The organism is Microbacterium sp. NPDC008134, from assembly GCF_042957055.1.
Lineage (GTDB): Bacteria > Actinomycetota > Actinomycetes > Actinomycetales > Microbacteriaceae > Microbacterium.
In genome coordinates, this window is record NZ_JBIBHO010000001.1 from 222,332 (window position 1) to 278,406 (window position 56,075).

A 56,075-nucleotide genomic window follows, 5' to 3' on the forward strand; every position below is an offset into this window, starting at 1 on the left:
TCGTGCGGCTCGCGCTCGAGGCGGAACTGCTCGCGGATCTCGCCCTTCGACAAGGCCTCGGTGCTGAGCAGCACGGCGTCGCCCGAGTCGGCGAACGAGATACCGGTGCCGCCGTTCGTGGAGCTGTTGGTCGTCGCGACGGTCGCGGTGCCGTCGCCCTCGACGCCGCCCAGGAGGAGGGGCTTGGCGCGGTAGTAGTGGAAGTGGTCGACGTGATCCCACGTCCAGACGCCGCTGTCGACGATCTCGACGCCCGCGCCGGTGTCGGCGAAGAGGTAGCGCCCGTCGGTCGTCATCGCCGCGGGCGCGTCGATCGTGCCGATCTCGGAGGTGCTCTCGTCGAGGAGGTCGAGGTGGGTGACCATGCCCGCGGGGTCGATCCAGGTGAGCCCGAGTTGGGGTTCGGCGACTTCTGCGGCGCCCGCGATCGCGCCGTGGCCGTCGCCGGTGGAGTCGGCGTTGCTGTCGGCGCTCTCAGCCGGTGTATCGGCGGGCGCCGCGCAGCCGGCGAGGCCGAGCGCGAGGGCCCCGGTCAGGGCGAGGGAGATGACGCGGAATCGCACGGCATCCTTTCGTTCGATGGTCGGGAGGGCTTTCGAATCGCTCACTTCGTCGTTTCCAGCCGGTGAAAACGGCGAAGTGAGCGATTCGAACGCCGGGTGGTGGTGACGGAGCGGGCGACCCACGAGAGGCAGGTGAGGGCGATGGCGGCGGCGGCGACGGATGCTCCGGCCGCCGTCGCCGCGAACCACGAAGTGACGAGGCCGAGGAACACCGCGGCGACGCCGAAGGCGCAGGCCAGCAGCATCCGTGTGGGGATGCGGGTGGTCCAGTGCCCGGCGGCGACGGCGGGGGCGAGGAGCAAGCCGACGACCAGCATCGACCCGACCGCCTGGTACGAGGCGACGACCGCGAGGGTGACGAGTCCGACCAGCACGGCCTGGGCGAGTCGCGGGCGCAGGCCGAGCACCGACGCGATGCGGGTATCGAGGGCGAGGGCGACGAACGCGCGGTGGAAGCCGCAGGCCACGGCGACGCCGAGCGCGGCGGCGATCGCCAGGAGTACGAGGTCGGCCGAGGTGATCGCGAGGATGTCGCCGAAGAGGATCGCGGTCGCGTCGGTGGCGAAGCTTCCCGAGTGGGAGATGATGATGACCCCGAGCGCCAGCATCGACACGAAGAGCAGTCCGATGCTCGTGTCGTACGAGAGCTTGGCGCGGCGCTGGAGGGCGCCGATCCCGACGCTCATGGCGACGGCGCTGAGCGCTCCGCCGACGAGCACCGGCAAGCCGAGCACGGTCGCGAGGGCGACGCCCGGAAGCATCCCGTGTGCGAGCGCTTCGCCGAGGAACGCCATGCCGCGGATCACGACCCACGTGCCTACGACGCCGCACAGAATCGCGACGAGAGCACCGCCGAGGAGCCCGCGCTGCACGAAGTCGAGCGCGAACGGGGCGAGGAGGTCGGGGAGGGTCACGTTGATCGACCCTAGGGCTTTTTGAGAATGATTATCAAATTCATAAGATGGAGACATGAGTTCTCCGCCCGTGTTTGCCGATCGCCTTGCCTCCCTCGACGACGTGCACGTCGCGTTCGACGGCGTCGACGTCGTGTGCGGGGTTGACGTGCAGTTCGTGCGCGGCGAGCTGGCCGTGATCGCCGGCCCGAACGGGGCCGGAAAGTCGACGCTGTTGGAGGTGCTCGCCGGTACGCGGATGCCGCGGCGAGGCATCCGCTCGGTGGACGGGAGTGTGGCGTTCGTGCCGCAGCGTGCGGCGATTCCGCCCCGGTTACCGGTGACGGTGCGCGACGTCGTGAGCGTCGGAGTGTGGGGGCGGTTGGGGCTGTGGCGGCGTCTCGATGCTTCGGCGCGCGCGAGTGTGTCGCAGTCTCTGTCTCGGCTGGAGATCAGCGATCTCGCCGCGAGCCCCTATGCCTCACTGTCGGGCGGGCAGCAGCAGCGGGCACTGCTCGCGCATGGGCTCGCTCGTCGGGCCGACGTGCTGCTGCTCGACGAACCGACGACGGGATTGGATGCCGAGAGCGGTGTGCGCATCCGCTCGGTGCTCCGCGCCGAGGCCGACCGCGGCGCGGCCGTGGTGTGCGTCTCGCACGACTCGGCGCTGCTGGAGGCGGCGGATCGGATCGTGCGGGTGGAAGCGGGGCGGGTCGTCGGATAGGGGGGAGGGGTCCTGAGCTTTCACGGGGTGGGGCGCTTCGACAGGCTCAGCGACCCAGTTTCCGTCCTGGCCCACTGCCGCTGGGTCCCTGAGCTTGTCGAAGGGTCCCCGCCCGAGGTGCGCCCTCGCCCGTGGGATTGTCGCGCCGGCATCCGCTCGTCTGCACGGCCGGCGCACGTCTGCACGGAAGGACGGGCGGATGCTCCGTGCAGACCTGATCCATCCGTGCGGGTGAGCGCGGGGCGGGACGCGTCGACAGGCTCAGCGACCCAGTTCCGGCGAGGCAGACGCCCGCGCTACCGGAGAGTCGCACTCCGATGCTCGGCCCGGAACCGCGAGGGCGTGTCTCCGTGGGCTCGCGTGAACGCACGACTGAAGCCGGCGGCATCCGCGTATCCGACTCGTCGGGCGACCTGCGTCACGGTCATGCCTTCGCGCAGGAGGCGACGCGCCCACGACATCCGTGTGCGCGCCCGCCAGGTGGCGAGGGTCGTGCCGGTGAGGGCTTCGACCGCGTCGCGCAGCTCTTCCGGGGCGACGCCGGCCTGCGCGGCGTACTCGGCCGTCGTCGCGGCATCGCGCGGCTCGCGGGTGAGTCTGGCGAGGAGGCCATAGGCGGCACGAGCCACCGGCTCGTCGTCGGGTGCGGGTTCGTCGAGTCCGAGCACCGCCTGCAGGGCGACACGGGCGTCGTGCGATCCGGTCGGGGCGAGCCCCGCGTACGTCCATCCGATGAGTCGCACCAGCGCGGCGAACGCGTCCGCCCTCGAGTGCGCGATGATCCCGGCGGGCAGGTCGATGCCCCCGGGCAGCCAGCCCAGCGGTATCGCGGCCGCGTCGGGTGCGGCGCGGAGCGCGACGGATGCTCCGGCGGGCAGGCAGGCGACATCGCCGCTCTCGAGTGACCAGGTGGCGTCGTCGGCGGTGATCTCCGCGGTGCCGCCCGCGACCCAGAAGACGATGTGGTAACCGTTGCACTGGGGGCCCAGGGAGGTCGAGCGCCGGTGGGCGGGTCTCGCGGCTGCGGCACCCGCGACGAGAGCGGACGGCGGCATCCCCCACTCCCGCCGGAACGCGCGGGCGAAAGCGGACGGGCTCGCGTACCCGCTCCCCATCACTCCCGCTCCCACATCGCCGCTGCGGCGGATCTGTTCGGCGGCGCGAGCGAGCATGCTCCGTGCCCTCCACCGTGCGGGCGACCACCCCGTCTCGGCCTGGAACCGTCTCGCGACAGTGCTCTCGCTCAGCCCGAGATCCGCCCCGCAGCGACCGGGCGAGATCGACGGGTCATCGAGCATCCGCTCCGCGACGCGGCGCAGATCGGGGGAGGGCGGCAGAGCCGGTGCGCTGATCGAGGCGGTCGTGTGCCCGATCCAACTCAGCACCGATGATGCGCGCACCCCACCGCCGTGCAGCACCCCGAGGCTGCGCGTGAAGGCGGCGAGCAGCGCGAAGCGGGCCATTTCGGGGATCGGCGCCGTGAACGGGGCGTCGGGGCCGGCCGAGCGATCGGCATCCCGCATCCGGATCGGAAGTACCGACGACTGCTCAGCGCCGCGAACGACGGCGGCGGTGCCGCCGGGTACCCACATCGCCTCCCCCTCGGCGAGGCGCCACGGTGTCGCGCCTAGCGAGACGGTCGCCTCGCCGCTCACGGCCCACACGAGAACAGGGGCTCCCGGTGCGAGTGCGGCCTTCGTCGACCAGGGCGGGATCGACGCGACGTCGAGGGAACGGAGCGAGGACAAGGATCTGCCGATCTGGGTGCACGAAGGAAGGTAAGGCCATCCTAATCTCGATGGAAGAGCGCCCGAGCTCAGCGCCGACGTCGACGCGCCACTCTCCGCCTCGCAGCGGACGATCGTCCGTCGCACTGACGTCGGGCGTCAGGAAGGAATCATGACCACTCATCTCTCTGCGCGCCGACGTATTGCGGCCGTCCTCTCGCTCGCCGTCGCGGGCACCCTCGCGCTCGCCGGGTGCACGCCCGCCGCCGACGACTCCGCGTCCTCCGAGACCTCGACCGAGACCGCCGCCGAATGGCCCCGTGTGTTCGAGAACGCCGACGGCACGACCACCGAGATCCCCGAGAAGCCGCAGCGCATCGTCTCGACCGCGGTGTCGGTCACGGGCACGCTGCTGGCGATCGACGCTCCCGTGGTGGCGAGTGGGTCGCAGGTCGGCGGTGTGTGGTTCGACCAGTGGGCCGACATCGCCGACGAGCGCGAGCTCGAGAACATCTGGAGCGTCGGGGAGTTCGACCTCGAAGCCGTGCTCGCCAGCGACCCCGACCTCATCATCGTCGCCACCAGCGGGCGCGACGCGCTGACCGACCAGGTCGCCGACCTCCAGTCGGTCGCTCCGACGATCGTCGTCGACTACGGCGCGCAGACCTGGCAGGACCTCGCGGTCGAGCTGGGCGAGGCGACGGGTCTCGAGTCGGATGCCGAGACGGCGATCGCCGACTTCGACGCCCTCGTGAGCGAGACGGCGGAGGAGATCACGATCCCGGAGGGCACCGCCAATATCGTCTCGTTCAACGGCGCGGGACAGGACAACCCGATCGCCCGCGTCGGCGGTTCGCACGCCGACCTGCTCGAGTCGCTCGGGTTCGAGATCGAGGACCCCGACCCCGCATGGCACACGCAGACCGACGAGCGCGCCGACTTCGTGTGGGCGACGTACGAGAACCTTCTGCAGCTGACGAGCGAGACCACCTTCATCCTCTCCGCCGACGACGAGATGGCACAGGGCTTCGCCGATGACCCGGTGCTCGCCAACATCCCGTCGGTCGCCGCGGGCCAGGTATACGGGCTCGGGGTCAACTCGTTCCGCATGGACCCGTACAGCTCGACCGAGATCGTCGAGCACGTGAAGGACCTCTTCTCCTGAGACCGATCGACCGGCCGCTCGGGGGCGCGGCCGGTCGATCATGGAACGCCATGACCGTCATCACCCCGGAAGCCGTCGACACGTCGGCGCCTCCGCCGCGCGCGACGCGGGCGCGGCTCATCGCCGTGCTCGCGATCGCCGTGACCTGCGTCGCCCTGCTCGTCATCCTGAGTTCCATCGTCGGTACGCGGATGCTGTCGCCGACCGACCTCTGGAAGGCGATCACCGCGTTCGATCCGACGGACGACGCGCACCTTCTCCTGATGAACCGGCGCCTGCCGCGCGCGGTGCTCGCGCTGCTCGTCGGCGCCGCCCTGGGGGCGGCGGGTGTCGTGATGCAGTCCCTGACCCGGAATCCCATCGCCGAGCCCGGACTGCTCGGCGTCAACGCCGGCGCCGCGGTCGGCGTCGCCGCGTCGGTCGCCCTGGTCGGCATCGTCGCGCCGGTGGCCTACTTCGGGGCGGCGCTCGTCGGCGCGGCCGTCGCGGGTGCGCTCGTGATGATGCTGGGGGGCGCGCGTCGTGGCTCCGACCCGGTGCGCCTGGTACTCGCGGGGGCGGCGCTGTCGGTCGTGCTGGGGGCGCTGGCGCAGATCATCATCGTGAACGGTGACGAACAGGTCTTCGATCGCTACCGCGCGTGGGCGGTGGGGTCGCTCGCTGGCCGCGATCTCGAGGTTCTCGCGCCGACGGCGATCCTCGTCGGCATCGGTCTCGTGATGGCGCTGCTGCTGTCGCGAGCGCTCGACGCCGCATCGCTCGGCCCCGAGACGGCTCGTGCCCTCGGCATCCGTCCTGCCGTCGTCTGGTCGGTCGCCGGACTCGCCGTCGTCGTGCTGGCGGGCGGCGCCACGGCGGCGGCCGGGCCCATCGCTTTCGTCGGCCTGACCGCTCCGCACGTCGCCCGGCTGCTCGTGGGGTCGGACCATCATCGGATGCTTCCGACGGCGATGATGCTCGGCGCCGCGCTCGTGCTCGTCGCCGACGTGCTCGGGCGCGTCGTCGCCCCTCCCGGTGAGGTGGGCGTCGGCATCATGGTGGCCATCCTCGGGGGGCCGTTCTTCGTCGCCCTCGTCCGCCGTCGTCGTCTGGCTCCGCTGTGATCGGGTCGGGGGTCAGCGCGGACCGCGCACCGGGTGGGCGACGTGTGCTGCGCGTCGGCCCGATGGTCGTTCTCGTGCGTCCCCGCACGGTCGTCGTCACCGTCGCGCTCGTCGTCGTCGCGCTCGTCGCCGGAGCGGTCGCGATGACCGTCGGCAGCCTGCCGGTGCCGCTGCACACGGTCCCCGCGGCCGTGCTCGGGATCGCCGACGACCCGACCGCGATCCGTGCCGTGCAGGGGGTGCGGCTTCCGCGCGTGCTCAGCGCGATCGGCGCCGGTGCCGCACTGGGGATCTCCGGGGCGATCTTCCAGTCGATCGCGCGCAACGCCCTCGGTTCTCCCGACGTGATCGGTTTCACCACGGGTGCCGCGACGGGCGCGCTCGTGCAGATCGTTCTCTTCGGCGCCCAACCGACGCAGGTGGCTCTGGGAACCATCGTCGGAGGCGTCGTGACCGCGGGCATCGTGCTGCTGCTGTCGCGTCGGGGCGGGGGTATGGCCGGGCGGCAACTGATCCTCGTGGGAATCGGCGTCGGCGCGGTCGCCTCGGCGGTCAACGGGCTGCTGCTCGTGCGCGGCACGATCGACGCGTCCAGTCAGGCGAACCTGTGGCTGTCGGGGTCGCTCGACGCGCGTCAGTGGGGGCATGCGCTGCCGGTGCTGATCGGCGTCGCCGTGGTGCTGCCGGTCATCCTCGTGCTCTCGAGGAGAGCGAGTCTGATGGAGTTGGGCGACGACATCGCCGAGCAGCTCGGCGTGCGCGTGGAGCGCACCCGATTGGCGCTCGTCGCGTGCGCCGTGGCGCTGGCCGCGCTCGCCACGGCGGCGGTCGGCCCGATCGCGTTCATCGCGTTGGCGGCTCCCCAGCTCGTGCGGCGCCTGCTGCGCTCCGATGCGCCTCCGGTCGTCGGGGCCGCGGCGATGGGCGCTGCTCTGCTGGTGGTCGCCGACCTCGTGACGCAGCTGCTGCCGGTGACGTTCGCGGTTCCGGTCGGTCGCATGACGGGCGTCGTCGGCGGTCTGTATCTGTTGTGGTTGCTGCTGCCGAGTCGAGGCTCGGCGGAGGGGAAGGGGTGGCGCTGATGGCCGAAACGCTCACGGCCGAGAGGCTCACGCTGCGGTACGACGAGCGCACGATCGTCGACGATCTCGACGTGACGCTGCCCGAGGGGAGGATCACCGTAATCCTCGGCGCGAACGCCTGCGGGAAGTCGACCCTGTTGCGCGGGTTGGCGCGCCTGCTGACCCCCGCGACGGGGCGGGTGATGATCGGCAGCGACGACGTCAGAGACCTGGCGCCCAAAGCGCTCGCCCGGCGTCTGGGGTTCCTCCCGCAGGCGGCGACGGCGCCCGGGGGCGTGACGGTGGCCGAGCTCGTCGCGCGCGGGCGCTATCCGCATCAGCGTCTGTTGCAGCAGTGGTCGCCGGAAGATGCGGATGCCGTGAACGCCGCGATGCGCGCGACCGGTGTGGCCGTGCTGCGGGATCGTGCGATCGACGAGTTGTCGGGTGGTCAGCGGCAGCGCGCCTGGATCGCGATGCTGTTGGCGCAGCAGACGCCGGTGATGCTGCTCGACGAGCCCACGACCTATCTCGACATCGCCCACCAGCTCGAGGTGCTCGAACTGTGCCGTCGCCTGAACCGTGAGGAGGAGCGCACGGTGGTGCTGGTGCTCCACGACCTCGATCAGGCCTGTCGGTACGCCGATCACCTGGTCGTCATGCGCGAGGGCCGGATCCTCGCCACCGGTGCCCCGGGCGAGGTGATGACGGCCGAACTGATCGCCGAGGCGTTCGCGCTCGAGGCGCTCGTGCAGCCGCATCCGGTCACGGGCACGCCCATGGTGGTGCCGATCGCGCCGCTCGTCGTCGGCGGCGAGGAGGCGATCGCGTGAGTCTGGTCGCGGGATTCTCGACCGCTCCGACCTGGATGCGCGCCCAGGCGTGGCGACGTGACGACTCGCGCGTAGAGGAGCTGCTGTCGGGCGAGCCGATCGTCGAGGCCGTGGTGATGGCCGAGGATGCCGGTTTCGATGTGGCGTTCCGCCCGGACGCGCTGACGCTGCCGCTCGGATCGATCAGGTCCGACCCTGCGCACCTCGGACTCGATCCGATCGTGCAGGCCGCTCAGCTCGCCGGGGCCACGCGCCGGATCGGACTCGTCGTGACCGTGTCGGCGACCTTCGCCGAACCGTATCCGGTCGCTCGTCAACTGGTCTCGCTGGAGCATCTGGCCCCCGGCAGGATCGGATGGAACGTCGTGACCTCCCGCTCGGGCGATGAGCAGTTCTCCGTCGCGCGACTGCCCGACTCCGCGTCGCGATGGCGCCGGGCGGAGGAGTTCATCGACGTGGTGGAGTCGCTGCGCGCGGGTTTCCCCGCGGATGCCCTGCGCGCGGATCGCGACGCGGGCGTGCTGTTCGACCGAGACCGGGTGACAGCGACCGACCATCGCGGCGAGAACTTCCAGGTGGCGGGTCCGCTGCCGTTGCCCGCCGTATCGCCCGGGAGGCTCCCGTTGATGGTGGCCGGTGCGGGTGAGGCCACGATCTCTCTTGCGGGTCGGCGTGCGGATGCGATGTTCGCGGCGGCCGTGGAGTCGTCGTCGAGTCTGGCTCAGCGCGCGGCGATCCGAGAGCGCGCGGCGTCGGCCGCGCGGGAGGAGCGCCCACGCCTGCTGCCCGGCATCAGCCTGCTGCTCGCGGACACGCGGGAGCAGGCCGCGGCGATCGAAGAGGCGACGTACCCCCGTGACCGTGAGCGCCGCACGGTCGGCCCGCACTGGTCGGTCGTCGGGACTCCCGATGACGCGGTCGCGGCCATCGTCGAGCGCGCCGAGGCTCGGGCGATCGACGGGTTCATCGCGTTCCCCGTCGGCTCGTGGCGCTCGGTCGAGCTGCTCTGCACGCGTGTGATGCCGCGTCTGCGCGAACTCGGCCTCGTCGCCGAGCATCCCGTGCCCGGATTCCGACCCGAACGAGAGGACACCCTCTGATGACCACCACCGATGACACAACCCTTGGCGATGGTGCTCCTGACGCCAATCGCACCGGACGGACGAGAATCGACCTGATCCCACGGATCGGAAGGCGGATCCTGCGCGTCGTGCGCACCGAGGACGTGACGCCGCTGTACCGACGCGTCGTCTTCACCTCGGACTCCTTCGACGAGGGGTTCCCGATCCGGCACTTCGCCGTGAGCGACCACGTCAAGCTGTTCTTCCCGCACCCGCAGACCGGTGTGCTCGTGTTCCCGCAGATCACCGAGAACGGGTGGGAGTATCCGGACGGCGCGGGCGACCCGTTCTTCCGCGACTACACCGTGCGCGATTACGACGCCGACGCACGGGAGCTCGCGATCGACTTCGTGCTGCACGATCACGGGGTCGCGGGGCGGTGGGCCGGTCGTGCCCGGCCCGGCGACGAGATCGGGCAGCTCGGCCCGCGCGGTCACGTCGTGTTCCCCTCGGACTACCCGCGGTACCTCGCCGCCGGCGACGCGACCGCGCTGCCCGCCATCGCGCGTCTGCTCGAAGAGGCCCCGGAAGGCTCGCGGGTGACGGCCGTGATCGAGGTCGAGAGCGCTGCCGAACAGCAGCGGCTCGACGTGGCGCCGGGAGTCGACGCCGACATCGTCTGGGTGCGTCGCGACGAGGCGGTGATCGCGGACGGTCATCTTTCGGCTTTGGAGACCGCCGTGCGTGACGTGGCGATCGCTCCGGGTGAGCGTCTGTTCGTCTTCGTCGCCGGGGAAGCAGGGATGCTGAAGCCGATCCGCCGCTACCTGCGCCGAGAGCTCGGGTTGACGAAGGAGCAGGTCGACGTCGACGGGTACTGGAAGCGCGGTGTGGCCAATCTCGACCACCACGCGGATGCCGACGACGCAGACGACTGAGGCGACGGCGACGGTGAGTCTTGGTGAGAACGGCTCCTGGCGGTAAGCCAGGGGCCGTTCGGCGTCGATCTGCACGAATGTCAGAATCGCGATGAAATCGGAGCAACTCCGATGTAAAGCGAGAGCCGAGGGTCTCGCCGCTGTATATGCGCGGTGTTGAGATCATACAGACGGGGCCGGACATTCACATTACTTGTCTTTGCTTCGTCTGGCGTCGGACGGCTATCCCGTGACATCAACACCGGCACCGAGTGGAGGTAGGCTCGGACGACTCGGTGAGAAGCTCGTTCGCAGAAATCGTGGCAGTCTGGCGGCCTAGCGGGACGGGACGATGGCTGGCTAAGCCGGGTCGATCATTCGGATGCCACCTGAACTTCGGCGCGATTCACCGGATCCGCTCTTTTCCACACAGGTTCCGGCACGAGCGCGGGAGCCTCGATGCCCTGGCGCTCGCTCTCCCTTTCTTTGACTCGAGGGAAGTGGCCATGAGATGCGCTCACGAGCACGGCCAACGCGTTATGCAAACGCGATTTCGAGACCTTGCTCATCGTTTTTGAGTCGAAACGATTGGGCGCCTCACACTCGAAAACGACGACGCCAGCTTTGATGTTGCCGCGGTCCAGGCGCTGGGCGTAGATGCACCTCGTGTACATCTTCAGGCCCTCTACATCCTCGGCGGAGAAGCCTTGAGCCCTTAGGTTACGTTTCCACGCCTCCCGGTCGTCCTCTTCCGAGTTGTCGATGAATGATCGCCGCCCCCATGCGACGCCGATCGCTCCTTGGGTCAGCGGGTACGAGCTGCGTCCGCGACGCTCGAGGTTCGGATTCTCCGAGTGACGGGCCAAGAGAACGAACTCGTCATCCTCTACCGAGTACACCGACACTCGAGTGTCGACGGAATCGCCGCAGATATAGCCGCCCAGTTCCGCGAGAAGGGTATCCAGAGCCCCCTGGAGCGCTCGTCGATGTTCATCGACCTCGGTCACGGCGGCTTCCCGAGCCGTAACTAGGTCAGCGAGGGCCCGCTCTTTCTGCTGCTCGAGTTCAGAGTAGGTGGGTTTGAACCATTTGAAGTACCCGAATGCCCAGATGACCGCGACGAACAGGACTCCGGCGGGCCAGAGCAAAGTCGGCCACGTCGCTAGTTCAGCGAATGTGTGCATGCTCGCTACCGTGACGCAGACCGTCAGCGCTGCGGAGAGAACAACCTGCGCTGGATCCCGAAGGCTACGGATTCGCCAGTAATAGCGGGTCACCCACGACAGGTGCTGGCCCGGGACCGGAACGGGGTTGCTGTCCGGGGCGCCCTTGCTCCGCGGATGCATGTCCGATTAAGCGCTCACGAGTTGCGAGCGTACCCGCTGCACCTCGCGGGCCGGCTTGCCGGATGCGTCGCCGTTTGCAAGAGCGAAGGCCTTGGATAGCACGTCGTCAGCGGTCTCCTCGATGAACTCCGGGTCCATCCCCTCGAAGCGAAGCCCTACCCGGAATCCCTCGACATCGAGATCAGGTGCTACAAAGTACGCTGTGATCCCAGCCATACCCAGATCTGCGATCGCACGTCGAACGGCATCGTCAAGCTTTTCGACCAGAACATCGTACGGAACAGGTCGCGCACCATCGACTCGGACCATGGTCGTCAGTTCAACTGCCACATGCGCCTCCTGACGCTTCTGATGCCCGGCCCGCACATTGAGGGGCTCGCGCTTCATCTCAAGATCTACGTTACCTGGCGCAACCGACGTTTGGCAGCAAGGTGACGGTCGACGTTGCCGCTCGCACGGTAGCCACCTGTAGACCGTTGCGGTGCCCCGAGCCCTATCGCCACTTCTGACCCTCGATGATCCGGGCCAGCGCTTCCACGTCGCCGCCTCGCCTGAACCATTCCACAGGGCTGTGCTGCCCGTCGGCGACCATGGTCGACTGTGGCGTCGCCATTAGAGCAGATACCGACATCCATCCCTTGTCCTTTACGATGTCGATGATTTCGGTTAGGTGCGGCAGGAGTTTCCCCGGCGAGGAGAGGCTGAACTGCCACGACGGGAAACGCCGGGACTGCGCAACATCGACCATATACAACTCGCCGCGATCGGCGGCAGCATAGAGCGAGTCCTCGTCCATATTCAAGAAGCCGGCGGCTGCAGACGCGGACATGGTCTGAAGCACACTTGTCAGAAGAGTGCTCGCCACACTCGCCAGAAGACCTCCGCGCGCAACCTCAGTCGATGTTGCCTCGAACGACTCTGGCGTAAAGGCCTTAGACCGGATGAGATAGCTGATCTCCTGCAGCGTCAGCTCTTCCTGATCCGCGATCGGTCGCTCTGCGAGAAGTTGGTCAGTCAGCGCTCGAACGACGAAGTCCCCATCGGCGTTCAATCGGGTCACAGCGTCAGTGAACGCGGCGATCACGTCGGTGGATGGCTGCGCCTGCCAAGGGTGGGCCAGCGGCCTCTCATCCGAGGTATCCATGTGCCACAGCGTAGATGAGCCTCTAAAGGAAGGGGAGGGTCAATTCGGCGGCTGTGGTTCGGTTGCGAGCAAGTACTGCTGCCAGTGCACTCGACTCTTCGTGGTGGAGCACGCTGGGTAGAAGCAACATCGCGTTGAGGGTTGAGTTCTGCTGCTGTGTAGCCTGGCCTTCGGCTCGTTCCGCACGCAATGCGTGTCGGTGGTCGATCTTGTCTAAGTGCTCTTTCGGAGGATGTTCGTGAGCGATCGTTGGTGGCTTTATCGCGACGACACGCAGATCCAGTGGGATCGCAACGACGAGCCTCTTGCGCTTCTCACAGTTTTCACGGAAGACGACATGATCGTCGACGAAGAGTGGCTGCAGGCGTTGCGGAGGCTGGATGCCTCGGCGTACGGGCCGGATGATGTTGCGCAGCAGGAGGCTGACGAGCTACGCCTTGAGTCGATTGAACCGGCGAAGACATTCGGATACCAGGCGGGTGCAGGCTCCATTCGCACTCGTTTGGCGCTCATGGGGTTCAGTGTGGAGGCGTGCAGACGCGAGATCTTGATGGCGCTGATGGACTCGATCGACGGGGACGAGCAACGCGGCTTTCTGAGCGTTGCGATCGGGAAGAACGGGGATGAGTTCGCCGAGATTCCTTGGACCGAGGTCCTTGACCGTGGCCTCATCGCGTATGAGCAGAACCAAGTCGAGCGACTCACCGATCCGGTGGACCGCGCATGTGCCGACCAGATCGCCATCTTTCTGGAGGCAGGAGTCGATCGTCGAGTGCTGTTGGCGCTCCAACTCGCGACAGCGGATGATGACACTGAGGTCTGGCTTGACCTGCACGACCTGAGAGCGGCCGGTTACTTCGACGCAATCGAGAGCATCACGCAACTCGCCATCGATGAGCTGGCAGCCAGCGTGAGCTCCGGAGGCCCCATCATTGTCGTCACCGAGGGTATTACCGACGCTGTATTCCTCAAACGCGCTCTGGAACTGGTCGCACCGCACATCTCGCACATGTTCCGGTTCTTTGATAGAGACGCCGGGGCAGAGATGGGGGCGTCGCAGGTTGTTCGAACGTTGCGGAGCTTTGCTGCAGCCGGCATCACGAACCGCGTCGTCGGGGTGCTCGACAACGATTCCGCCGGGCGTGTCGCTGAGCGCACCTTGCTGAGCAGGCCTCGGCCGGCGAACAATCGCTACATGTTGCTCCCCGATGTGCCATACGGCAGCGCTTATCCAACCGTTGGCCCCAGTGGGGAGATGGACTTGGATATCAATGGTCGTGCGGTCGCGATCGAGTTCCAGTTCGGCGCAGAACAGCTAACCATGCCTGACGGAACCCTGGCGAGGGTCGCCTGGGGAGGGATGGAAGCCTCGATCGGTGAGTACCAAGGCGGTTTGCTTGCGCCGGACAAGAGGGTGGTGCAAGCCAACATCGAGCGTTTCCTCGCGGATGCCTCTGCGCAGCACGATCCTAAGGAGGGTCCCTGGCCGACGATCCACGCGCTCGTCGAGCGTCTTCTCGAGGCGGCCGTTCCGGACTCGTTCCCAGGGCAGTACTACACCGCGACTCACCGAGCCGGCTGACGTAACGGCGGGTACGTTCGTTGGCCTTGAGACAGCACCATGGTTCCGGCGGGGTGTGGACGAGAGGTGCCCGCGCTGCCTAGTCGTCCACGACGAGCGATGTTGAATCGGTGGATTCGTAGGACTCCGTGATCGCCTCAGCGCGGCTTTCCCAGCGGTCTGCGCGATCGCTTCGACCGAGGGCGCGGGCTGCATCCGCCATCAGCCGGGCGAGTGCTTCGTCGATCAGGTCGTGAGCGACCAGGTCCCAGCCGGCTTCCTGCTCGACCCAGATGTACCCGCCGCGGATCTGATCAGGATCGCTCTCCCGCTGCCAGAAGAACTCGGCGCGGTCGAGCGCTTCGGCGAGCCGATTGAGACGGATGAGGCAGCAGCACTGGTTGTACACGTTGATGAGCAACGGAGAGTAGCCTGCCGACTCCGCCCGTTCCAGGAGGTCGAGGCTGGTCGCCGGGTCGATCGGCAGCTTGCAGAAACCCAGGTTGTTGAGACTACGGGCGTCCTTCGGGTGATGCTTCGAATGGAACTCGAAAAGCGCGGAGGCCTCGTCGTACCGTTCGCGGGAGAGGAATGACACGGCGGTGTCCTGGAGCTGCCAGAACAGCGAATCTTCGCCTTCGTCGCTCGCCGAGGAGGTCGAGGCGCGATAGGCAATCTGTTCATTGAGGACCGTCGAATTCGGTCCATCGTGCTCAAGAACCGCGGCCGGGAAAGGAGCTTCCTCAAGGTCGTTCTGCCAGCGGTACTCCAGGTGAAGAGCCTCGGTGGGCCATCTCGTCAGGTCATCCTGGGTGCAGCGGAGCCACAACCAGATGTACGGAAGTGAGATGGTCGTGCGGGACTGATTGTCGATGACGTAGCGGCTCAACGATGTCGCGGACGGTGCGGTGAAGTTGAGTACTTCGCTCAAAGGGGCCGCGATGACCCATGAATCGATGCGGTGCACCGATGTGATCAGCGCGTCGGTGGCCAAATCCGGGTCTGCGTCGAGAGCCGCCGCGGGTATCGACAGGACCGACCTCCACGAGGCGAGGTCGACGGCCTTGTCTTCGGCGCTGCCGACGAGTTTCACCAGCAGCGGAAGTGCCGCTCGGGGAGCCATCCCGTATCGGATGAGGCTCTCGCCATCGAGGCCGAGGTCTGCGAGACGCCGGATAATCGATCGGACGATCCCGGCGCGGGTGTCGACGTCGACGGTGCTCAGTGGGACAGTCGCCAGGGCGCGGTCAAGCGCGACGATGAGTACGCGGGCATCACTGCCATCGGCATCGCCGAGCCGCAATTGGTTGTCCACACGCACCTCCTTATGCAAGATTGTGTCTAAGATTGTACTAGAGGAGAGCCCAACTATGGAGAACGTCATCTTCCAAGCCAGCGATCTTGCTCGGGACCGCACACGATTCTTGGACGCCGCGCGCGCCGGAAGAGCAGTCGTTCGAGACAAAGACGGCACGGGTCTTGTCATGTTGCCCGAGGCTGAGCTTGTCGTGCTTGAAGGGTATGCCGCCTGGTCGCAACGGCTCAATCGACTCACTGCCCTCCTCGAGAGCGAGAGGCCGCTCACCGCAGCGATGCTCGGCGAACTTGCCTGGTTGAGGGTGTTTGATGCCGAGGATCTGCATGAGTTCGTTAACGAACTCCATGCTGCGCTGATCGCCGGACTGGCTGATCAGAGCCTTGGCGAGATCGAACAGCTCGTCACTGATTGGCGAACCACTGCCCGCCAGCTTGAGGACCCACTGCGGCGATCTGTGCTCCTCGGCCGTGACGCCACAGACCATCTCGTCGCTGCCGCCGAGCCTGCTGATCGTGCCTAGTGCGTACCAGCCGTTTGCGCCGGCGAGACGGCCGAAAGGGAAACCTGAGGCGAAGCCGGCGTATCGCGTTCTTGTTCATCGCAAGTTCGCCAACCACTGGGGGGAAGTCGTTGATCGGGTGGGCCTGCAGCAGGCGCAGCAGTTCTGGGACCACGTTTCGCAGGCGCCGGGTTCGACCTCCGGCCTCGCCTCGATCACGATCCTCAAAGGTAAGGCCGGTCGCCCCCAGGGCGCCGGCTGGTCCCGGACCCATCACTACGAGATCAGTGGAGCCGGCCGCGTCGACTACCAGTACCACAACGAGTTTCGTGAGGGTGCGAAGGGCGACAGTCACCGCGTCGTCGCGATCCTGACAATCAACTACAGCAGCCACTGACCTCGTCGTGCAGACAGCGGACAGGTCGCCTGCCTCGAGGTCCCGGGTGGCGTCAGCTGAAGCGGGATAGTGTCGCGGACAACGCCGCGAATCCGTCAGCGATCCATGCCATTGCCGAGTATGACCCCGTTGCAACTGCGAGGAGAGGGCCGACGGCTCCGATTGCCGTGATCGGTGCGGCGAAGACCCCGTTGATCGAGCCGTAGTTTCGGGTACCCCACCTGTCGGCGACGGCGGAGCCCTGCACGAGCGTCTGCGCACCGCGCACGGCTCCGACCCCCACGCCGACACTGATAAGCACCTCGAGTGGACTTTCGAGTCTGTCGACTTCCGATCCACTTTTCTCGAGTTGACGCCAGCGGCGACGTCACGCGTACGCGCTCCGTGGCGGCAGGGGACGGAGCATCGTCGCAGGCTGGTCGCGGCTGGCGCCGGGTGTCACTACTGCCGACACTCGGGGCAATGCGCGTGAGGTCGGCGAGTTCGGGTCTGAACCCTCGATGGCCACGTATACCCGCAGGGGCAGCGCCAGGTGACTTTGCGCCCGGATCCGATGGTGACCTGGGTGGGAGAGAGGGCGTTTGCGGGGTCCCACTGTGCGGCGAGATCGGGGCGCAGAGTCGCCAGGTCGTTCTCGCCGGGGATGGGAAGTTTCCCGGCGCAGTAGGGGCAGCCGCACCCGGATGTCCGGTTCTTGATGGTCGCCGGCCACGAGTGATGGCGGTCGCAGATCCACGAAACCTTCTCGTGAGATGAGACGGTGAATTGATCTGGGGAGCCGTTGTTGCGGGGATCCCATTGTGCGGCGATATCGGGCCGCAGTGCCGCGAGGTCGGTGGCGCCCGGGATGGCGACGCGGCCGGAGCATGAGGGGCAACCTGAGCCGGCATGTCTGTTGGCGACGGTCGCTGGCCAGGTGTGGTTGTCTGCGCAGCGCCACTGGGCCTCGTAGGAGCTGCTGACGGTCACTTCGGACGGCGTACGGTCGTTCGCCCCTGGGGTGTGGTCCCACTCTGAAGCCACGCGGGGGTCGAGAGTTCCCAAGTCGTTGAATCCTGCGAGGACGACGCGATTCGCGCACACGGGGCATCCCGTCTTGTCTTTCGTGCGTCCCCAGACGGGGAGCTCCCACATGTGACCGAGCGCGCAACGCCACGTCGCGGGGTAGTCTGAACCCGCGGTGATCTCGCACGGAGTCTTGGAGTTCGCGTGGTCCCATTGTTCGGCGAGTTCAGGGTGGGTGGTGGCGAGGTCGTTGAAACCGGCGAGGGTGCGTTGATTGGAGCAGTACGGGCACCCCTGGCCTGAGCTGCGGGCGCCGATAGCCGCGTCCCAGCTATGGTCGCAGGGGCCGTGCCACCAGGCGACACGTTCGGATCCGGGGGCGACTGTCTCCGGGGTGATGGTGCTGTCGTTGCGTTGGTAATCCCACTCTGCTGCAAGGCCTGGATGAAGTGTGGCTAAGTCTGTTTCGCCCGGTATCGCCCGGCTTCCGGCGCAATAGGGGCAGCCGCTTTCTAATGTGGTGCGGGAGCGCACCTGAGCTGGCCAGGTGTGCTTCCGAGCCGTGCATCGCCAGTTGATCTTCCGTGCGGAGGTCGGCGCGGACTCTTTCAATTCGAGGTCTCGGATCGATGCAAGGCTCTGCGCCATGAGTTCTCTGGAGGGCCACTCCAGTTGGGAGATCTTGTCGGCGAATCGAGGGGAAGCCCAATGGCTGTGAGCGCCGTCATGAAAACTATCGATTCGATAGTCATCGCTGACAGGGAGTGGAGAGTCTTCTGCACGCGCATCGAAGTGGAGCATGAGCGCTTCGTTGATATTGCGCTTTTCCAGAATCTCACCATGACGGGACATGTCCAGAGCCTTGTAGGAAGCGCGGCCGTCTTCCCACACCAGCACCTCATCACGTGTCCACCCCAAAACAGTGCCGAACATCAGTAGATCATCGGGAGCGACAACAGCGATATCGGCGACACAAGTCGCCGCGGCGGCGAGATCCTCCAGCGGCACTGAGCAACTTGTCACATACAAGGACGAAGCAGAAATTCCATGACGCGCGAGGCCACCCTCCGCGCTCAGAGAACTGAGGGACTGCGGCGAAAGAGCAGACGAGGGCAACCCGATCGGCGTTGCGTAAAAATCTCCGTGCGCTGCGCGGAGGTTCCATAGGAGCGCCAGATCGTCCAGGGAACCCGGGGAGCATACAACGACGATGTTGGGGCCGGCGTCGTACCGAGCGAACTGGGTTTTGGGGAGAATTGGTTGCGCGGACCGGATCTGGGAGCTCGCCGTGGACGCGTATGAGAGGGTCCACATCGACAACCGCCGTGGCGTGATCGTGGGAGTACGTGGCCACGTTCGCGTCAATAGGTCCTCAAGCGACCCGGTGGTTTCAACTCGACGCACATCTACGAAGTCGTCGAAAGTGAGATCCGGTACCCAATTGCCGTGCCTCACGATGTTTGGATCGATGTGGTCGGGCAAGGAGCCGAGGCACGCAAGATAGATCAACCGCCAGGGGTCATCAGCGCCCAGAGTAACGATTTCGAGAGGCGGGACGTCGTTCGAGCCACCGTAGGCGAGCAGCCCGACCGCAAGTTGGTACCGGGAGAGGTCGCGCTGAGCCGCGAGATCCAGAGTGGTGTCGAAAGCCATGGTGTGGTCGTACGCCGCACCGTGAACCGAGTCGATCTGAGAACCACGTAGCCGGTTGCGATAAAGATCTGAGATATTGCCAGCGCTGTCGAGCGGCACCACGACATGGGATGCGCCGCCCCAAAGCTGACACTCGCGCTCGACAAATCCGGTGAACGACTCGGTATCGCCGCTCGCAAGAGGCACAGCTACTCGCCGCGGACGTGTACTCAGTCGTGTTGCATGGGGACCATTGAGGCGCTCGCTGTCAAGAAAGTGCGGCATCTCAGAATGATGGCATGTTCTCGTTGCCCAAATCTCGAAGCCTCCAGATGGGCCAGCCTTCGATCACTGTTCGCCGTTCTGTTGAGAGTTGTTGAGCGAGGTGGTCGGCCTCTTCGGTCTCGCCGAGTAGGAGTGCGCAAGCGACCTCGAACTCGAGCGACTGGTCATCGCCGTGTCGCGTGAGCCGGCGTTTCATTTCACGGATGGATCTCCGGTCCGCGGCGGTAAGAGAGTTCGTCCGCCACAGAATTTGATATCGATTGAGATGGTGCCGCTCAAGATCATCCCCCTGTTCGATCAGCCAGTCGTTCAGGGCCGCTGCTGCTTCAAGGAGCGCATCCCGTCTAGGCGCAGACCGATCGGCGGCCGAGAGAAGAGCCACAACACGGAGGTTTGCGAGCTGGGTAGTCCGCGGCTGGTCAGCAAGCGCTTCATAGGCGGAAACGATTGCGTCCAGCCGCAGATTCAGCACGGTATCCAGGTACTCGTCCTCGACAGTGTCGTACACCGTCACCGGCACATGATTCTCACCCGGGTCATCCTCGTCTGCATATCGGTAGACATGAGGCGCCGACGGGTCGAACGGGTCCAGCAGCTTCCATCGCCCCTCGGCCGATCCGGGCACCAAGAGGAACATGAGATGCCACTGACCGACGGCGGCGACGAAGCGGCTCGTCTCGCCTGCGGTGTTGATTGGTTCCTCACCCTCGATCAGCGATCGGTAGAAGTTCATCAACTCGCGCAACTGCGTATTACTAACCAGATCGAAGTCGATGAGAGTCGTGTCGACATCGAGGCGCGAGAAGAGCACGTCCAGTCGCCGCATGAATTGCAGTTGCTTATTGAGGGAGTCGTCGTCCGCTGTATCTTCCATCTCATAGGTGGATTCGCGGCCACCGATCTCGATGATTCTCGATCGCTTCAGCGAGGAGAAGAACTCGATCGCCCGAAGCTGGTCGGCGAAGCTTCCCTTAAGCGTGAGAGTGAAAGAGCTGGATTGCCCCGACGTGTCAGATCGCAGGCGCATCGTTAATCCGCCCGGAAAGGTGAGCTCTGCCGTGGTCGCGTCGAGCCGACGGACTGGGTACTCGTCAAACGTGATACCGCCACAAGTGATCGGCATAGTAGAGACTCGTCGCGTATATTCCGGCGGGAAGATCTGCAATCGGCCGCTGAGAGGTACCGACATGCCGGCGGCGGTCGTCATCTCGAGCGCAACATCGAGCTGACCGGGATCGAGGGTCATTGGCGAATCGAAATCAAGAGAAGTCGCCGAGTGCACGGTCAACGTCTGCATCTGCTCGAAAAGCGTGGGATCGAAACCCATCGCAGCGTTCTGCTTCCTGGTTTTCAGCGCCAACGCGAGTATCGGTTCGATCCGATCAGGGCTGTGCGGCAGCCTCGTTAAAGGAACCGGTACGTTCACGTGCGAAGAGTCCGCGTTCGACAACAGCCCTTCGATGCCGAACGGCGACAGCACCGCGTAGTATGCCGTCTCGCGAAGCGTTGTCGGATGAATCGCCACCACGAAATACAGGACTCCGGAATCGTTCTGAAAGGCAAGGAGATCGGTGCGCGAGATAGAGAAAGTACGAAGCGTGCCCTTCGCAGTACGTCCCTTCACCTGCACGGTGACCCGCCCCCGCCACGCCTCCTTGCTACGTCCCAGCCCGTCATAGACGTCGATGTGACCGTCGGTGAACGGGGTCTTGTCGTTCGACGCGATCTGGGCGGCAAGGTGGGGGCAGCGTGCGATCATCCGTGTGATCTTCGCCACGGCTAAGAGCTCCACATCCGCCACGTGACCCATCCTCACAGGTCACAGGTCCCGCTGGGTTTCCAGACGCGCCGACGAATGTCATAGGAGATGACGCATGAAGACTCGCAGCGGTCCCACGTCTTGATCGATGTTGGATCTCTTCGTTAGCCACCGACGAGGGTGACCCGAGGTCGCAGTCCGCTCCGTCGCAGCTCGGCCATCACAAGTCACCCCGATGGGCGCAAGGTCGCGAACGACCCTGGCGAGGCGGACAGCGCCCCGTTGACACAGGCCGCTCGATTCAGAGGCCCGACCCATCATTGCCGCAACTAGCAAGGAGACGCCCTCGAAGTTGAGACCATAGCGAGCGGCGCCACCCGCCCCAAGCTCAAGTACCGCAGCCGCGCTGTGCGGCGATGAATCGTGGCCGGTGCCACAGCAGCCCCCACTGGAGTCGGCGTCATCGTCGTCAGAGCGAGGCGTCGTCTAGGCTCAGCGTCGATTCGTCCATGGTCTTCGGATAAGCCGCGGATACTTCTGTTCGCTGTTTGCGCTTCTGACCCCTCTTCGAGAGTCTTGCCCTGTGAATCTCTTCGCGTCTGACTGGCAACCCCTCGTAGCTGTCGTAGTGTCGCTGTTCGGTCTGATCGCGACTTTTTACACGGCATTCGGTTCGACTGCGCGACGCCTCCGCAGTGATCTCTCCACGGACGTCAAGCTCGTCGCCGAGCTCGATGGCACCGTGAAAGAGGACCTTCAAAGGAGCATTACGGATCGTTCATACCGCCTCGTGGCGGCAACTCGGTACCCGAGTGACGTGGTACGAGGCTGAGCTCGGTGTCTTGATGGTTCCGGTGCTGTGGTTCCTTCTCAGCCTGCCCGGTCAAGTGCGCGCACTCGCTGAGGAGGATGAAGTTTCGTTCGAGTTGTCGGGCGCCGGCCAGGTGCTGGTCGTCGTTGTGGCCGTGGTGACGTACTCCGCTGCTGTGCGCTCATGGTCCCGTCGCGCAGCGGCGCGCGTCGTTTACGCCTACGAGCGACTCGGCGACGAGGAGGCGCGTGCAGTTGTCCGACTGCTTGCGTTCCCGGCGAACCTGGTGCCGTACGGCTTCTTCTTGGTCCTCGCTGCCGGCGTGCTTCTTAACGTGATTCCCCGGGAGGCGTCGGAAGCCGAAGTGACTTTGCCCGAGATAGCCTCAAGCTCCACACGGTTCGTCTCAGGAACGATCGTTCACGGCTCTTCGTCCCGACATCCAGGGAGGGACGCCGTTACCGCTCCCGAAAGCTGGTTCTGCCAGGCCTCTTAGATTGCAGGAACTTTTGAGGCTAATGCGGGATGTCAGTCAAGCTGTCATAAAGGTGGATCGCTTTTGGAGCACCCGTCCCGACCGGTTCAGGTTGGTGTTTCCACATGTCCGTAACGAGTGTGTTGAGTAGAGGTGCTTCGATGGTGTCGATGACGACCGTTGAATGCAGAGCAGTCTTCATTATGAGTGTCTGCGCAATCTGAGACACTTCGCTGTCCTCGGGTAGCTGGTGACCGAAAACAATCATGGCATCTGAAGCGAGCGGCATCGCCACGTAAGTCCGAGCTAACGTCCCCTCAGGGTGCAGGGTGATCGCGTGGATCCCGGCGTCACCCAATAGCATCGGCCCAACGTAGAAGACCTGTTGGAACCGAGGAAGAAGTTGCGCCGCGATCCCAAGCATCTGGAGACGCAAGGCCTTCAGAGACTCTCTATCCATCGATGTGGCCAACTGATCCAGCGAGTCGGACGCCGCGCTGCCTCCCCAGTTCGCTGGGTCCGGCACCATCATGATGTTGCCGCCTGGCAACGCGTTTTGTTCAACCGCGGACCCCCTCAACGCGGGGTAGCGGTCATGCACGAGAGTCGCGTACTCCCTCACCGCATTCCAGTCGCGGTCCGTAGGGCTCGAGCTTCGGTCAAGTAGCCGCTCGAGGGTCTTGCTGAATCTATTCTCAATGCGTCCGTAAGCAGCTTCGATCGAAGGGTCGTTGAGGCCGCGCTCAGCGGCGACCGCCCTACCGACATCGAGAAGCTGCGGTTCGTTCTTACCGCGTTGCAGCACCGAGACCCGATTGTTGGTCGCCCACCGACGCATATGCGTCCGAGCGATGTAGTGGTCAGCCGGTGCTCTAGCCGTCGTGGGACACGGAACCGGTTTTTGTTGAGCACTATCGGGAATATCGCACCACCCATCGACACCCACTTAGTCTCTCACGGTGTCGACGAAGGCCCTGAGGCGCTGGTCCTCGAAGCCATCCCAGCCGATGAAGGCGGAAGCCTCTTTCCTTGCAGTGTCGTCCATGTGCCTGTATACGGCCGCCAGTTGGGCGTCGGTGCCGTCGAAGAGCGCGGCGCGCGCGACAGAGTCGTTGAGCATGGTCAGGAACGCCGGCTCGGCCCGTGCCGAGTAGTAGAGGGCAAAGTTCGTGTACGCGCCGAGCTTGTCATTTCCGTCTTTTCCGGCGTTAGCGATACCGCGGTAGACATCGAACTCGACCAATAGATTCGTGAGGTCTGAAGGTTGGCCGGCGCCGATCAGGTCGAAAAGATGGGCGGCTGTCGGCTTGGCTGCCTCGATCACACCGCTCCGGACACCTTCTGCGTCAGTCAGTAGCTCGGCTCTAGCGACCATGACTTCGGCCTTTCGCAACAGTGACTTCCAGTAGCCACCGTACGTACTGACGGGAGCGAGGCGGGCCAAAACCGCCAAGTCATCCCACCGCTTCTCCCGCACCAGGACAGCGCCGAGGGCATAGAGGTGCATCAGTACTTCCTTGTGGCCGAGCGGGAACCGGCGCGGGTGGGTGGCCATTTCTTCGTCGACCGCCTCGTAGATAGCTTGGTAACCATGGATCGCTCGGGAGAAGACCGTACCTGCTGAATAGCGTGCTGTGAGCGCGGCGATGATATTGAGTCGGTCGAGCTGATCACCGAGTTCAGACGCAGCAGCCCTAGCGTCCTTCCCCGAGGCCGAATCGGCCAGGGTGACGGCATCGCCGATCGTCTTTCGAAGAAGTAGGTCGAGCCCGACTTCGTCGGAGCGGCGGATCAGCTCGGTGACCGCCGCGCCGAAAGACTCAGCGGGCATCTCCACATTCACGTTCACGAAGCCGCCCGGCTCGAAGGCTGGGGTAGCGACGCGGATCGTCTCGAAGATGTCTCGTCGCCATTCCTCTTTGCGCACCGCGACGATGCGCTCGATTATGCCGCGTGCGTCGTGCTGATTCCAGCGAACGCTGGAGGTGCCACGACGCACGAACACATCGCAGGCGCGCCAGATGGTCTTGTTCGCGTACTCGCCATCCTTCGGCATGATCCGCATCCCGTCGCGATTCGGGCCTACACCGATCAAGAAAAAGTCGTTGGACTCGATGCGGTGGAGGGCTGCGCTGAAGTCGATGGGCTCGCCGAGCACAGCCGCGACTTTGGATCGGATCTTCTGCTCATCGAAGTCGCGGACAGCTCGTGGTGCAAACAAGCCACTCGGCGCCCCGTGGTCGTCGGCGCCCACGACGATGTAGCCACCGTCTGGTAGGGATTCCATCGCAGCAATGTCTTTGCAAAGTTCGATGAGGTCAGACTTTTGACTAGGGTCCCACTCCGCCTTGAAGTCGAGATCGTCTGATTCTGCGCCGCGCGCGAGTAGCCCTCGCACACGATCTAGGTCAACGCTCATCGCCATGGAGGAACAGTACCGCTGCATGGGCAGCGGGTCTGTTCTGCAACCGCCGATTCGAGTCAAGCGGCTCGCGATAGCTCATCTGCGTCTGTCTCGGACGCAGCTGCCTGCCCGAGCTTGACCACGCCCTAAACGACCGTTTCCGGCGGTGCAGGCCGGAACTCGGACGCTAGGAATCACGGGGCGACTTTGGTCGCACCAGGAGTTTCAGCACACGCTCGGCATTGTTCCGGGGCTCGCCCCATCCGAAGGTCGCCACCATCGCTAGGAACACTTTCAGGCAGTAGCGAGCGCTGACGGCGGCGGTCAGCGCGACTACTGATGCGGGCGGGGCGGCGTCGAGGAGCTGCGAGAGGTAGTCAGGCACCGTGTCTCCGAACTGGCGCTAGCGCCCCGTCGCCCGGCGCCGGTCAGGAAAGACAGGTCAACTAGGGCTTCTGGTGGGCGGACTAATCCGCAAGCTGCGATCGAGTCAGCGGACATCTTGCACCGCCCCACGGGGAGGACGGGAGATGACGGCGCGAGCGCAGACCACCTGGGGAGAGACAGGGTGCCGGTCCCGCCGGCTTGGGGCCTCTCCGCCGATGAGACAGGATGCCGGTTCCCGCCGGCTTGGGATCTCATCGATACCCCGCTACGCGGGGTATCCCCACTGCTACGCAGTCGGGATGTTTCACCCTCCGCCGCTACGCAGCACTGGAGGGGTATTACTTCTGCATACATCCTAGATCGGCTGACGGACAACCACCAGCAACGATCGTTTTCGGCAGCCCCGTCGATAACGACGACCGAACGCACGGCGCCTCGTCGGCGCGCAGATGCTGGGTCTGGCGCGAGAACCTGGGGATCGCGTCTGGCCACGTCAGATTCGCCGGGACTCGTGCTGATCGCGTTAACGTTTGCGCCAGCCACCCGCGTTCAGGCAACCTCATCGCCATAGGGATCGTGATTTCGGAGCGGCGCCCGAAACATGGTCCCGCCGGGATAGGGATTCTTGCGCCCGTCGGTCATCGAGGATCTGAGGAGCTCAACTCACGAACGGCGGCGAGCCGTCGTTTCACCTCGGCGATTGCTTCGAGAGGCGGTCCGACACTCGCGACCCGTGAAAAAGTGGCTTACGCCGTTCGAAGCACGTGCCTTCATCGGGTCAACGGCTGACCAGCCAAGCGACGAAGCGCTCGGTCGACTCGCGCGAACGCGGTGCTGTCTGCGTAGCCCGACGAAGAACTGTGATCGCGGGGAACCCAACGCAGTTCTGAGTCCCTCGAGAACCGTCGACGAGTGATTGGTCGTGCGATCTCAGCTGGCTTCATCACCACGTCAAACGGAGACGGAGTGCCCGAGTAGACACATCGTTGTCGCCTGCTACCAGATTCGCGCTGTCCATCGTCATTCCCGGCGTGACACTCCACTTTGGATCGGAATTACTCCGATTCTGTCGCGGGTAATCCGATGTAAAGCGTCTACTCCGATCTAAAGACGCAAATCACAACGAACTTCTTGACACGGCATCCGCTCGGGTTTAACGTACAACCAAATGGTTGCACAACGAGAACTCACCGAAGCGGAGGTCGACCGTGTCTTCCACGCACTGGCCACGTCGACCCGGCGTGACATCCTGCGCCGGACGATCGAGAACGAGCAGTCGGTCTCGTCCCTCGCCGCCGAGTACGAGATGTCGTTCGCCGCAGTGCAGAAGCACGTCTCGGTGCTCGAAGCCGCGAACCTCATCGTCAAGCGCGCCGAAGGACGCGAGCGCCTCGTGCGCGCAAATCCCGAGATGATCGCCCGCGCCAAAGCGCTGCTCGCGCGCTACGAAGAGCTCTGGCGGTCGCGCATCGCCCGACTCGACGACCTGCTCGCCGACGCTTCGACAGGCTCAGCGACCCAGAAGAGCCGCACCACGCAGAACAACGAACCGACCGAACACGAACAAGGAGACTGACCATGCCTGTCACCGATGTCACGACGGATGCCAAGAACCTGACCATGACGGTCGTCGCCGATCTGGCGGCACCGATCGACCGGGTCTGGGGCGCCTACAGCGACCCGCGCCAGCTCGAGCGCTTCTGGGGTCCTCCCGGATGGCCCGCCACGTTCACCCACTGGGACCACACCGTGGGAGGCAAGGCCAACTACACGATGAACGGACCGCGCGGCGAGAAGGCCTCGGGCACGTGGGAGTTCCTCGAGATCGACGGGCCGCGTGCGTTCACCGTGCTCGACTCGTTCGCCGACGAGTCCGGAACGCCCGACCCGAACCTCCCGTCGATGCGCATGACGTTCACGTTCGAGCAGACCGCCGAGGGCACGCGCATGGTCAACACGAGCTACTTCGCTTCGGCCGAGGCGCTCGAGACTGTCGTGTCGATGGGCGCTGTCGAGGGTACGACGCTCGCGATGAGCCAGCTCGACGCCGTGCTGCAAGGCCTCCGCGACTACGCGCAGGGCAAGGGTACGAACGTCGAACTGCTCGACGACACCCACGTGCGCATCACCAGGCTCGTCGAGGGTCCGCGCGAGCTGGTCTGGCGCGCGCACAACGAACCCGAGCTGATGAAGAAGTGGCTGCTCGGACCCGACGGGTGGGAGATGACCGAGTGCGTCCTCGCCACCGAGGTCGGCCAGTCGTACCGCACCTCGTGGGCGCCGACCGGTGACACCGAGGGCGAGGCGTTCGGGTTCGAGGGGGAGTCGTTGCTGATCGACGCCCCGAAGCGATCGGTGCAGACCGAGCGGATGATCGGGATGCCGATCGAGACGCTCAACGACCTCAACCTCTACGAGGAGGACGGCGCGACCCTCATCACGCTGTACGTCGAGTACCTCGACAAGGAGACGCGCGACATGATCCTCGCCACCGGCATGGCCGACGGCATGGAGGCCTCGTACGCTCGCCTCGAGCGGGAGCTGCTGGCGGTCTGACCGTTCACGACTCCGGAGAAACCGGCCGATCCCGCACGGATCGGCCGGTTTTCTGCGATTCGGGCACGAATCTCCGGAGTTGTGAACGCCAGCACGCACCCACCCGAGAAGCCACCGTCCACCCGGGCGGGATAAAGTGGCGACACGATGAGGATCACGCGCCGCACTCTGCTTCTGGGCGCCGGGGCCGGAGCCCTTTCGGTGCTGCTCGCCTCGTGCACCCCCGAGCCCGAGCCCACGCCCACGCGCACCCCGACCCGTTCGCCCGAACCGCAGCCGACGAACGGCGTGCCGCTTCCGGCCGGCAGCATCCGCTCCACCTGGACGAGCGACCAGTACGCGTTCGGTGCCGTGAGCTTCGTGCCCGTCGGGGTCGGAGCCGAGACCCGCAGCGCCCTCGCGCGCCCGGTCGACGACCGCCTCTTCTTCGCCGGCGAGGCCACCGACGAGGAGGCCCCCGCCACGATGCGCGGAGCGATCGCCTCGGGTGAGCGCGCCGCCGACGAGCTGCGGGATGCCGCGGCCGGCGGAGAGCGCATCGCCGTGATCGGCGCGGGCCTCGCCGGCGCCACGGCGGCCGCGCGGCTCAACGACGCGGGCTTCGAGGTCACGGTTCTCGAGGCGCGCGACCGCGTCGGTGGCCGCGTGTACTCGCGGGTCGATGACGCCTGGCCGGTTCCGCCGCAGCTCGGCGCGTGGCTGTTCGGCGATGCGGATGCCGACCTCGTCGAGACTCTCGAGGCGGAGGACATCGGGGTCGTCGACCTGTCGGGCTCGCTCTGGCGCTCGCCCGACGGAGACATGGATGCCGTCGCCACCGACCCCCTGACGGCCGCGCTCGCCGCCGCTCAGGCCGCCCCCGTCGACAGCTCCGTCGCCGACGCCCTCGTCGCGGCCGGGGTCGACACCGCCGCCCCGACGATCCTCGCCCTTCTGGCGCTGCTCGCCACCACTTCGGGCGCAGAGGCCGCGAAGCTGTCGAGCTGGTTCGCGCCGCAGCTTCCTCCGGCCGAGCCCCGCGCCGCCCGCGACAGCCTGCTGCCGTTCATCGAGCACACGCTCGACGGCGTGCAGGTCGGCCTCAACCAGCCGGTCACTCGCCTCGCCTACGACGACACCGGGGTGAGCGTGCGCATGGGCACCGGCGAAGCGCTGTCGTTCGACCGCGTCGTCGTGACGGTGCCGCTCGGCGTGCTGCAGGAGCAGGGCATCGAGTTCGAGCCGCCGCTGCCGTTCGCCAACCGCGGCGCGATCTCGGCGCTCGCGATGGGCTCGATCGAGACCGTCTGGCTGCGCTGGGACGAACCGTTCTGGGATGCCGAGGAAGCGGTGTGGCACACGGTCGGCGGCGACGTCGGCATCCGCACCTGGATCAATCTGCGCCCCGCCACCGGCGAGAACGTCTTGGTGGGCATCGTCGGCGGCGACGCCGCGGCCCGGTTCGCGGAACTCGGCAAGGACGAGGCCGTCGCCCTGGCGCTCGAGGCGCTCGCGCCCTACATGCCCGAGGCCTGAACCGACGGACGCGACGGCGCGTCGCTTACGCCCCCGGATCCTGCCGGAGGCGTCGGGGCAACGGCATCCGACTGATGAGCACGAGCGCGGTCGCGACGGTCGCGAACGTCGCGAGGGCGATGCCGGAGGACACGAAGAACTCGGCCGGTCCGCTGATCTGCCGAGGGTCGAGGAAGTAGTACGGGTACCAGCCGATGATCGGGCCGCGGATCATCGTGAACCCGCCCCACGCGAGCGGATAGATCAGCGTCGCGGGGACCACCCGCCACGGAACCGCGCGATGACCGGGCGCGAGCGCCCAGGCGAGCGCCGCGCACGCCGGCAGGTAGAAGTGGAGCACTTGGTCGGACCAGGGCACGTCGATGCGGATGCCGCGCAGCCCCGCCTGCCAGACGAGGATCGCGAACACGATCCCGGCCGTGATCGTCCAGGTGAGAACGAGGGCGAGCGTGACGGTGAGCCAGCGTGGATCGCGGGCGTTGCGGAGCGCGATGATGCCGGCGATCGTGAGCAGGATCACGAACGCGACGTTCGACTGGTTGGTCAGGTACGCGAAGAAGTTCTGACTCGCGACGGTGTGCGAAGCGAGCCCCCACGCGAGTCGGTGGATGAGGGCGACCAGACACAGCGCGGCGGCGCCGAGGCGGAGCAGGCCGAAGACGGTACGCGTCTTCACCGCTGCGTCACCCGCCGTCCACTCATCCGCCGAGTCTACTTTCGGCAGGCTCTGCGGGTCGTGGGAACGCGCCTCAGCGCCGGGCGCGGGTCGTCCAGAGGGCCAGGGCGACCAGCACCGGCTGGAAGAACAGGCGTACGAATCGCTTCACGTCGGTGTCGAGGCCGAAGCCGTCGCGCTGGTGCATCCACTGCGAGACGTTGCCGGGGAACACCGCCACGAAGAACAGTGCGGCGATCGTGCCGACCCGACGGCGACGCCTGCGGGCGAGCAGCAGCGCCGAACCGAGGCCGACCTCGACGACGCCCGAGGCGAGCACCGTGACGTCGGGGTCGAGCGGCAGCGACTCGGGCACCTGCGCCTGGAACTCCCGGCGGGCGAACGTCAGGTGCGAGACGCCCGCGAAGACGAGCGAGGATCCGAGGAAGATGCGGCCAATCGTGCGCGCGGTAGTCGACATGAGGCGAGTGTACGCGGGTCAGATCAGGCGGCGGAGGGCCGCCTCGAGCGAGATGCCCTGCGCTTCGGCGCGGTCGCGCAGGCGGGCGTGCTCGTCGCCCGTGAGGGAGATGCGCAGCTCGATCGGGTCGGCGGAGGGGGTGTCGAAGTCATCGAACAGCGACGAGGTCTCGGCCCAGAGCGGGGCATCCGAAGGGGCGGTCGCGATGGGGGCGGATGCCGATGCCGATGTCTGCAGGTGGGCCGGCGCGTTTGCGGATGCCGCGATCGGGGCGGACGCCGCGACGGCGGCGCCGTCACCCGCGGCGAGCGTGAACCCGGGGCCGCGGCGCGGCTCCTGTTTCGCCTGGTAAGCCTTCGCGGCAGCGTTCGCGCGCTCATCGGCGGCCTCGTTGAGCCGGTCGCCGGCGTGCCCCTTCACCCACGAGAACTCGACGTCGCGGCCGCGGATGGCCTCGTCGATGCCTTCGAGGATGTCGCGGTTGAGCACCGGGCCGCCGTCGGACTTGCGCCAGCCCTTGCGCTTCCACCCCGGCATCCACTTCGTCACCGAGTCGATCACGTAGCGGCTGTCGCACCGGATGAGCAGCTTCTCGTCGATGCCCTCGGTCGCGCGCAGCAGCTCGAGCACCGCCTGCAGTTCGCCCTGGTTGTTGGTGCCGTGGGGAGACCCGCCCGCCGCCCAGTTGTCGTCGTCGATGTACCAGGCCCAGCCGTTGGGGCCGGGATTGCCCAGGGCGGAGCCGTCTGCGGCGGCGGTGATCGTCATCCCTCCACCGTAGCCGGGGCCGCCGACGTCGCCGGGCGGGTGGCGCGCGTCAGCGCAGGGCGCGGCGCATCCGGATCTCGCGACGCCCGTCGGCGAGGACGTCGCCCGGTTCGTCGAGGGTCGTGAACCCCGCACGTTCGTAGGCGCGCTGGGCCGCGGGGTTGTCGGGCATGACCGCGAGGTCGAGCACGGATGCTCCCGCCTCCGTCGCCCAATCGACGATGCGGTCGATCAGATCGGCGGCGAGGCCGGTGCCGCGCGCGGACGGAGCGACCCACATCGAGATCAGCTCCGTACGGGTGGGGTCGTCGGCGACCGGCATCCCGGTGATCATCCCGACGACGTGCTCGCCGTCGATCGCGAGCAGGTCGTGCGCGCCGGGGACCGACAGTCGCTCGCGCCACTTCGACTCCGGCGCTTCGATCCAGTCGGTGAGCTGCGAGCCGAAGGCCGCGGGCGACTCGCGCAGCGCTTCGAGCCGCGCGGCGCGCCACAGCATCCATTCGTCGGCCGTCACCGGCCGGACCACGATGCCATCGGATGCCGGGGAGGTCATGTCAGTCCTCGTCCGGTTCGCGGTTCTCAATCGAGACGGCCACAGGCGCCGGTGGCGCGACGGGGAACACGATCGACCCGACCTCGGCGCCGAGACCTATCGAGAACGGGTCGAGGGTCGGCGTCGTGGCGAGCGTGTCGACGCCGTCGCGCTCGAGAGGCTCGGACGGGAGCCCGGCCCACTGGTTCTCTTCTTCTTCCGGGCGGTGCTGGAAAAGTCCCATGTGCTCATTGTCCTCCCGTCGGCGCGAGTGCGCACCGATTCACGGGGGATTGATCGGATGCTGCCGCCACGGGTCTCCCGGCCGTCCAGCGGCCGGTCAGACCCGCCCTCCTAGGGTGGGAACATGGCCGGAATCGAATGGGAATCCTGGATCGGAACCGTCGCAGCCATCGGCATCGCCCTCGCGGTCGCCGCCGCCACTTTCGCGATGATGTGGCTGCTCAGTGTGCTCGTGAGCCGCAAGGTGCCGTGGGTGCGCGAGCTGGCGCACCGCGCTCGCGGCGCCCTCTTCACGACCGGGGCGGTGGTCGCGGTCTGGATCGCCTGCTCGGTCTCGGAGCCGGCGGGGGCCGAGTGGTGGCCCGCCCTGTCGCGACTCTTCCTGATCGCGACGATCCTCGCGGGTTCGTGGCTGCTCGGTGCGCTCGCGTCGTTCGGTTTCGAGCGACTCATGGCGCGCGAGGAGGCGGGTCGGGTCGGCCCCGACGCGCGACGGCGCAAGACGCAGCTGCTCGTCATCCACCGTCTCGTGCTGGTCACGATCGCGGTGCTGGCACTCGGCACCGTGCTGTTCACCTTCCCCGAGATGCGTGCGGTCGGCACGAGCCTGCTCGCCTCGGCCGGAATCGTCAGCATCATCGCGGGTCTCGCCGCGCAATCGATCCTGGGCAACCTCATCGCGGGGGTGCAGGTCGCGTTCACCGACGCGATCCGGGTCGGCGACGTGGTCGTGGTCGAGGGCGAGTGGGGCCGCGTCGGCGAGATCAACCTGTCGTACGTCGTCGTCTACATCTGGGACGAGCGGCGCCTCGTCGTGCCCTGCAGCTACTTCACGACCACTCCGATCGAGACGTGGACCCGGCGGTCCGACGCGATCCTCGGCGTGGTCTTCATGGATCTGGACTGGCGCGTGCCGATGGACGAGTTGCGGGTCGAGTTCGCCCGGATCGTCGAGGCGTCGCCGTACTGGGACGGACGCTCGTCGAGCGCAGCGGTGACCGAGGCGCAGGGCGGATTCGTGACCGTGCGCTTCGTGATGTCGTCGAAGGACTCGTCGGATCAGTGGGACCTGCGCTGCGAGGTGCGCGAGAAGCTGATGACCTGGCTGCAGCAGACGCACCCCGAGGCGCTGCCGCGCACGCGGGTCGCTCTCGAGGCGGGTGCGGGCGCGGGCTGACGTGGGTCGCGGTCGCGGTCGCTGGGTGCGGGGTGGTGCGGACGCGGCGCGCAGTCGGGCGGATGCCGTGGCGGGAGCGCGGTCAGGCGGATGCCGCGCGCACGGCGTCGACGAGTTCGCGCCACGGGCCCGAGACCGCGGCGTCGGGAAGCTCGCGCTCGCGTCGCTCGTGCGGAGTGCGGGCGCGGATGCTCCACATGAATCGGTCGGCCCCGGTCGAGTTCTCGGTGTCGGCATCCCAGGGGCACCGTTCGATGAGCGCGATCCAGGTGTCGGCATCGGCCGAATCGGATGCCGCGATCTCGACGCGCCAGCGACGGCTGATGCCCGCGATCCCGCCCGAGCGCACGACCGCGACGATGACTCCGGGATCACCCGACGACTCGGCGGGCTGTTCCGCGTCAGTCGGCTGCGGGGACTCGCTCATCTTCATAGACTCCCACGATCGTCCAGGCGCGTCGAGCGGCTGACGCGGTGGCCTCGTCGACGGCGGATGCCGCGGTGACGGTCGCATCGGCGAAGGCCGTGAAGTTCGCCGTGCTCGACAGCCCTCCGGTCAGCGCGCGATACCAGACGGTGCCGGCGGTCTCCCAGGCGTTGCCACCGAGGTCCCTCGCGAACACGGCGAAGGCGCGGTTCGGGATGCCGGAGTTGATGTGCACCCCGCCGTTGTCTTCGGTCGTGCGTACGAAGCCGCTCATGTGATCGGGCTGCGGGTCCTTGCCGAGTTCGTCGTCGTCGTACGCCGTGCCGGGCGCGATCATCGAGCGCAGAGCCACGCCCTCGACCGCCTCGGTGAAGATCTCGGCGCCGATGAGCCAGGTGGCGTCGGCGGCGCTCTGGCCCAGTGAGTACTGCTCGGTCAGCGCCCCGAACACGTCGGCGATCGACTCGTTGAGCGCGCCGGGCTGCCCCTGGTACTCGAGATTCGCGGTGTGCTGCACGACTCCGTGGGCGAGCTCGTGCCCGATCACCGTGAGCGATCCGGTGAACCCGCGGAACACCTCGCCGTCACCGTCTCCGAACACCATACGCTCGCCGTCCCAGAAGGCGTTGTCGTAGTCGACGCCGTAGTGCACGGTCGCATCGAGCGGCGCGCCGGCGTCGTCGAGCGAGTTGCGACCGAACGCCGAGAGCAGCAGCTCGAACGTCGCGCCGAGGCCGTCGTAGGCCTCGTTGACCGCAGTGTCGGCGACCGGCGGATCGTCTTCGGAGCGCACGACCGCGCCAGGGAGGTCTTGCGTGTTCGCGGCGTCGCTGATCGTGCGGTTCGGAGCATCCGACAATTGCGCGACGAGGTCGCCGTTCTCGTCGATCGAGAGGTCGATGCGGGCGCGGAACGGCGGCCGCCCCGCCGTGAGGGTCTGTCGTGCGGCGGCGGCTGCGCGCGGGAACCGACCCGATGCCGCCAACCGCGCGAGCAGATAGGACGGGACCACTCCGTGACGTTCGATCTGTGCGCTCATGCAGCGACCCTACGCCGGGCTTCCGACACTCGGGCAGGGTCTTGCGCTCGTCACGCCGACTCGATGCTCATCACCGTCGTGCGCAGCACCCCACCGTCGAGCGGCACCTCGTAGCGCACCGGCATGCCGGGGTGGGCGGGGGAGAACCAGTACGTCTCCATCGGGGCATCCGGTCCGTCGGAGGTGTCGTACCGCGTGCACTCGAGGCGGCCGAGCGGGATGTCGATCGCCTCCGACGTCACGGTCGTATGGTCCGCGGGGAACGCCGCGTGGTGCTGCAGATCGGCCCACGTGACCCGCGTCGTCACGACGTCGTCGGCGTTCTCGGCGAACCAGGCGTGGAGTGTGGCGCCCTCGGCATCCGTCTGCTCGAATCGGTTGAAACGCTCGTGCTGCGACCCGTCCGGCGACTCCACGAAGAGGCGGATCGTCTTGCCGACCCCGGTTGCCGCGCGGATCTCAACCGCTGTGAACGGCGTCGGCAGCAGGCCGGGGCCGAGGATATGCGCATCAGTGGGCATGCAGACATTGTGCTCCTGTCGGGTGGCTCGGGTCGAGGGCGTACCCAGCTCAGGAAGAACGTGGGTCAGGATGCCGTTCCGAGCCGATTCCACCCCGGAACACGTCGATCTTCCTGAGTTGGGCACAGCGCCCCGCCCGAGACCGCCCCGCCCCCGCAGGGCAAGCCCGGGAATCTCGCGTAAAATCGGCACAATGACCGATGCGCCTCTCGACGAGCCCGACACCCGGGCCGACCTCGGCCCCGGCATCGACCCCGACGATCTCGCCACCACCCTGCGCGTGCTCAGCGAACTGCACGAGATCGACAACGAGCATCCCGACTTCGTGGCCGTGCGCCACGCGACCGCCGCGATGTTCAAGGCCGTCAAGCGCGTGCGCCGCAAGGAGATCCGCGACGCGATCGCCGAAGCCGACAAGGCCGTCGTCGCCCGCACCGCCACCGGCGCCCCCGACCGCATCGACGACGAGACGCGCGGCAACGACCTCGCCACGAGCGTCGTCGACGCCCCCATCGCGGGCGAGCTGCTCAAGCCCCGCAACTGCTACATCTGCAAGCAGCCGTACACGCTGGTCGACGCGTTCTACCACCAGCTCTGCCCCGACTGCGCCCGCTTCAGCCACGGCAAGCGCAACGCCCGCACCGACCTCACCGGCAAGCGCGCACTGCTCACCGGGGGTCGCGCGAAGATCGGCATGCACATCGCGCTACGGCTGCTGCGCGACGGTGCGCACACCACGATCACCACGCGCTTCCCGCGCGATGCCGTGCGCCGCTTCACCGCGCTTCCCGACTCGGCCGACTGGCTGCACCGCCTGCGCGTCGTCGGGATCGACCTGCGCGACCCGGCACAGGTGATCGGTCTCGCCGATTCGGTCGCGGCCCAAGGGCCGCTCGACATCCTCATCAACAACGCCGCGCAGACGGTCCGGCGCTCGCCGGGGGCGTATTCGCTGCTGGCGGATGCCGAGTTGCAGCCACTCCCCGACGGTCCTCTCCCCGAGATGGAGACCTTCGGGCACACCGCCGATCCGCACCCGCAGGCGCTGCAGGCATCCGTCGATGCGCACCCGCTGCTGTCGGTCGCCGCCCTCGGGGGAACCGTCGCCGAACAGGGCGGTCAGGCGCTCACCGCCGAGGACCTCGCCCGCGTGGCGATGGCGCCGGGGTCGTCGTCGCTCGAGAAGCACGCCGACGGCTCCGCGATCGACGCCGGGGGCCTCGTGCCCGACGTCAACCGCGTCAACAGCTGGGTGCAGTCTGTCGACCAGGTCGACCCGCTCGAGATGCTCGAGGTGCAGCTCGCGAACACGACCGCGCCGTTCCTGCTGATCAGCCGCCTGCGGGCATCGATGGCGGCATCGTCGGCGCATCGCAAATACGTCGTGAACGTGTCGGCGATGGAGGGGCAGTTCTCGCGCCGGTACAAGGGGCCGGGGCATCCGCACACCAACATGGCGAAGGCCGCGCTCAACATGCTCACGCGCACCAGCGCGGGCGAGATGCTCGAGAAGGACGGCATCCTCATGACCGCCGTCGACACCGGCTGGATCACCGACGAGCGCCCGCACTACACGAAGGTGCGCCTGGCCGAGGAGGGGTTCCACGCCCCGCTCGACCTCGTCGACGGCGCCGCCCGCGTGTACGACCCGATCGTGCGCGGCGAGGCCGGCGACGACATCCACGGCGTGTTCCTGAAGGACTACGAGCCCAGCCCCTGGTGAGTTCGTTTCCACCTTCGAATCGCTCACTTTGCGCTTTTCGGGGGTGGGAAACAGCAAAGTGAGCGATTCGAACCGCGGGTGGGGGGGCGACCCCAGGCGGATGCCGTCAGCGGCGCTCGAGGGTGGCGGATGCCCAGGCGCCGAGGTCGTCGAGGATCGGCAGGAGTCCCTCGCCGCCGGGCGTGAGTGCGTAGGAGACCGTGACCGGTGGGCCGGCGTCGACCGTGCGGGCGACGAGCCCGGCGTCGGCGAGTTCGGCGAGGCGATCGGAGAGCACGGTGTCGCTGATGCCTGCGACCGCGCGGCGCAGGGCGACGAACGTCGAGGGACCGGCGCCGAGTGACGACACGATCATGCCGTTCCAGCGCTTTCCGAGCACGCTGAAGGCGAGTGTGACGGCGGCGTCGCACTTCTGCAGATCGTGCCCGATCTCGGCCATGTCCTCATTCTAGCGTGCTACGTTAACCGATGTCGCTAAGAAAAACCGAGCGACTACGAAAACGAGAGGTTCCATCCATGTCCCTGTTCCGCCTCGATGCGAGCATCCTTCCCGCGTCGTCCGCCAGCCGGTCGCTCGCCGACCTCGTTGAAGCCGAGTGGACCGCGTCGCACCCCGACTCCACGGTCACCCGTCGCGACCTCGCCGCCGACCCCGTGCCCGCGACCGCCTGGGCGGATGCCGTCACCGGCGGTTTCGTCGACGAGGCGCAGCGCACCCCCGGCCAGGTCGAGGCCCGGACCCTCGCGACGTCGTTCGCCGACGAGCTGATCGGCGCCGACGCGCTGCTCTTCGCCGTGCCGCTCTACAACTACGGCGTCTCGCAGCACTTCAAGACCTGGTTCGACGTGGCGTACACCGACCCGCGCATCGACCCGACCGGCACCGCGCTGCGCGGCAAGCCGGCCACCCTGGTCACCGTGCTCGGCGGAAACTACGCGCCCGGCACCCCCAAGGAGGGCTGGGACCACTCGACCGGATGGCTGCGCCGCGTGCTCGAAGACGTGTGGGGTCTCGACCTGCGCGTCGTGGAGCGTCCGTTCACGCTCGTCGGCGTGAACCCGGCGCTCGACGCCTTCGCCGACACGGCTCGCGAGCTCAAGGAGAACGCCGAGACGGATGCCCGCACCTACGGGCGCGAGATCGCGGCGCTCCGCGGCAACGTCGCCTGAGGCGGGAGCGCCCGCTCGTCTGCACGGAGACTTCCCGTTTGCACGGAGTCTTCGGTGGTTTCGTCGTGCAGGTGTGATCGAGCCGTGCAGACGAGCGGTGCGAGGTCGCGAGAACTGGGTCGCTGAGCTTGTCGAAGCGTCCCGTCGCGTCGGTACTTGCACGTGTGATCGGGCCGTGCAGATGAGCGGTGCGAGGTCGCGAGAACTCGGTCGCTGAGCTTGTCGAAGCGTCCCACCGCATGTGCACCTGCGGGCGACCTCGGGGCGGGACCCTTCGGCGGGCTCAGGGACCCAGTGGGCCTCGGGGAGGGACCCTTCGTCTCGCTGCGCTCGCTCAGGGACCGGGTGTCGTGGGGCGTCTCGTTCAGCAGCCGGGGGCGGTGGGTCGTTCGGTGCAGGTGTGTTGGACGAGGGCGGTGTGGGCTTCGTAGATGCGTATGGTTTGGGTGGGTCCGGGGGTGGTGAGGGTTCCGGTGAGGGGGATGTATCCGGTGCCGAGGTCGATCTCGGCGGTGTAGTGGATGGTGACGGTGGTGTCGTAGGTGCCGCGGTCGTCGTATACGTGACTGGTCGCGGTGGGCGTGAACTGGGGTTGGTGGAGGGCGTCCCAGGTCGCGCCGGGTGCGGTGGTGTGGGCGGTGGTGCCGTCGCCGTAGGTGAAGTCGTAGCCGACGGGGGTGAACCGGGCGGTCAGCGGGGCACCGAAGAGGGTACCGGTGCGGGTGTGCACGGATGCTGTCGTGACAAAGTTCGTGGGCAGCCCGGCGATGCCGACGTTGCCGGGGTCGGCGGAGGGTGTCGCGGTGGCCGGGCTGAGGGAGACGAGGTCGGTGATCGAGATCGCCGGGGCGCCGGGAGCGGACGCCGGGGGGCCGCCGTCGATGCGTCGCCAGATGGCGCAGTCCGCCGACGAGTTTCCCTGTGCGACGCAGGCTTCTGCAGCGGCGATCTGTTCGGGAGTCGGCCACTGCGTCGCGGGCGCGCCCGATCCGGCAGGGGCCGACGAGCCGGATGGTGCGGAGCCGGGATGCTGCGGCTGAGGTTGCGTGCCGGTCACGGTGACGGAGGAGCCGTCATTCGAGCATCCAATCGTCGATCGTTCTGCCGCGGTGCAAGTCTTGACGTGCATTGGTGGAGCCTGCGGCACGACAGCGAGCGAGAGCGTGAGGATTGCTATCGTCATCGGCTTCAGCACGACTCGTCCTCGACCTGATCTGACGAGACCAGCTTCAGCTCGTCGCCGTGCATTTCGAGCACGAGGTCCAACGCGTACCTGTCGGGCCGGTCAGATGGAACCAGGGAGTTGCCTTCCGAGTCGGTGAAAGTCGTCGCGCTCACGTCGTCGCACGTTCTCGCTTCGACAGTCGTTCCGTTGACGAACGCGGTCGGTTCGAACCACACCACGGTCATTTCCCCACCTCGCAAATAGCCTTCCGCGTGCATCTCCGACAGTGACTTTCGCTCGCTCGATTCGTAGTCGTCGGCGGTGTACTCGAGCGCGATCTCGAATGTTTCCGGGCTCCGAAGATCGACTTCGTTGAAGGCGTCGATGTACGCCCGGTACACCTCTTCCGCCGCGGCGAACGCCTCTTCTTCGCTCGCGAAGGCGGGCGTCGGAGTGGGGGAGGGCTCCGGGGTGGGCGCGCAGCCGGACAGTGCGGCGGTGGTCAGGGCGAGAGCGAAGGCTACGGCGGGGTATCGGGTCGAGAGCACCGCCATAAAGTAGCCCGATTCCGAGCGCACCCTCGGGAGTTATCCACAGGGACTCGCGGCGGGGCCCTTCGACAGGCTCAGGGACCCAGTTTCGTGCGGCGGGGCCCTTCGACAGGCTCAGGGGCCCAGTGAGTCAGGGCCCAGTGAGTCAGGGGCCGGGCGGGCGGGGGAGCCACACTGTCGCGATGAGGCCGCCGTCGGGGCGCGGGGTGAGGACGAGGGTCCCGTCGTGCGCGCGCACGATGCGTTCGGCGATCGCGAGGCCGAGTCCGACACCGACGTGGTCGTCGCCGCGGGCGCGCTCGGCACCCCGCTGGAACGGCTCCACGAGCACTGCCACGCGATCAGTGTCGACGACCGCACCCGTGTTCTCGACCACGACCGCCAACGCCTCGGGGAGGTCGTGAGTGCGCACGGCAACGCGTCCGTCGAAGTCGAGATTGTGCACGATCGCGTTGTGCACGAGGTTCGTCACGAGCTGCTGCAGCAACGCGCCCGACCCCGAAACCACAGCCGGAACCCCGCCGACCTCGATCGTCACCCCACGGCGATCGGCCAGCGGCAGCAGGGCCTCGACCGACTCCTCCGCGACGAGCGACAGATCGACCTCTTCGCGCGTGAACGACCGCCGGTCGGCGCGGCTCAGCAGGAGCAGCGCCTCGGTCAGCTCGATCGCCCGGGCATTGACCTCGCCCAACCGCGAGATCAGGGCGTCGACATCGCGATCGGGGTCGGTGCGGGCGACCTCCAGCAGCGTCTGCGAGATCGCCAGCGGCGTGCGCAGCTCGTGCGACGCGTTCGCGGCGAAGCGCCGCTCCTCCTCGACATGCGCCTCGATGCGCTCGAGCATCCCGTCGAACACGTCGGCGAGATCGCGGAACTCGTCGCGCGGCCCCTCCAGATCCACCCGATGCGACAGCGACCCCTGGGCGGCAAGCTGCGCGGCGGCGCCGATGCGTGACAGGGGCGCGAGCATCCGCCCCGCCAACAACCACCCGCCGGCCAAGCCGATCACGAGCAGGAGCACCATCGTCCACGACGCCACGGGCGTGAACGCCCGGATCAGATCCGAGCGGTTGGGCACGAAGAACCCCGCGTCGATGTTCTGATCGGGCACGTACCGCAGCAGCCACAGCCACACGACCGCCAGCAGCACGAACCCCGCCAGCGCGACGACCCCGGCATAACTGAGCGCGAGCCGCAGGCGGGCGCTCATCCCGCGAGGCCTAGGCATCGGCATCCGCTTCGGCATCTGCTTCGGCATCCGCCGTCGCACCCCCGGCATCCGTCGCGATCCGATATCCGACGCCCGGCACCGTGAGGATCACCCACGGCTCGCCCAACCTCTTACGCAGCGACGACACGGTGATGCGCACGGCGTTGGTGAACGGGTCGGCGTTCTCGTCCCAGGCGCGCTCGAGCAGTTCTTCGGCGCTCACGACCCCACCCGCCGCATCGACCAGAACCTCGAGCACCGCGAACTGCTTACGGGTGAGTGCGACGTACCGTTCGTCGCGGAAGACCTCCCGGCGGAACGGGTCGAGACGCAGCCCCGCCACCTCGAGCACCGGAGGACGGGCGCGCTCGCGCCGACGCCCCAGGGCGCGCAGGCGCAGCACGAGCTCGCGCAGTTCGAAGGGCTTGGTGAGGTAGTCGTCGGCGCCGAGTTCGAACCCCGAGGCCTTGTCGTCGAGACGGTCGGCCGCGGTGAGCATGATGATCGGGATGCCGCTGCCCGAGTCCACGATCGCTCGGGCGATGTCGTCGCCCGAGGGGCCGGGGATGTCACGGTCGAGCACGGCGATGTCGTAGGAGTTGATGTCGAGCAGTTCCAGCGCGGTGTTCCCGTCACCCGCGATGTCGGCGGCGATCGCCTCGAGCCGCAGCCCGTCGCGGACGGCCTCGGCGAGGTAGGGCTCGTCCTCGACGATCAGCACACGCATGGCTGCGATCCTACGCACCCGCGCATATCGAAAACGTATGGAGATCCGCATACGCCCCCGCAACCGGCCGGCGACTGCACTGGGGGGATGAACAGCACCACCGCCCCGCCCCTGCGTCGACGCATCATCTGGACCGTCGCCGTGATCGTCCCCGTCGCCCTCGCCGCATTCGCGGTGCATCAGTCGCTCGCCGCGGCGGGCGACATCCTCGGATCGAGCTTCACCGCCGGGCCCGGTCCCGACGCATCGTCCGGCGCCGATGACGCCGGCGCCGCGATGCCGCCACAGGGGTCGGTGATCGCGCCGAGCGACGCCGACGGCGTGATCCGCGAGGGCGACCAGCCCACCGTCTTCGACACCGACCGCGTGGCCGTCGGCAACCTCGACCCGGCGTTGCTCGATGCCCTGCAGCGCGCGGCATCCGATGCGGCGTCGTCGGGCGTGACGTTCCTCGTGAACAGCGGCTGGCGCTCACCCGCCCTGCAGCAGTACATGCTCGACCAGGCGGTCGTCAGCTACGGATCGGCCGAGGAAGCGGCGCTGTGGGTCGCGACGCCCGAGACGTCCCTGCACGTGTCGGGGCAGGCCGTCGACCTCGGCCCGCTACCGACGATCGACTGGCTCGCCCAGCACGGCGCGGCATACGGACTGTGCCAGATCTACGGCAACGAGACCTGGCACTACGAACTACGACCGGATGCCGTCGCCTCCGGCTGCCCCGAGATGTACGCGAACCCCAGCGAGGACCCGCGGATGCAGCGGTAGGGCGGATGCCGGCGCGCGGGTCAGAGGCGGTCGACGGCCGTGACCGTCACGACCGCCTGGCCGGCCTCATCGGATGCCGCGAGGTCGACGGTCGCCGAGATGCCCCAGTCGTGGTCGCCGGCGGGGTCGTCGAAGATCTGCCGCACGGTCCAGGTGGTCTCGCCGGGGGTGAGGATGAGCAACGCGGAGCTGCGGGCATCCGCACCGGTGAGGATCTCGCCGTGGTCGGCGAAGTAGCCGTCGAGAGCGTCGTCCCAGGCATCCGCTCCGAAATCCGGGTCGAGCTCGGCGAGAGCCGCGACGTCTTCGCGTGCGGCGAGCTGCACCCGGCGGAACAGCTCGTTGCGCACGAGGGTGCGGAAGGCGCGCACGTTGCTCGTGAGCCGCTTCGGGGCGGGCGGCACGATCTCGTCGGGGGAATCGACCCGACCGTTGTCGATGCCGGCCCGCAACTCCTCCCACTCGTCGAGCAGGCTCGAGTCGACCTGTCGGACGAGTTCGCCGAGCCACTCGATGAGGTCGCGCAGGTCTTCGGTCTTGAGCTCTTCGGGGATGGTCTGGGATGCCGCGCGATAGGCATCCGACAGGTACCGCAGCACCACTCCCTCGGAGCGGGCGATCTTGTAGAAGGCGACATATTCCCCGAACGACATGGCCCGCTCGTACATGTCGCGCACGACCGACTTCGGGTGCAGTTCGAAGTCGCGGATCCACGGTTGCGCGGTGCTGAACGTCTCGAACGCCGCGGTCAGCAGCTCGTCGAGCGGCTTCGGGTACGTGACCTGCTCGAGCAGTTCCATGCGCTCGTCATACTCGATGCCCTCCGCCTTCATCGCGGCGACCGCCTCGCCGCGGGCCTGGAACTCCTGCTGGCTGAGCACCGCGCGCGGATCGTCGAGCGTCGACTCGACGATCGAGATCATGTCGAGGGCGTACTGCCCGGTCGCCGCGCCCGACGCGGCCTGGCTCCCTGAGCCCGTCGAAGGGTCGAGGAGCTCGAACGCCGCGAGGGCGAACGGCGACAGCGGCTGGTTGAGGGCGAAGTTCGGCTGCAGGTCGACGGTAAGACGCACTTCGCCGGCATCCGTCTGCTCCACCACTCCCGATTCGAGCAGCGTGCGGTAGATGCCGATCGCGCGCACGGCGAGTTCTCGCTGGCGCGAGCGCGGCTCGTGGTTGTCGTATACCAGCGCGCGCATATTGCCGAAGACGTCGCCGCCGCGGCCGATCACATTGAGCATCATCGCGCTGGTGATCTGCATGTGCGAAGTGAGCGTCTCGGGCTCCGCGTCGATCAGCTTCCGGAACGAGGACTCGCCCCACGACACGAATCCGTCGGGCGCCTTCTTGCGGATGATCTTGCGCTTCTTCTTGGGATCGTCGCCGGCCTTGCGGATGGCAGCGAGGTTCTCCGACTCGTGCTCCGGAGCCTGGGCGACCACGGTTCCCGCAGTGTCGTAGCCCGCGCGGCCTGCGCGCCCGGCGATCTGGTGGAACTCGCGGGCGTTCAGTTGACGCATCTTCGTGCCGTCGAACTTCGTGAGCGCGGTGAGCAGCACCGTGCGGATCGGCACGTTGATGCCGACGCCGAGCGTGTCGGTGCCGCAGATCACGCGCAGCAGACCGCGCTGCGCGAGTTGCTCGACGAGGCGCCGGTACTTCGGCAGCATGCCGGCATGGTGCACGCCGATGCCCGCGCGCAGGAAGCGCGAGAGTGTCTTGCCGAACGCGGTGGTGAAGCGGAACGCGCCGATCAGGTCGGCGATCGCATCGCGCTGCTCTCGGGTCGCGACCTTCGTGCTCGACAGGGCCTGCGCCCGCTCCATCGCGGCGGCCTGCGAGAAGTGCACGATGTACACCGGCGCCTGGTTGGTGTTCAGCAGTTCTTCGATCGTCTCGTGGATCGGAGTCTGCTCGTAGAAGAAATGCAGGGGAACCGGGCGCTCGACACCGGTCACGGTCGCGGTGTCGCGTCCCGTGCGGCGGGTGAGATCGGACGCGAGTTCGGTCACGTCGCCGAGCGTGGCCGACATCAGGATGAACTGCGCCTGCGGCAACTCGAGCAGCGGCACCTGCCACGCCCATCCGCGGTCGGGGTCGCCGTAGAAGTGGAACTCGTCCATCACGACCTGGCCGACCGCGGCATTCGATCCCTGGCGCAGCGAGAGGTTCGCGAGGATCTCGGCCGTGCAGCAGATGATCGGGGCATCCGCGTTGACCGACGAGTCACCGGTGACCATGCCGACGTTCTCGGCCCCGAACACATCGACCAGCGCGAAGAACTTCTCGCTGACCAGGGCCTTGATCGGCGCGGTGTAGTAGCTGCGGCGACCGTCGAGCAGCGCGGCGAAGTGCGCGCCGATCGCGACGAGCGACTTTCCGGTGCCCGTCGGGGTCGACAGGATCAGATTGTTGCCCGAGACGATCTCGATGACTGCTTCGTCCTGGGCCGGGTAGAGGCGGATGCCGGTCGACTCTGCCCACTCGACGAACGCCGTGTAGACGGCATCCGCATCGGATCCGTCGGGAAGGGTGGCGGGGTCGAGGAGGGAGGCCATGGTTCTTCGATCATCCCATCCGGTGAGCGGGGTCTCTGCTCACAACTCCGCGTGCGTACCCAACTCAGGAAGAACGGGGTGCCAGGCCGTGGAATCGGTGAGATCCGAGCGGATAGGCGCCGTTCTTCCTGAGTTAGGTACGGGGCGCCGCACGGGGCGGAAGCTTCAGACCGAGGTCGCGGCCTTCAGCGCGATGCGGATCATGTCGCCGAAGGTCTGCTCGCGCTCCTGCGCCGTGGTCTCCTCGCCCGTGACGATGTGGTCGGAGACCGTGCAGATCGCGAGGGCGCGGCGGCCGTGGAAGGCGGCGAGCGTGTAGAGGCCCGCGGCCTCCATCTCGACACCGAGGATGCCGTGCTTCACGAAGGGCTCCGTGAGCTCGGGGCGGGTGCTGTAGAACTGGTCGCTCGAGAAGAGCTGGCCGATGTGCACGGCCGAGTCGAGGTCTTCGGACTCGCTCGCCTCGACCGCCGCGCGCAGCAGCCCGAAGTCGGCGACCGGGGCGTAGTCGAGCCCGTGGAATCGCACCCGGTTGATGCCCGAGTCGGTGCTCGCGGCATTCGCGATGATGATGTCGCGCACCTTGAGCTTCTCGGTGAGCGCGCCGCATGAGCCGACGCGCACGATCGTCTGCACGTCGTAGTCCGAGAACAGCTCGTTCGCGTAGATCGCCATCGAGGGCTGGCCCATGCCCGAGCCCTGCACCGAGATGCGGTGGCCGTTCCAAGTGCCGGTGAATCCGAGCATCCCGCGGGTCTCCGAGTACAGTTCGGCGTCGTCGAGGAACGTCTCGGCGATCCACTTCGCGCGCAGCGGGTCGCCGGGGAAGAGGACGATGGGGGCGATCTGACCGGGTTCGGCGGCGATGTGCGTGCTCATCATTCCAGCGTAATCAGCCCTCGGCCCGCCGCACCATCTCGCCGATCCAGATCGGCGCGAAGGGCGAGGTGCAGCCGGGCGCCGTCGGGTAGTCGGCGAGCACCTGCAGACGGTTGCCGATCGCGAGGGCGCGCTCGCGCAGACGCGGATGATGGGTGCCGATCTGCGCGAGCGTCTCGTTCATCGACCATTGCGGTCGGGCCGGGGCATCCTTCATCTGCGCTTCGATCCGGTCGAGCAGATCCTCGAGGTCGAGACCCTCGGGGTCCTTGGCGACCCGCGCCGCGGTGAGTGCCCAGGCCGCGGCCGCGACCGTCGGATCGGCGTCGTCGAACCAGCGCACCCGCATCTCTTCGGCGAGCGGAGTCTTCTTGGCGACGTAGTTCACGAACCAGTCGTTGACCTTGGGGCGGTCGGTCTCGCGCAACATGGCGTCGAGCTCATCGGCGCTGAAGTCGCGCGGCTTGCAGATGAGCAGCGCGAGCAGCCGGGCCGGAGTCTCGCCCGTCGCCCACAGCTCCTGCGCGAGCGGCTGATCGGTCTTGATCTTCTTCGCGACGGCGCGCAGGCGGCCGAGATTCATGCCGTGGTCGTCGCCGCGCTTCTCGTTGGCCGCGCGCATCTTCGGGTCTTCGAGGTCGGCGAGCTCGCCGAGGGCCTGGTCGAGGGTGACGTCGCTCATGCTCCGAGGGTAGTTCCCGGCATCCGGCCCCCTCCTCCGGCCCCCTCCTCCGGCCCCACCCCTCCGGCCCCACCTCCGGCTTTCGAATCGCTCACTTTGCGGTTCTCCGGTCGCGAAAACGACGAAGTGAGCGATTCGAAAGCGGGGAGGGCGGATGCTGTCGCCGCTCAGTCCTCGTCGACGAGCTCGCCGCGGATGCGGCGGAGGTCCTCCATGAGCGATCCGATGAGGATCCAGTGCTGACTCGACGGCGGCCGGATGACGAGGGGCGCGGTGAGAGCGGGGATCGCGGAGGTCAGCGCCTCGGGCTCGGGGGCGACGTCGGCGATCTGCACGGCGAGGCGCACGTCGTGTCCGGCCCGCCGCAGTTGCTCGGCGATCGCGATCACCGCCGGCTCCTCGCCGATCGAGTCGTCGTAGTGGTCGGCGTAGGCGCGGGTCATCCCAATGACCTGCGTGACGATCGGCGACAGCTTCTCGAGCAGCGCGCGCATCTCGCGCAGGTCCGCGCGGTGCGTGGACCTGCGGGGGTTGAGGGTGAGCGACTCTTCGCCCGCGGCGATCGCGGCATCCGCGGCATCCTTCATCGGGCGCAGCAGGCGGGCTTCGAGCATCAGCTCCTGCATCCGCGCCGGGGGCTGTGGATGCGGCAGCGCGTCGGCCAGCCGGTCGAGGCTGGCCGCGAGCTCGGCGCCGAGCAGGCCGAGGTGGTGGCGCGCGGGAGCGACGAGAACCGGCGGCACGATCAGGGCGTTCACCACGATGCCGATCGCGACGCCGATGAGCGTCTCGATGATGCGGGCGAACGCGTACTCGGGGCTCGACGAGCCGAGGGCGAGCACGAGCATGGCCGAGATCGCGACCTGATTGCCGGTGCCCGGCGAGGCCCGGAAGACCCAGGCGACGAGCATCGCGACGACGATCGCGAGCAGTACGATCCAGCTCGGCGAGCCGAGGAGCAGCCCGAGTCCCATCGCGATCACGACGCCCGCGATCACGCCGATGCTGCGTTCGAGGGCCTTCGAGAGCGACTGGTTCACGCTCGGCTGGACGACGAGGAGGGCGGCGATCGCCGCGAACACGGGGAGCTGCGACGGGAAGACCCACCCGGCGATGAGCCAGGCCGCGATGGTCGCCGCCGCCGACTTCACGACCTGCAGCAGCGGGGAACGCTGGCTGGCGCGGATCGCGGCGGGAATGCGCATGCCTCCACGGTAGTCCTGCGAGCCGGTCGCACGCCGACCGCTCGCCGCCCCGGCATCCGCGAATCGAGAACGGGTGGATGCTTCGGAAGATTGCTGATATACCGGCGTAACCAGTTAGTGGTTCGATGTACCCATGGACCAGGGACAGAGGCTGCGCGGCGAGACCATCGCCGTGTGGGCCACTGTCGTGTGCTTCGTGCTCGGCACCGCCGCCGGCTTCATTCTGTTGGGACCAGAGCCCCGGATGCTGATCGGGACAGGGTCTCTGGCTCTTCCCGCCGCTTCCGCCGCCGGTGTCATCGCCGGCGGCGCGTTCGTCGTGAGCACCCTCCGGCATCGTCGTGGAGAGACCGCTCCCATGCCGAGATGGCAGCGGATCATCACCGATATTTCGGCTATCGCGCTCACGGTCGCCTTCGCCGGGGTGGCCGGAATGGGCGTCCTGCTCGGCACTCAGGTGCTCGCGATCGGATTGCAGGGCCTGGAGCTGACCCTCGTCGGCGGGGCTCTCGTGACCGGCTTCGCCGCGGCCGTCGGCGGGCGCTTCGCCTTCGCCGCGGGCATAGGCCTGAGGACGGCCGATCTGTCGAGCATCCTGTTCGGATACTTGGTGATCGGCACCCTCTTCGCCATGGTCACCGCGGCCGACCCCCGCTGGTGGGAGATCAACTTCTCGCAGCTCGGCATGGGCGACGACGCCTGGGCGTTCAACGGAACCCTCGTCGTCGCCGGCGCGCTGGTCGGCACGGTCGGGGCGTACATCGGTCGCGATCTGCACCGAATCCTCGGCGACCCGGCGCTCGGGCGCATCGCGCTCACGTCGGGCCTGTGGATCGTCACGGGGTTCGCGCTCGCCGGGGTGGGGCTGCTGCCGCTGCACCGCTTTCCCGAGGCGCATAACATCGTGGCGCCCGTGACCCTCCTGTTCTTCGCCGCGTCGATGACCGTGACCGCGATCGTGGTGCCGGGGGCGCCGCGGGCGTTGATCATCACGACGATCGGCGTCGGCGCGCTGGTGACCGTGGCGTTCGTGCTGTTCGTCGTGTTCAGGTTGATCACGATGACGGCGCTCGAGGCCATGGCGGTCGGCCTGGGCCTGCTCTGGATGACGACCCTCGTGCGCGTGCTCGCGATCCTCTCGCCCGACGTGCCGCGCCCGTCGGCGCGCGCGCATCTGCTGCACGCCTGAGGTCGCGGAGCGTCGACGCCTGATCGGCGGAGGTGCGTTCGCCGAACCACCCCTCTGCGTGCGAGCCACCCCCTTCTGCTTCGTGCGGAGAGGGGTGGTTCGAACATAAGGGGGTGGCTCGCGGAAGATAGGGCATCCGCCCGATGCCGGGAGGGGGCCTCAGAGCGTTGTCTAGGGATACGACAACAGGAGGCGTCATGTACGAGCAGATCTATTCGCAGGAAGTGGTCACGGCGTTCGAGCTGCAGCAGCGGGAGCGGGCGATCGAGCGGCGGCGCTCCATCGACGAGCGTGCCGATCAGGTCGTTCCGCGCGCGGCGAGCGGGATCGTACGGATGCTGGAGCGGATGCTCGGGCGGCGGGCGAGTGCGCGCGAGGTGACGCGCGCTCGGCCCGACGTGGCGGACGAGCCCGCGGTGGCCCCGAGGGCGACGGATGCCGCGCCCGCACGCGCCCGTGCCGTGACCGCGCCGCGCGAGCCCATCGCCGCCCGGTGAACCCCGTCGTCGCGCTGCGCGGGAGAAGGGCGGATGCCGCGGATCGGGCGACCCCGGCGGATGTCGGAGGGCAGTGGCACGATGAAGACATGTCCTCCTTCGCGCCGAGTTCCGCGATGGTCGGGCGCGAGGCCGAGATCGGCGTCGTGCGCCGACTCTTCGAGGGTGCGACCGAGGGGGTGCCGGTCGGCGTGCTGGTCGACGGCGAGGCGGGCATCGGCAAGTCTCGGCTGCTGCGCGAGTTCGCGACCGAGGTCGCCGTGCGCGCCGACGTGCACGTGGGCTGGTGCCTCGATCTCGGAGCGGCGCGCACCGCCTACGGCCCGCTCACGGCGATCCTGCGATCGATCGTCGGGCACCTGGGTGCCGAACGTGTGCGCGAGGCCGTCGGTGTCGGCGCCGAGGCTCTCGGCATGCTGCTGCCCGAACTGGTCGACGAGCCCACCGATCGGGCGCGCACGAGCCCCGACCGTCTGCGCGACGCGATCGCCACGCTCATCGAGACCGCGGCCGAGGCGGCCCCGCAGGTGCTCGTCATCGAAGACCTGCATTGGGCCGATGAATCGACGCTCGCCCTCCTCTCCTTCCTGCTGCGCACGGTCGCCCGCGGCCGCGTGCTCCTGCTGCTCAGCTGCCGCAGCGACGACGTGCGCCGGGGCGATGCCGTCAGCCGGTTCATCGTCGAGGCCACGCGCTCGCGTCTGATCGAGCGCGTCACGCTGCCACGGCTCGACGGTGACGCCGTGCGCGCGCTCGCCGAGCAGCTCACCGGCCGCTCGGTGTCCGACGGCGCACTCGCCCGCATGCAGGAGCGAGCCGAAGGTGTGCCCTTCTTCGTCGAAGAGCTCGCCGACTGCACGACCGGGCCGCTTCCCGACGGACTGCGCGACGTGCTCCTCACCCGCTTCGACCGCCTCGGTGACGACGCGCAGCGGGTGGTGCAGGTCGCCTCCGGTTCGGAGCGGCCGATCTCGCATCCGCTCCTGGTGGCGCTCGCCGAGGTGCCCGAGGACCGGCTCGACGAGGCGATCCGCGAGGCGGCGCGCGGCGGCATCCTGGTGATCGACTCCGATCTCTACCGCTTCCGCCATGCGCTGCTGCGTGAGGCGGTGCATGACGACCTCCTGCCCGGCGAGCGGTCGCGGTTGCACCGTGCCTACGCCGAAGCGCTCGAGGCGCAGCGCGTCGGCAACGATGTCGATACGGCATCGCTCGCGCACCACTGGCATCTGGCGCAGGACGAGCCGCGCGCCCTCGTCGCCGCGATCGAGGCGATGCGCGACGCGAAGGGGCGCTTCGCCTTCGCCGCCGCCGCGCGCTTCGGAGAGCTCGCGCTCGAGATCTGGCCGAGCGTGCCGGATGCCGCGGGCGTGGCCGGACTCTCGCACGTCGACCTGTTGCAGACGCTCGGCTCGGTGCTGCGCAACGCCGGCGACGGCGAACGCGCACTCGCGGTGATCAGCGCGGCGCTCGATGAGATCGACCCCGCCACCGTCACGCCGCGCCTGCACGCGCGACTGCTGCGCGACAAGGCGCAGTACCTCGCGAACCTCGGTCGGCCCGGGGCCATCCCGCTCACCGAGCAGTCCCTCGAACTCGCCGCGCGGGTCGGCGACGCCGGGCTGCACGCCACGGTGCTCAACCAGCTGGCCAGTCGCTACATGGTCGCGGGGCGTCTGCACGATGCGCTCCGTGTCGCCGGCGAGGCGCAGGAGATCGCCCGACGAGCCGGCGATCACGACCAGATGTCGATCGCCGCGAACGTGCACGGTGTCTCGCTCGCCCACCTGGGCGATGTCGATGGCAGCATCGTCGAGTTCGACCGCGCGCGCGACCTCGCCCGCAGCTCGAACGCCGATCTGCGCTACCGAGTCAACTACTCCGACGCGCTCACCCTGCTCGGCCGCTACAACGAAGCCGTGCTCATCGCCGAAGAAGGGCTCGCCCTCGCGCGCTCCCTCGGCGTCGGTCGCAGCTCGGGCTCGATCATGATGCAGAACATGTCGGTCGCCCTGTTCGAGCGCGGTGAGATCGAGCGCGTCGACGAGATGATGTCGCGCGATCACCGGCAGGGGGCGCTGCGCGTCTTCCGCATGTACTCCAGCATGACCCGGGTGCGCGCCCTCGCCTGGCGCGGGCGCTCGACCGAGGCCGCCGACATGCTGCGCGAGTGGCGCCCGGCATTCCTCGAGACCGGTCAGACCGAGCGACAGATCTGGTACGACCTCATCACGATGACGGTGGCGGTCGCCGAGAGCGCCGGCGACCTGCGCGGTGCCCTCGCCGAGATCATCGCGATGCTCGACGACGACGGACCGGTGCTGCTGCACCAGAGACGGCTACTGCTGCAGGCGGCCGCGATCATCGCCGAACTGCGCGCTGCGGGAGACGACACGGCGGCGCCGGCGGCGCGGGTGTCGGATGCCTGGACCGCCCAGCCGTCCCAGCTTCTCGCCGACTCGTGGTCGCCGATCGTGGCGGGGTTGCTCGCGCCCTCCGACGCAGCGCTGCAATCGGCGATCGAGGCCGCCGAGGGCGACGACGTTCCCGTCGTGTTCCGGGTGATCACGCGCCTCGAGCGCGCGCGGCTGCGCGTGCGCGAGGGCGACCGTGCCGCAGCCGCCGCGCTGCTGACCGAGGCGGCCGAGATCGCGCGGTCCCTGGGGCATGCCCGGCTCACGACGACGGTCACGACTTTCGCCCGCGCCGCGGGGCTCGCGCTCGACGGCGTTCCCGGTGCGGGGTCAGTGGCGGCATCCGTTCCCGACTCCGATGCCCTCACCGCCCGCGAGCGACAGGTGTTGGAGCTGCTGGCCGAAGGGCTGAGCAATCGTCAGATCGGTGAGCGGCTCTTCATCAGCGTCAAGACGGTGAGCGTGCACGTCTCGGCCGTGCTGCGAAAGCTCGGTGTCAGCACGCGCACCGAAGCCGCGATCGCGGCCGGTGTGCGGGTGCCTGCCCCGGGCGACTCCCGAGTGGGCGTGATACGGTGACCGTACTCCTCCCTCCGGGGAATCATTCATCACCGGCCCGCGAATCTCCACGAGACGTGTGCGGCCCTCTATTCGGATCCGACTTCTGGCCGATCGGTTCGGCACGGCTCCTTCACAACCTCCCATCTCACGCTTCCATCCGGAACGCGTCTCCCTGTACCCATCGGATGCTCCGGTGCGGTGCTGCGGCCGTGTACAACAGCGGCCACATCAAAAAGAAAGAAGAAAACACATGGCCACTGGCACTGTGAAATGGTTCAACTCCGAAAAGGGCTTCGGCTTCATCGCTCCCGATGACGGCACCGACGACCTGTTCGCCCACTACTCGGCGATCACCGGAAGCGGCTTCAAGGAGCTGCGCGAGAACCAGAAGGTCGAATTCGACGCCGAGCGCGGCCCCAAGGGTATGCAGGCTGCGAACATCCGCGCCCTCTGATCCCTCGTGATCGTACGAAGCCGGTCGGCTCCTTCGGGAGCCGGCCGGCTTCTTCGTTTCCTCGTTGCGCGCTTCGGGGGACGATCCACTGGAATACGGGTAACGATGCGGCATCTGGAATTGAGGTTCGCCTAAGTTCGGGTTACATTAGGTCAGCCTTACCAAACCGGCGCGAATCCGCGCCACACCCCTCCTCAACCCGAAGGGATCTGCCGTGCGCACTTCTCGTCTTCTCGCCGTCGGTGCCGCCGCGGCGCTCGCACTGAGCCTCACGGCCTGCGCGGCCTCCACTCCCGACAGCGGAAGCGACGCGGGCGCGAACCCCGCCTCCGATGACGCGTTCCCCGTCACGATCGAGCACATCTACGGTGAGACCACCATCACCGAGAAGCCCGAGCGCGTCGCCACCGTCGCGTGGGCGAACCACGAGGTTCCGCTCGCACTCGGCATCGTGCCGGTCGGCTTCAGCAAGGCCAGCTGGGGCGACGACGACGACAACGGCATCCTGCCCTGGGTCGAGGAGAAGCTCGACGAGCTGGGCGGCGAGGAGCCGGTGCTCTTCGACGAGGCCGACGGCATCGACTACGAGGCTGTCGCCGACACGAACCCCGACGTCATCCTCGCCTCGTACTCCGGCCTGACGCAGGAGGAGTACGACACCCTCTCCAAGATCGCTCCGGTCGTCGCATACCCCGAGGTCGCCTGGGGCACCCCGGTCGACGAGATGATCGAGATGAACTCGAAGGCCCTCGGCCTCGAGGAGGAGGGCCAGGCCCTCATCGAAGACCTCCATGCCGACGCCGAGGCCGCCCTCGAAGCGAACAGCGTCCTCAAGGACAAGAAGGTCATGTTCGCCTTCTTCGACCCGACCGACCTCAGCCAGATCGGCTACTACACGGCCGTCGACACGCGCCCCGGCTACCTGCACGACGACCTGGGTCTGCCCCTTCCCTCCCTCGTCGAGGAGAACGCCGACAGCACCGAGTTCTACCTCTCGGTGAGCGCCGAGGACGCCTCGAAGCTCGACGACGTCGACGTGATCGCCACCTACGGCGACGACTCGCTCATCGCGACCCTGCAGGCCGACCCACTGCTGTCGAAGATCCCGGCCGTCGCCGAGGGGCGCATCGCGATCCTCCCCGACGCCACCCCGATCGCGGCATCCGCCAACCCGTCGCCGCTGTCGATTCCGTGGGGTCTCAGCGACTACCTCGCTCTGCTGGCCGCGCCGCTCGCTCAGTAGTCGATCAATCCGCTCGCGCGGAGTGACATCTCAGTGACCGCCACCACCACCATCGCACCGGGCGCCGCAGATCTGCGGCGCCCGGTGCTGGTGCGCACGCTCTGGCTTCTTGCCGGAGTCGTGCTCCTGCTCGTCCTCAGCATCCTGTCGGTGTCGTTCGGTGTGCGCGCGGTGTCGTTCGACGACATCGTCGCCGCCTTCAGCGGTCACAGCGACACGATCGAACAGGCCGCCGTCGTCAAGCGCATCCCGCGAACGGTGCTCGCACTGCTCGTCGGCGCTGCGCTCGCCCTCTCGGGCGCCGCGATGCAGGCCGTCACCCGCAACCCGATCGCCGACCCCGGCATCCTGGGCGTCACGAACGGCGCATCGCTCGCCGTCGTCATCGGGATCGCCTTCTTCGGTCTCGCGAACCCGTACGGGCAGATGGCCTTCGCGATCGTCGGTGCCGCCGCGGCCGCGACCTTCGTCTACGCTGTCGGATCCCTCGGGCGCGGAGGCGCGACCCCTCTCAAACTCGCGCTCGCGGGCGCCGCCACCTCCGCCGCGTTCGCCTCGCTCATCAGCGCCATCATGCTGCCCCGCGTCGATCTGCTGCAGACGTTCCAGGCGTGGCAGGTCGGGGGAGTGGGCGGCGCCGAGTGGCCGCGCATCGCCCTGACGGCGCCGGTGCTCCTCGTCGGCGCCCTCATCTGCTTCGCATGCTCGCGCGGCATGAACTCGCTCGCACTGGGTGACGACATGGCGAAGGGCCTGGGTGAGCACGTCTTCCGCACCCGGCTGCTGTCGGCCCTGGGCGCCGTCATCCTCGCGGGTGCCGCCACGGCCATCGCCGGACCGATCGGGTTCGTCGGCCTCGTCATCCCCCACGTCTGCCGCATGCTGATCGGCACCGACCACCGCTGGCTGCTGCCGTTCTCGGCGATCGCCGGCGCCGCACTGCTGACCGCCAGCGACATCGTCGGTCGCGTGATCTCGCCGTCGTCGGAAGAGATCCAGGTCGGCATCATCACCGCGATCATCGGCGCCCCGTTCTTCATCTGGATCGTCCGTCGTCAGAAGGTGCGTGAGCTGTGACCACGACCGATCGCACTGGTTCCGCCGGCTCCGGCGAGCACGCAGAGCACACCCTCGACCGTCCGGAGCAGACGGCATCCGCTCGTGTCGCCGCCATCGTCGCCGGCCGTCGTGCCCGCCATCGCCGCCACGCGACCGCGACGATCGTGCTCGGCATCCTCGTCTTCGTGCTGTTCGCCGTGGCCCTCATGGTCGGCAACACGTTCTACACGCCCGGCGAGGTGATCCGTGTGATCCTCGGCGAGACCGTGCCGGGGGCCTCGTTCACGGTCGGCGACCTGCGCCTGCCGCGGGCGGTGCTCGCGATCCTCACCGGGTTCGGCTTCGGCATCGCCGGAGTGACCTTCCAGACCCTGCTGCGCAATCCGCTCGCCTCCCCCGACATCATCGGCATCTCGTCGGGCGCGGGCGCGGCGGCCGTGCTCGGCATCATCGTGCTGTCGCTCAACGGCCCCGTGGTCTCGGTCCTCGCGCTGGCCGGTGCGGTGGTCACGGCGCTGGCGATCTACCTGCTCTCGATGAAGGGCGGCTTCGCCGGCACCCGGCTGATCCTCATCGGCATCGGCATCGCCGCCATGCTGCAGAGCCTCATCTCGTACATGCTGTCGCGCGCCGCGAACTGGGACATCCAGACCGCCATGCAGTGGCTCACCGGTAGCCTCAACAACGCCTCGTGGGAGCGCGTGCTCCCGATGCTGATCGCCGCGGTCGTGATCATCCCACTCATGCTGTCGCAGGGGCGAGCGCTGGGCGCTCTGCAGCTCGGCGACGACTCGGCATCCGGCCTCGGCATCCGCGTCAACGCCACCCGCCTGCTGTTCATCCTCGGCGCCGTCGCCCTGCTCGCCTTCGCGACCGCCGCGACGGGACCGATCGCGTTCGTCGCGTTCATGGCCGGACCGATCGCCGCGCGCATCACCGGCCCCGGCGCCAACCTGCTGCTGCCCAGCGCCTTCGTCGGCGCGGTGCTCGTGCTCGGCAGCGACCTGGTGGCCCAGTTCCTGCTCGGCACCCG

53 protein-coding genes (2 of these 53 running past the window's edge) are annotated in these 56,075 nt (G+C 67.6%); 25 read left to right on the forward strand and 28 right to left on the reverse strand.

Annotation, left to right across the window (positions count from 1 at the left end; translation table 11 throughout):
• Together ACFY9N_RS01095 and aztB are read right to left on the reverse strand one after the other, a co-directional pair.
• On the reverse strand, positions 1–608 hold the 5' end (the start) of the coding sequence (locus ACFY9N_RS01095) for an ABC transporter (protein WP_391476350.1). 676 nt of this gene lie to the left of the window's left edge; the window shows 608 of its 1,284 coding nt (coding positions 1–608); the start codon lies at positions 606–608; its stop codon lies off the left edge, out of view.
• Entirely contained in the window at positions 605–1,477 is an 873-nt protein-coding gene (gene aztB, locus ACFY9N_RS01100) for a zinc ABC transporter permease AztB (RefSeq protein WP_391476351.1), read from the reverse strand. Before aztB ends, ACFY9N_RS01095 begins: the two co-directional genes overlap by 4 nt.
• A 55-nt stretch (positions 1,478–1,532) precedes the next feature.
• Here aztB and aztA point away from each other — a divergent pair, with 55 nt between their 5' ends.
• The gene (gene aztA, locus ACFY9N_RS01105) at positions 1,533–2,180 is read left to right on the forward strand and encodes a zinc ABC transporter ATP-binding protein AztA (RefSeq protein WP_391476352.1); all 648 of its coding nucleotides are present in this window, start codon (positions 1,533–1,535) and stop codon (positions 2,178–2,180) included.
• A gap of 296 nt (positions 2,181–2,476) precedes the next feature.
• Here the strand turns inward: aztA and ACFY9N_RS01110 are convergent, their stop codons facing one another.
• Positions 2,477–3,928, reverse strand: coding sequence for an AraC family transcriptional regulator (locus ACFY9N_RS01110; protein WP_391476353.1), 1,452 nt, complete (start codon positions 3,926–3,928; stop codon positions 2,477–2,479).
• Positions 3,929–4,079: 151 nt separating this feature from the next.
• Here ACFY9N_RS01110 and fepB point away from each other — a divergent pair, with 151 nt between their 5' ends.
• The 6 genes from fepB to ACFY9N_RS01140 all read left to right on the forward strand — a co-directional run bounded on the left by fepB (position 4,080) and on the right by ACFY9N_RS01140 (position 10,068).
• On the forward strand, positions 4,080–5,072 hold the full coding sequence (fepB, locus tag ACFY9N_RS01115) for a Fe2+-enterobactin ABC transporter substrate-binding protein (protein WP_391476355.1): 993 nt from the start codon (positions 4,080–4,082) through the stop codon (positions 5,070–5,072).
• A 50-nt stretch (positions 5,073–5,122) separates the two neighbouring features.
• Positions 5,123–6,175, forward strand: a complete 1,053-nt coding sequence (locus tag ACFY9N_RS01120) for a FecCD family ABC transporter permease (protein ID WP_391476357.1) — start codon at positions 5,123–5,125, stop codon at positions 6,173–6,175.
• A gap of 62 nt (positions 6,176–6,237) precedes the next feature.
• Positions 6,238–7,257 (forward strand): FecCD family ABC transporter permease, encoded by a 1,020-nt coding sequence (locus ACFY9N_RS01125; protein WP_391476358.1) that lies wholly within the window; start codon positions 6,238–6,240, stop codon positions 7,255–7,257.
• Positions 7,257–8,069 (forward strand): ABC transporter ATP-binding protein, encoded by an 813-nt coding sequence (locus tag ACFY9N_RS01130; protein ID WP_391476360.1) that lies wholly within the window; start codon positions 7,257–7,259, stop codon positions 8,067–8,069. The genes ACFY9N_RS01125 and ACFY9N_RS01130 overlap by 1 nt, the downstream gene beginning before the upstream one ends.
• Positions 8,066–9,169: an LLM class flavin-dependent oxidoreductase gene (locus tag ACFY9N_RS01135; RefSeq protein ID WP_391476361.1), complete on the forward strand. Its 1,104-nt coding sequence runs from the start codon at positions 8,066–8,068 to the stop codon at positions 9,167–9,169. Before ACFY9N_RS01130 ends, ACFY9N_RS01135 begins: the two co-directional genes overlap by 4 nt.
• A 110-nt stretch (positions 9,170–9,279) precedes the next feature.
• The gene (locus ACFY9N_RS01140; RefSeq protein WP_391476362.1) at positions 9,280–10,068 is read left to right on the forward strand and encodes a siderophore-interacting protein; all 789 of its coding nucleotides are present in this window, start codon (positions 9,280–9,282) and stop codon (positions 10,066–10,068) included.
• A 353-nt stretch (positions 10,069–10,421) separates the two neighbouring features.
• Here ACFY9N_RS01140 and ACFY9N_RS01145 read toward each other — a convergent pair whose 3' ends face one another.
• The 3 genes from ACFY9N_RS01145 to ACFY9N_RS01155 form a co-directional block, all read right to left on the reverse strand.
• Positions 10,422–11,231, reverse strand: coding sequence for a hypothetical protein (locus tag ACFY9N_RS01145; RefSeq protein ID WP_391476364.1), 810 nt, complete (start codon positions 11,229–11,231; stop codon positions 10,422–10,424).
• A 168-nt stretch (positions 11,232–11,399) separates the two neighbouring features.
• Complete coding sequence (locus tag ACFY9N_RS01150) at positions 11,400–11,780, reverse strand: hypothetical protein (RefSeq protein WP_391476365.1); 381 nt, start codon at positions 11,778–11,780, stop codon at positions 11,400–11,402.
• Between the two features lie 106 nt (positions 11,781–11,886).
• Positions 11,887–12,537, reverse strand: a complete 651-nt coding sequence (locus ACFY9N_RS01155) for a hypothetical protein (protein WP_391476366.1) — start codon at positions 12,535–12,537, stop codon at positions 11,887–11,889.
• 238 nt (positions 12,538–12,775) lie between these two features.
• Between ACFY9N_RS01155 and ACFY9N_RS01160 the strand changes: the two genes are divergently transcribed.
• On the forward strand, positions 12,776–14,119 hold the full coding sequence (locus ACFY9N_RS01160; RefSeq protein WP_391476368.1) for a hypothetical protein: 1,344 nt from the start codon (positions 12,776–12,778) through the stop codon (positions 14,117–14,119).
• Positions 14,120–14,198: 79 nt separating this feature from the next.
• Here ACFY9N_RS01160 and ACFY9N_RS01165 read toward each other — a convergent pair whose 3' ends face one another.
• Positions 14,199–15,413, reverse strand: a complete 1,215-nt coding sequence (locus ACFY9N_RS01165; protein ID WP_391476369.1) for a hypothetical protein — start codon at positions 15,411–15,413, stop codon at positions 14,199–14,201.
• A gap of 55 nt (positions 15,414–15,468) precedes the next feature.
• Between ACFY9N_RS01165 and ACFY9N_RS01170 the strand changes: the two genes are divergently transcribed.
• A complete protein-coding gene (locus ACFY9N_RS01170) occupies positions 15,469–15,936 on the forward strand; it encodes a hypothetical protein (protein ID WP_391476370.1) in 468 nt (155 codons plus the stop codon).
• Positions 15,884–16,312 carry a hypothetical protein gene (locus ACFY9N_RS01175; protein ID WP_391476372.1) on the forward strand — a complete coding sequence of 143 codons (429 nt, stop codon included), beginning with the start codon at positions 15,884–15,886 and terminating at the stop codon, positions 16,310–16,312. The genes ACFY9N_RS01170 and ACFY9N_RS01175 overlap by 53 nt, the downstream gene beginning before the upstream one ends.
• A gap of 441 nt (positions 16,313–16,753) precedes the next feature.
• Here the strand turns inward: ACFY9N_RS01175 and ACFY9N_RS01180 are convergent, their stop codons facing one another.
• Both ACFY9N_RS01180 and ACFY9N_RS01185 read right to left on the reverse strand, forming a co-directional pair.
• Complete coding sequence (locus tag ACFY9N_RS01180; protein WP_391476373.1) at positions 16,754–19,234, reverse strand: zinc-ribbon domain-containing protein; 2,481 nt, start codon at positions 19,232–19,234, stop codon at positions 16,754–16,756.
• Between the two features lies 1 nt (position 19,235).
• Entirely contained in the window at positions 19,236–21,035 is a 1,800-nt protein-coding gene (locus ACFY9N_RS01185) for a hypothetical protein (RefSeq protein WP_391476374.1), read from the reverse strand.
• A 770-nt stretch (positions 21,036–21,805) separates the two neighbouring features.
• Here ACFY9N_RS01185 and ACFY9N_RS01190 point away from each other — a divergent pair.
• Positions 21,806–22,300 (forward strand): hypothetical protein, encoded by a 495-nt coding sequence (locus tag ACFY9N_RS01190; RefSeq protein WP_391476376.1) that lies wholly within the window; start codon positions 21,806–21,808, stop codon positions 22,298–22,300.
• Between the two features lie 19 nt (positions 22,301–22,319).
• Here the strand turns inward: ACFY9N_RS01190 and ACFY9N_RS01195 are convergent, their stop codons facing one another.
• Both ACFY9N_RS01195 and ACFY9N_RS01200 read right to left on the reverse strand, forming a co-directional pair.
• The gene (locus tag ACFY9N_RS01195; RefSeq protein WP_391476377.1) at positions 22,320–23,225 is read right to left on the reverse strand and encodes a DUF4238 domain-containing protein; all 906 of its coding nucleotides are present in this window, start codon (positions 23,223–23,225) and stop codon (positions 22,320–22,322) included.
• Positions 23,226–24,704 carry a helix-turn-helix domain-containing protein gene (locus tag ACFY9N_RS01200; RefSeq protein ID WP_391476379.1) on the reverse strand — a complete coding sequence of 493 codons (1,479 nt, stop codon included), beginning with the start codon at positions 24,702–24,704 and terminating at the stop codon, positions 23,226–23,228. It lies immediately after the preceding gene.
• 1,534 nt (positions 24,705–26,238) lie between these two features.
• On the opposite strand from ACFY9N_RS01200, the gene ACFY9N_RS01205 reads away from it, so the two are divergent.
• From ACFY9N_RS01205 to ACFY9N_RS01215, 3 genes are all read left to right on the forward strand, one after another.
• Positions 26,239–26,646, forward strand: coding sequence for an ArsR/SmtB family transcription factor (locus tag ACFY9N_RS01205; protein ID WP_391476380.1), 408 nt, complete (start codon positions 26,239–26,241; stop codon positions 26,644–26,646).
• Between the two features lie 2 nt (positions 26,647–26,648).
• A complete protein-coding gene (locus ACFY9N_RS01210) occupies positions 26,649–27,626 on the forward strand; it encodes an SRPBCC domain-containing protein (protein ID WP_391476381.1) in 978 nt (325 codons plus the stop codon).
• A gap of 147 nt (positions 27,627–27,773) precedes the next feature.
• Positions 27,774–29,141 (forward strand): FAD-dependent oxidoreductase, encoded by a 1,368-nt coding sequence (locus ACFY9N_RS01215; RefSeq protein WP_391476383.1) that lies wholly within the window; start codon positions 27,774–27,776, stop codon positions 29,139–29,141.
• Between the two features lie 25 nt (positions 29,142–29,166).
• Here ACFY9N_RS01215 and ACFY9N_RS01220 read toward each other — a convergent pair whose 3' ends face one another.
• From ACFY9N_RS01220 to ACFY9N_RS01240, 5 genes are all read right to left on the reverse strand, one after another.
• A complete protein-coding gene (locus ACFY9N_RS01220; RefSeq protein WP_391476384.1) occupies positions 29,167–29,817 on the reverse strand; it encodes a Pr6Pr family membrane protein in 651 nt (216 codons plus the stop codon).
• A gap of 73 nt (positions 29,818–29,890) precedes the next feature.
• The gene (locus tag ACFY9N_RS01225) at positions 29,891–30,277 is read right to left on the reverse strand and encodes a DoxX family membrane protein (protein ID WP_391476386.1); all 387 of its coding nucleotides are present in this window, start codon (positions 30,275–30,277) and stop codon (positions 29,891–29,893) included.
• Positions 30,278–30,295: 18 nt separating this feature from the next.
• A complete protein-coding gene (locus ACFY9N_RS01230; RefSeq protein WP_391476387.1) occupies positions 30,296–31,045 on the reverse strand; it encodes a ribonuclease H in 750 nt (249 codons plus the stop codon).
• Between the two features lie 49 nt (positions 31,046–31,094).
• Complete coding sequence (locus ACFY9N_RS01235) at positions 31,095–31,601, reverse strand: GNAT family N-acetyltransferase (protein ID WP_391476389.1); 507 nt, start codon at positions 31,599–31,601, stop codon at positions 31,095–31,097.
• Position 31,602: 1 nt separating this feature from the next.
• Positions 31,603–31,824 carry a hypothetical protein gene (locus tag ACFY9N_RS01240; protein WP_391476390.1) on the reverse strand — a complete coding sequence of 74 codons (222 nt, stop codon included), beginning with the start codon at positions 31,822–31,824 and terminating at the stop codon, positions 31,603–31,605.
• Positions 31,825–31,947: 123 nt separating this feature from the next.
• Here ACFY9N_RS01240 and ACFY9N_RS01245 point away from each other — a divergent pair, with 123 nt between their 5' ends.
• Positions 31,948–33,000 (forward strand): mechanosensitive ion channel family protein, encoded by a 1,053-nt coding sequence (locus ACFY9N_RS01245; RefSeq protein ID WP_391476392.1) that lies wholly within the window; start codon positions 31,948–31,950, stop codon positions 32,998–33,000.
• Between the two features lie 82 nt (positions 33,001–33,082).
• Here the strand turns inward: ACFY9N_RS01245 and ACFY9N_RS01250 are convergent, their stop codons facing one another.
• From ACFY9N_RS01250 to ACFY9N_RS01260, 3 genes are read right to left on the reverse strand one after another with little or no spacing between them, the layout of a single operon-like run.
• Complete coding sequence (locus ACFY9N_RS01250; protein ID WP_391476393.1) at positions 33,083–33,427, reverse strand: protealysin inhibitor emfourin; 345 nt, start codon at positions 33,425–33,427, stop codon at positions 33,083–33,085.
• Complete coding sequence (locus ACFY9N_RS01255; protein ID WP_391476395.1) at positions 33,402–34,466, reverse strand: M4 family metallopeptidase; 1,065 nt, start codon at positions 34,464–34,466, stop codon at positions 33,402–33,404. The genes ACFY9N_RS01250 and ACFY9N_RS01255 overlap by 26 nt, the downstream gene beginning before the upstream one ends.
• 50 nt (positions 34,467–34,516) lie before the next feature.
• Positions 34,517–34,987, reverse strand: coding sequence for a hypothetical protein (locus ACFY9N_RS01260; RefSeq protein WP_391476397.1), 471 nt, complete (start codon positions 34,985–34,987; stop codon positions 34,517–34,519).
• 193 nt (positions 34,988–35,180) lie between these two features.
• Here ACFY9N_RS01260 and ACFY9N_RS01265 point away from each other — a divergent pair, with 193 nt between their 5' ends.
• On the forward strand, positions 35,181–36,710 hold the full coding sequence (locus ACFY9N_RS01265; protein WP_391476398.1) for an SDR family NAD(P)-dependent oxidoreductase: 1,530 nt from the start codon (positions 35,181–35,183) through the stop codon (positions 36,708–36,710).
• A gap of 106 nt (positions 36,711–36,816) precedes the next feature.
• On the opposite strand, the gene ACFY9N_RS01270 is transcribed toward ACFY9N_RS01265, so the two are convergent.
• A complete protein-coding gene (locus tag ACFY9N_RS01270) occupies positions 36,817–37,149 on the reverse strand; it encodes a winged helix-turn-helix transcriptional regulator (protein ID WP_391476400.1) in 333 nt (110 codons plus the stop codon).
• Between the two features lie 77 nt (positions 37,150–37,226).
• On the opposite strand from ACFY9N_RS01270, the gene ACFY9N_RS01275 reads away from it, so the two are divergent.
• Positions 37,227–37,880, forward strand: a complete 654-nt coding sequence (locus ACFY9N_RS01275) for an FMN-dependent NADH-azoreductase (RefSeq protein ID WP_391476402.1) — start codon at positions 37,227–37,229, stop codon at positions 37,878–37,880.
• A gap of 364 nt (positions 37,881–38,244) precedes the next feature.
• Here the strand turns inward: ACFY9N_RS01275 and ACFY9N_RS01280 are convergent, their stop codons facing one another.
• The 4 genes from ACFY9N_RS01280 to ACFY9N_RS01295 form a co-directional block, all read right to left on the reverse strand.
• Positions 38,245–39,009 (reverse strand): hypothetical protein, encoded by a 765-nt coding sequence (locus ACFY9N_RS01280; protein WP_391476403.1) that lies wholly within the window; start codon positions 39,007–39,009, stop codon positions 38,245–38,247.
• A gap of 59 nt (positions 39,010–39,068) precedes the next feature.
• The gene (locus ACFY9N_RS01285) at positions 39,069–39,599 is read right to left on the reverse strand and encodes a hypothetical protein (RefSeq protein ID WP_391476404.1); all 531 of its coding nucleotides are present in this window, start codon (positions 39,597–39,599) and stop codon (positions 39,069–39,071) included.
• A gap of 142 nt (positions 39,600–39,741) precedes the next feature.
• Positions 39,742–40,809, reverse strand: a complete 1,068-nt coding sequence (locus tag ACFY9N_RS01290) for a sensor histidine kinase (RefSeq protein WP_391476405.1) — start codon at positions 40,807–40,809, stop codon at positions 39,742–39,744.
• A gap of 10 nt (positions 40,810–40,819) precedes the next feature.
• The gene (locus ACFY9N_RS01295; protein ID WP_391476407.1) at positions 40,820–41,536 is read right to left on the reverse strand and encodes a response regulator transcription factor; all 717 of its coding nucleotides are present in this window, start codon (positions 41,534–41,536) and stop codon (positions 40,820–40,822) included.
• 87 nt (positions 41,537–41,623) lie between these two features.
• Here ACFY9N_RS01295 and ACFY9N_RS01300 point away from each other — a divergent pair, with 87 nt between their 5' ends.
• Complete coding sequence (locus tag ACFY9N_RS01300) at positions 41,624–42,301, forward strand: M15 family metallopeptidase (protein WP_391476408.1); 678 nt, start codon at positions 41,624–41,626, stop codon at positions 42,299–42,301.
• Between the two features lie 20 nt (positions 42,302–42,321).
• On the opposite strand, the gene ACFY9N_RS01305 is transcribed toward ACFY9N_RS01300, so the two are convergent.
• The 4 genes from ACFY9N_RS01305 to ACFY9N_RS01320 all read right to left on the reverse strand — a co-directional run bounded on the left by ACFY9N_RS01305 (position 42,322) and on the right by ACFY9N_RS01320 (position 47,625).
• A complete protein-coding gene (locus ACFY9N_RS01305) occupies positions 42,322–44,859 on the reverse strand; it encodes a DEAD/DEAH box helicase (RefSeq protein ID WP_391476410.1) in 2,538 nt (845 codons plus the stop codon).
• A 165-nt stretch (positions 44,860–45,024) separates the two neighbouring features.
• Positions 45,025–45,738: a purine-nucleoside phosphorylase gene (gene deoD / locus ACFY9N_RS01310; RefSeq protein ID WP_391476411.1), complete on the reverse strand. Its 714-nt coding sequence runs from the start codon at positions 45,736–45,738 to the stop codon at positions 45,025–45,027.
• Positions 45,739–45,751: 13 nt separating this feature from the next.
• Positions 45,752–46,420, reverse strand: coding sequence for a DNA alkylation repair protein (locus ACFY9N_RS01315; protein ID WP_391476413.1), 669 nt, complete (start codon positions 46,418–46,420; stop codon positions 45,752–45,754).
• A gap of 167 nt (positions 46,421–46,587) precedes the next feature.
• On the reverse strand, positions 46,588–47,625 hold the full coding sequence (locus tag ACFY9N_RS01320) for an aromatic acid exporter family protein (RefSeq protein WP_391476414.1): 1,038 nt from the start codon (positions 47,623–47,625) through the stop codon (positions 46,588–46,590).
• 133 nt (positions 47,626–47,758) lie between these two features.
• Between ACFY9N_RS01320 and ACFY9N_RS01325 the strand changes: the two genes are divergently transcribed.
• The 7 genes from ACFY9N_RS01325 to ACFY9N_RS01355 form a co-directional block, all read left to right on the forward strand.
• Positions 47,759–48,814 carry a DUF998 domain-containing protein gene (locus tag ACFY9N_RS01325; RefSeq protein WP_391476415.1) on the forward strand — a complete coding sequence of 352 codons (1,056 nt, stop codon included), beginning with the start codon at positions 47,759–47,761 and terminating at the stop codon, positions 48,812–48,814.
• Between the two features lie 197 nt (positions 48,815–49,011).
• Positions 49,012–49,311, forward strand: coding sequence for a hypothetical protein (locus ACFY9N_RS01330; RefSeq protein ID WP_391476417.1), 300 nt, complete (start codon positions 49,012–49,014; stop codon positions 49,309–49,311).
• 89 nt (positions 49,312–49,400) lie between these two features.
• Complete coding sequence (locus ACFY9N_RS01335) at positions 49,401–52,304, forward strand: AAA family ATPase (protein WP_391476418.1); 2,904 nt, start codon at positions 49,401–49,403, stop codon at positions 52,302–52,304.
• 232 nt (positions 52,305–52,536) lie between these two features.
• Positions 52,537–52,740: a cold-shock protein gene (locus tag ACFY9N_RS01340; protein ID WP_391476420.1), complete on the forward strand. Its 204-nt coding sequence runs from the start codon at positions 52,537–52,539 to the stop codon at positions 52,738–52,740.
• A gap of 214 nt (positions 52,741–52,954) precedes the next feature.
• Positions 52,955–53,983: an iron-siderophore ABC transporter substrate-binding protein gene (locus ACFY9N_RS01345; protein ID WP_391476421.1), complete on the forward strand. Its 1,029-nt coding sequence runs from the start codon at positions 52,955–52,957 to the stop codon at positions 53,981–53,983.
• Positions 53,984–54,010: 27 nt separating this feature from the next.
• A complete protein-coding gene (locus ACFY9N_RS01350; protein WP_391478432.1) occupies positions 54,011–55,060 on the forward strand; it encodes a FecCD family ABC transporter permease in 1,050 nt (349 codons plus the stop codon).
• Positions 55,057–56,075: the 5' portion of a FecCD family ABC transporter permease gene (locus ACFY9N_RS01355; protein WP_391476423.1), read on the forward strand. 91 nt of this gene lie beyond the right edge of the window; 1,019 of the gene's 1,110 nt are visible here — the first part of the coding sequence; the start codon lies at positions 55,057–55,059; its stop codon lies beyond the right edge, outside the window. Before ACFY9N_RS01350 ends, ACFY9N_RS01355 begins: the two co-directional genes overlap by 4 nt.

What these genes read in the sequence shown, in the direction of transcription:
- ACFY9N_RS01325 (WP_391476415.1), top strand. Translation starts at nt 47,759, where the DNA reads ATGGACCAGGGACAGAGGCTGCGCGGCGAGACCATCGCCGTGTGGGCC.
- ACFY9N_RS01145 (WP_391476364.1), bottom strand. Translation starts at nt 11,231, where the DNA reads ATGCACACATTCGCTGAACTAGCGACGTGGCCGACTTTGCTCTGGCCC.
- ACFY9N_RS01130 (WP_391476360.1), top strand. Translation starts at nt 7,257, where the DNA reads ATGGCCGAAACGCTCACGGCCGAGAGGCTCACGCTGCGGTACGACGAG.
- ACFY9N_RS01155 (WP_391476366.1), bottom strand. Translation starts at nt 12,537, where the DNA reads ATGGATACCTCGGATGAGAGGCCGCTGGCCCACCCTTGGCAGGCGCAG.
- ACFY9N_RS01285 (WP_391476404.1), bottom strand. Translation starts at nt 39,599, where the DNA reads ATGGCGGTGCTCTCGACCCGATACCCCGCCGTAGCCTTCGCTCTCGCC.
- ACFY9N_RS01125 (WP_391476358.1), top strand. Translation starts at nt 6,238, where the DNA reads ATGGTCGTTCTCGTGCGTCCCCGCACGGTCGTCGTCACCGTCGCGCTC.
- ACFY9N_RS01205 (WP_391476380.1), top strand. Translation starts at nt 26,239, where the DNA reads ATGGTTGCACAACGAGAACTCACCGAAGCGGAGGTCGACCGTGTCTTC.
- ACFY9N_RS01255 (WP_391476395.1), bottom strand. Translation starts at nt 34,466, where the DNA reads ATGAGCGCACAGATCGAACGTCACGGAGTGGTCCCGTCCTATCTGCTC.
- ACFY9N_RS01210 (WP_391476381.1), top strand. Translation starts at nt 26,649, where the DNA reads ATGCCTGTCACCGATGTCACGACGGATGCCAAGAACCTGACCATGACG.
- ACFY9N_RS01265 (WP_391476398.1), top strand. Translation starts at nt 35,181, where the DNA reads ATGACCGATGCGCCTCTCGACGAGCCCGACACCCGGGCCGACCTCGGC.
- ACFY9N_RS01305 (WP_391476410.1), bottom strand. Translation starts at nt 44,859, where the DNA reads ATGGCCTCCCTCCTCGACCCCGCCACCCTTCCCGACGGATCCGATGCG.
- ACFY9N_RS01230 (WP_391476387.1), bottom strand. Translation starts at nt 31,045, where the DNA reads ATGACGATCACCGCCGCCGCAGACGGCTCCGCCCTGGGCAATCCCGGC.
- ACFY9N_RS01320 (WP_391476414.1), bottom strand. Translation starts at nt 47,625, where the DNA reads ATGCGCATTCCCGCCGCGATCCGCGCCAGCCAGCGTTCCCCGCTGCTG.
- ACFY9N_RS01295 (WP_391476407.1), bottom strand. Translation starts at nt 41,536, where the DNA reads ATGCGTGTGCTGATCGTCGAGGACGAGCCCTACCTCGCCGAGGCCGTC.
- ACFY9N_RS01170 (WP_391476370.1), top strand. Translation starts at nt 15,469, where the DNA reads ATGGAGAACGTCATCTTCCAAGCCAGCGATCTTGCTCGGGACCGCACA.
- fepB (WP_391476355.1), top strand. Translation starts at nt 4,080, where the DNA reads ATGACCACTCATCTCTCTGCGCGCCGACGTATTGCGGCCGTCCTCTCG.
- ACFY9N_RS01290 (WP_391476405.1), bottom strand. Translation starts at nt 40,809, where the DNA reads ATGAGCGCCCGCCTGCGGCTCGCGCTCAGTTATGCCGGGGTCGTCGCG.
- ACFY9N_RS01245 (WP_391476392.1), top strand. Translation starts at nt 31,948, where the DNA reads ATGGCCGGAATCGAATGGGAATCCTGGATCGGAACCGTCGCAGCCATC.
- ACFY9N_RS01300 (WP_391476408.1), top strand. Translation starts at nt 41,624, where the DNA reads ATGAACAGCACCACCGCCCCGCCCCTGCGTCGACGCATCATCTGGACC.
- ACFY9N_RS01280 (WP_391476403.1), bottom strand. Translation starts at nt 39,009, where the DNA reads ATGCACGTCAAGACTTGCACCGCGGCAGAACGATCGACGATTGGATGC.
- ACFY9N_RS01235 (WP_391476389.1), bottom strand. Translation starts at nt 31,601, where the DNA reads ATGACCTCCCCGGCATCCGATGGCATCGTGGTCCGGCCGGTGACGGCC.
- ACFY9N_RS01150 (WP_391476365.1), bottom strand. Translation starts at nt 11,780, where the DNA reads ATGAAGCGCGAGCCCCTCAATGTGCGGGCCGGGCATCAGAAGCGTCAG.
- ACFY9N_RS01340 (WP_391476420.1), top strand. Translation starts at nt 52,537, where the DNA reads ATGGCCACTGGCACTGTGAAATGGTTCAACTCCGAAAAGGGCTTCGGC.
- ACFY9N_RS01180 (WP_391476373.1), bottom strand. Translation starts at nt 19,234, where the DNA reads ATGCCGCACTTTCTTGACAGCGAGCGCCTCAATGGTCCCCATGCAACA.
- ACFY9N_RS01315 (WP_391476413.1), bottom strand. Translation starts at nt 46,420, where the DNA reads ATGAGCGACGTCACCCTCGACCAGGCCCTCGGCGAGCTCGCCGACCTC.
- aztA (WP_391476352.1), top strand. Translation starts at nt 1,533, where the DNA reads ATGAGTTCTCCGCCCGTGTTTGCCGATCGCCTTGCCTCCCTCGACGAC.
- ACFY9N_RS01120 (WP_391476357.1), top strand. Translation starts at nt 5,123, where the DNA reads ATGACCGTCATCACCCCGGAAGCCGTCGACACGTCGGCGCCTCCGCCG.
- ACFY9N_RS01335 (WP_391476418.1), top strand. Translation starts at nt 49,401, where the DNA reads ATGTCCTCCTTCGCGCCGAGTTCCGCGATGGTCGGGCGCGAGGCCGAG.
- ACFY9N_RS01250 (WP_391476393.1), bottom strand. Translation starts at nt 33,427, where the DNA reads ATGAGCGAGTCCCCGCAGCCGACTGACGCGGAACAGCCCGCCGAGTCG.
- ACFY9N_RS01330 (WP_391476417.1), top strand. Translation starts at nt 49,012, where the DNA reads ATGTACGAGCAGATCTATTCGCAGGAAGTGGTCACGGCGTTCGAGCTG.
- ACFY9N_RS01215 (WP_391476383.1), top strand. Translation starts at nt 27,774, where the DNA reads ATGAGGATCACGCGCCGCACTCTGCTTCTGGGCGCCGGGGCCGGAGCC.
- ACFY9N_RS01275 (WP_391476402.1), top strand. Translation starts at nt 37,227, where the DNA reads ATGTCCCTGTTCCGCCTCGATGCGAGCATCCTTCCCGCGTCGTCCGCC.
- ACFY9N_RS01260 (WP_391476397.1), bottom strand. Translation starts at nt 34,987, where the DNA reads ATGCCCACTGATGCGCATATCCTCGGCCCCGGCCTGCTGCCGACGCCG.
- ACFY9N_RS01225 (WP_391476386.1), bottom strand. Translation starts at nt 30,277, where the DNA reads ATGTCGACTACCGCGCGCACGATTGGCCGCATCTTCCTCGGATCCTCG.
- ACFY9N_RS01240 (WP_391476390.1), bottom strand. Translation starts at nt 31,824, where the DNA reads ATGGGACTTTTCCAGCACCGCCCGGAAGAAGAAGAGAACCAGTGGGCC.
- deoD (WP_391476411.1), bottom strand. Translation starts at nt 45,738, where the DNA reads ATGAGCACGCACATCGCCGCCGAACCCGGTCAGATCGCCCCCATCGTC.
- ACFY9N_RS01200 (WP_391476379.1), bottom strand. Translation starts at nt 24,704, where the DNA reads ATGGCGATGAGCGTTGACCTAGATCGTGTGCGAGGGCTACTCGCGCGC.
- ACFY9N_RS01270 (WP_391476400.1), bottom strand. Translation starts at nt 37,149, where the DNA reads ATGGCCGAGATCGGGCACGATCTGCAGAAGTGCGACGCCGCCGTCACA.